Source organism: Streptomyces sp. NPDC101151, assembly GCF_044768335.1.
In the GTDB taxonomy this organism is placed as follows: domain Bacteria; phylum Actinomycetota; class Actinomycetes; order Streptomycetales; family Streptomycetaceae; genus Streptomyces.
The window spans coordinates 337841-391756 of sequence record NZ_JBIWPP010000001.1; the positions used below are offsets into that span (position 1 = coordinate 337841).

The 53916-nt window shown below is 69.1% G+C and carries 67 protein-coding genes (2 of these 67 only partly in view); 9 read left to right on the plus strand and 58 right to left on the minus strand.

The window, feature by feature from the left end; translation table 11 throughout:
- The 3 genes in view from tsaD to tsaB are tightly spaced (each overlapping or abutting the next) and all read right to left on the minus strand, a layout consistent with a single transcriptional unit that may run on beyond the window.
- Window positions 1-673, minus strand: partial view of a tRNA (adenosine(37)-N6)-threonylcarbamoyltransferase complex transferase subunit TsaD gene (gene tsaD / locus ACIRU3_RS01530; RefSeq protein WP_404049803.1) — the 5' portion only. Its footprint begins 413 nt before the window's first position; the window shows 673 of its 1086 coding nt (coding positions 1-673); its start codon is at window positions 671-673; the stop codon falls past the left edge of the window.
- Window positions 666-1196 (minus strand): ribosomal protein S18-alanine N-acetyltransferase, encoded by a 531-nt coding sequence (gene rimI, locus ACIRU3_RS01535; RefSeq protein ID WP_404049806.1) that lies wholly within the window; start codon window positions 1194-1196, stop codon window positions 666-668. The genes tsaD and rimI overlap by 8 nt, the downstream gene beginning before the upstream one ends.
- Entirely contained in the window at window positions 1193-1849 is a 657-nt protein-coding gene (gene tsaB, locus ACIRU3_RS01540) for a tRNA (adenosine(37)-N6)-threonylcarbamoyltransferase complex dimerization subunit type 1 TsaB (protein WP_404049808.1), read from the minus strand. The genes rimI and tsaB overlap by 4 nt, the downstream gene beginning before the upstream one ends.
- Before the next feature lie 112 nt (window positions 1850-1961).
- Here tsaB and ACIRU3_RS01545 point away from each other — a divergent pair, with 112 nt between their 5' ends.
- A complete protein-coding gene (locus ACIRU3_RS01545; RefSeq protein WP_404049811.1) occupies window positions 1962-2519 on the plus strand; it encodes a hypothetical protein in 558 nt (185 codons plus the stop codon).
- A 76-nt stretch (window positions 2520-2595) separates the two neighbouring features.
- On the opposite strand, the gene ACIRU3_RS01550 is transcribed toward ACIRU3_RS01545, so the two are convergent.
- The 5 genes from ACIRU3_RS01550 to ACIRU3_RS01570 all read right to left on the minus strand — a co-directional run bounded on the left by ACIRU3_RS01550 (window position 2596) and on the right by ACIRU3_RS01570 (window position 6911).
- Window positions 2596-2766 carry a hypothetical protein gene (locus tag ACIRU3_RS01550; protein ID WP_404049814.1) on the minus strand — a complete coding sequence of 57 codons (171 nt, stop codon included), beginning with the start codon at window positions 2764-2766 and terminating at the stop codon, window positions 2596-2598.
- 128 nt (window positions 2767-2894) lie between these two features.
- Complete coding sequence (tsaE, locus tag ACIRU3_RS01555) at window positions 2895-3407, minus strand: tRNA (adenosine(37)-N6)-threonylcarbamoyltransferase complex ATPase subunit type 1 TsaE (protein WP_404049817.1); 513 nt, start codon at window positions 3405-3407, stop codon at window positions 2895-2897.
- On the minus strand, window positions 3373-4635 hold the full coding sequence (locus ACIRU3_RS01560) for an alpha/beta fold hydrolase (RefSeq protein WP_404049821.1): 1263 nt from the start codon (window positions 4633-4635) through the stop codon (window positions 3373-3375). Before ACIRU3_RS01560 ends, tsaE begins: the two co-directional genes overlap by 35 nt.
- A 139-nt stretch (window positions 4636-4774) precedes the next feature.
- Entirely contained in the window at window positions 4775-5944 is a 1170-nt protein-coding gene (gene alr / locus ACIRU3_RS01565; RefSeq protein WP_404049824.1) for an alanine racemase, read from the minus strand.
- Between the two features lie 46 nt (window positions 5945-5990).
- Window positions 5991-6911 carry a L,D-transpeptidase family protein gene (locus tag ACIRU3_RS01570; RefSeq protein WP_404049827.1) on the minus strand — a complete coding sequence of 307 codons (921 nt, stop codon included), beginning with the start codon at window positions 6909-6911 and terminating at the stop codon, window positions 5991-5993.
- 137 nt (window positions 6912-7048) lie between these two features.
- Between ACIRU3_RS01570 and ACIRU3_RS01575 the strand changes: the two genes are divergently transcribed.
- From ACIRU3_RS01575 to ACIRU3_RS01585, 3 genes are all read left to right on the plus strand, one after another.
- Window positions 7049-7822: a lysostaphin resistance A-like protein gene (locus ACIRU3_RS01575; protein WP_404049831.1), complete on the plus strand. Its 774-nt coding sequence runs from the start codon at window positions 7049-7051 to the stop codon at window positions 7820-7822.
- Window positions 7823-8117: 295 nt separating this feature from the next.
- Entirely contained in the window at window positions 8118-9413 is a 1296-nt protein-coding gene (locus ACIRU3_RS01580) for a sensor histidine kinase (RefSeq protein ID WP_404049834.1), read from the plus strand.
- The gene (locus tag ACIRU3_RS01585) at window positions 9365-10009 is read left to right on the plus strand and encodes a LuxR C-terminal-related transcriptional regulator (RefSeq protein WP_404049836.1); all 645 of its coding nucleotides are present in this window, start codon (window positions 9365-9367) and stop codon (window positions 10007-10009) included. The genes ACIRU3_RS01580 and ACIRU3_RS01585 overlap by 49 nt, the downstream gene beginning before the upstream one ends.
- 10 nt (window positions 10010-10019) lie before the next feature.
- On the opposite strand, the gene ACIRU3_RS01590 is transcribed toward ACIRU3_RS01585, so the two are convergent.
- Together ACIRU3_RS01590 and ACIRU3_RS01595 are read right to left on the minus strand one after the other, a co-directional pair.
- Window positions 10020-11450 carry an NAD(P)H-hydrate dehydratase gene (locus ACIRU3_RS01590; protein WP_404049839.1) on the minus strand — a complete coding sequence of 477 codons (1431 nt, stop codon included), beginning with the start codon at window positions 11448-11450 and terminating at the stop codon, window positions 10020-10022.
- Window positions 11451-11496: 46 nt separating this feature from the next.
- Window positions 11497-11868, minus strand: coding sequence for a holo-ACP synthase (locus tag ACIRU3_RS01595; protein ID WP_404049842.1), 372 nt, complete (start codon window positions 11866-11868; stop codon window positions 11497-11499).
- A gap of 42 nt (window positions 11869-11910) precedes the next feature.
- On the opposite strand from ACIRU3_RS01595, the gene ACIRU3_RS01600 reads away from it, so the two are divergent.
- Window positions 11911-12171 carry a DUF397 domain-containing protein gene (locus tag ACIRU3_RS01600; protein WP_404050533.1) on the plus strand — a complete coding sequence of 87 codons (261 nt, stop codon included), beginning with the start codon at window positions 11911-11913 and terminating at the stop codon, window positions 12169-12171.
- Here the strand turns inward: ACIRU3_RS01600 and glmS are convergent.
- From glmS to ACIRU3_RS01635, 7 genes are all read right to left on the minus strand, one after another.
- Entirely contained in the window at window positions 12132-13979 is a 1848-nt protein-coding gene (gene glmS, locus ACIRU3_RS01605) for a glutamine--fructose-6-phosphate transaminase (isomerizing) (RefSeq protein WP_404049845.1), read from the minus strand. The genes ACIRU3_RS01600 and glmS overlap by 40 nt on opposite strands.
- Window positions 13980-14147: 168 nt before the next feature.
- Window positions 14148-15416: an aminotransferase class V-fold PLP-dependent enzyme gene (locus ACIRU3_RS01610; RefSeq protein WP_404049847.1), complete on the minus strand. Its 1269-nt coding sequence runs from the start codon at window positions 15414-15416 to the stop codon at window positions 14148-14150.
- A complete protein-coding gene (locus ACIRU3_RS01615; RefSeq protein ID WP_404049850.1) occupies window positions 15413-16336 on the minus strand; it encodes a class I SAM-dependent methyltransferase in 924 nt (307 codons plus the stop codon). The genes ACIRU3_RS01610 and ACIRU3_RS01615 overlap by 4 nt, the downstream gene beginning before the upstream one ends.
- A complete protein-coding gene (locus ACIRU3_RS01620; RefSeq protein WP_404049852.1) occupies window positions 16305-17582 on the minus strand; it encodes a glycosyltransferase family 4 protein in 1278 nt (425 codons plus the stop codon). Before ACIRU3_RS01620 ends, ACIRU3_RS01615 begins: the two co-directional genes overlap by 32 nt.
- Window positions 17583-17587: 5 nt before the next feature.
- Window positions 17588-18592 (minus strand): NAD-dependent epimerase/dehydratase family protein, encoded by a 1005-nt coding sequence (locus tag ACIRU3_RS01625; protein ID WP_404049855.1) that lies wholly within the window; start codon window positions 18590-18592, stop codon window positions 17588-17590.
- 91 nt (window positions 18593-18683) lie between these two features.
- Window positions 18684-18902 (minus strand): hypothetical protein, encoded by a 219-nt coding sequence (locus ACIRU3_RS01630; protein ID WP_404049857.1) that lies wholly within the window; start codon window positions 18900-18902, stop codon window positions 18684-18686.
- 382 nt (window positions 18903-19284) lie between these two features.
- Window positions 19285-20508 (minus strand): MFS transporter, encoded by a 1224-nt coding sequence (locus tag ACIRU3_RS01635; protein WP_404049860.1) that lies wholly within the window; start codon window positions 20506-20508, stop codon window positions 19285-19287.
- 106 nt (window positions 20509-20614) lie between these two features.
- Between ACIRU3_RS01635 and ACIRU3_RS01640 the strand changes: the two genes are divergently transcribed.
- From ACIRU3_RS01640 to ACIRU3_RS01650, 3 genes are all read left to right on the plus strand, one after another.
- Entirely contained in the window at window positions 20615-21202 is a 588-nt protein-coding gene (locus ACIRU3_RS01640) for a TetR/AcrR family transcriptional regulator (RefSeq protein ID WP_404049863.1), read from the plus strand.
- A 67-nt stretch (window positions 21203-21269) separates the two neighbouring features.
- Window positions 21270-22238 (plus strand): type I pantothenate kinase, encoded by a 969-nt coding sequence (gene coaA / locus ACIRU3_RS01645; protein ID WP_404050536.1) that lies wholly within the window; start codon window positions 21270-21272, stop codon window positions 22236-22238.
- Between the two features lie 31 nt (window positions 22239-22269).
- Window positions 22270-23217 (plus strand): DUF389 domain-containing protein, encoded by a 948-nt coding sequence (locus tag ACIRU3_RS01650; protein ID WP_404049866.1) that lies wholly within the window; start codon window positions 22270-22272, stop codon window positions 23215-23217.
- Here the strand turns inward: ACIRU3_RS01650 and ACIRU3_RS01655 are convergent.
- From ACIRU3_RS01655 to rplM, 4 genes are all read right to left on the minus strand, one after another.
- Window positions 23214-23732: a hypothetical protein gene (locus ACIRU3_RS01655; protein WP_404049868.1), complete on the minus strand. Its 519-nt coding sequence runs from the start codon at window positions 23730-23732 to the stop codon at window positions 23214-23216. The genes ACIRU3_RS01650 and ACIRU3_RS01655 overlap by 4 nt on opposite strands.
- Window positions 23733-23860: 128 nt before the next feature.
- The gene (gene glmM / locus ACIRU3_RS01660) at window positions 23861-25219 is read right to left on the minus strand and encodes a phosphoglucosamine mutase (protein WP_404049871.1); all 1359 of its coding nucleotides are present in this window, start codon (window positions 25217-25219) and stop codon (window positions 23861-23863) included.
- Between the two features lie 179 nt (window positions 25220-25398).
- On the minus strand, window positions 25399-25920 hold the full coding sequence (gene rpsI / locus ACIRU3_RS01665) for a 30S ribosomal protein S9 (protein WP_404049873.1): 522 nt from the start codon (window positions 25918-25920) through the stop codon (window positions 25399-25401).
- 42 nt (window positions 25921-25962) lie between these two features.
- Complete coding sequence (gene rplM, locus ACIRU3_RS01670) at window positions 25963-26406, minus strand: 50S ribosomal protein L13 (protein WP_030046395.1); 444 nt, start codon at window positions 26404-26406, stop codon at window positions 25963-25965.
- Between the two features lie 288 nt (window positions 26407-26694).
- Between rplM and ACIRU3_RS01675 the strand changes: the two genes are divergently transcribed.
- Window positions 26695-27573, plus strand: coding sequence for a hypothetical protein (locus ACIRU3_RS01675; protein WP_404049877.1), 879 nt, complete (start codon window positions 26695-26697; stop codon window positions 27571-27573).
- Window positions 27574-27576: 3 nt separating this feature from the next.
- Here the strand turns inward: ACIRU3_RS01675 and truA are convergent, their stop codons facing one another.
- The 37 genes from truA to ACIRU3_RS01860 form a co-directional block, all read right to left on the minus strand.
- On the minus strand, window positions 27577-28431 hold the full coding sequence (truA, locus tag ACIRU3_RS01680; protein ID WP_404049880.1) for a tRNA pseudouridine(38-40) synthase TruA: 855 nt from the start codon (window positions 28429-28431) through the stop codon (window positions 27577-27579).
- 73 nt (window positions 28432-28504) lie between these two features.
- Entirely contained in the window at window positions 28505-29005 is a 501-nt protein-coding gene (gene rplQ / locus ACIRU3_RS01685; RefSeq protein ID WP_404049884.1) for a 50S ribosomal protein L17, read from the minus strand.
- 172 nt (window positions 29006-29177) lie between these two features.
- Window positions 29178-30200: a DNA-directed RNA polymerase subunit alpha gene (locus ACIRU3_RS01690; protein ID WP_265864056.1), complete on the minus strand. Its 1023-nt coding sequence runs from the start codon at window positions 30198-30200 to the stop codon at window positions 29178-29180.
- Window positions 30201-30348: 148 nt separating this feature from the next.
- Window positions 30349-30753, minus strand: a complete 405-nt coding sequence (gene rpsK / locus ACIRU3_RS01695; RefSeq protein ID WP_003956432.1) for a 30S ribosomal protein S11 — start codon at window positions 30751-30753, stop codon at window positions 30349-30351.
- A gap of 65 nt (window positions 30754-30818) precedes the next feature.
- The gene (gene rpsM / locus ACIRU3_RS01700) at window positions 30819-31199 is read right to left on the minus strand and encodes a 30S ribosomal protein S13 (RefSeq protein ID WP_020941684.1); all 381 of its coding nucleotides are present in this window, start codon (window positions 31197-31199) and stop codon (window positions 30819-30821) included.
- A gap of 189 nt (window positions 31200-31388) precedes the next feature.
- Window positions 31389-31502: a 50S ribosomal protein L36 gene (gene rpmJ, locus ACIRU3_RS01705; protein ID WP_003998809.1), complete on the minus strand. Its 114-nt coding sequence runs from the start codon at window positions 31500-31502 to the stop codon at window positions 31389-31391.
- A gap of 59 nt (window positions 31503-31561) precedes the next feature.
- Window positions 31562-31783, minus strand: coding sequence for a translation initiation factor IF-1 (gene infA, locus ACIRU3_RS01710; RefSeq protein WP_003948620.1), 222 nt, complete (start codon window positions 31781-31783; stop codon window positions 31562-31564).
- Window positions 31784-32030: 247 nt separating this feature from the next.
- Window positions 32031-32870, minus strand: a complete 840-nt coding sequence (map, locus tag ACIRU3_RS01715) for a type I methionyl aminopeptidase (protein WP_404049887.1) — start codon at window positions 32868-32870, stop codon at window positions 32031-32033.
- 124 nt (window positions 32871-32994) lie between these two features.
- Window positions 32995-33660, minus strand: coding sequence for an adenylate kinase (locus ACIRU3_RS01720; protein ID WP_404049890.1), 666 nt, complete (start codon window positions 33658-33660; stop codon window positions 32995-32997).
- Window positions 33660-34973, minus strand: coding sequence for a preprotein translocase subunit SecY (gene secY / locus ACIRU3_RS01725; protein ID WP_404049893.1), 1314 nt, complete (start codon window positions 34971-34973; stop codon window positions 33660-33662). Before secY ends, ACIRU3_RS01720 begins: the two co-directional genes overlap by 1 nt.
- Before the next feature lie 1493 nt (window positions 34974-36466).
- Window positions 36467-36922 (minus strand): 50S ribosomal protein L15, encoded by a 456-nt coding sequence (gene rplO, locus ACIRU3_RS01730; protein ID WP_003974249.1) that lies wholly within the window; start codon window positions 36920-36922, stop codon window positions 36467-36469.
- A gap of 2 nt (window positions 36923-36924) precedes the next feature.
- Window positions 36925-37104: a 50S ribosomal protein L30 gene (gene rpmD / locus ACIRU3_RS01735; protein WP_107904095.1), complete on the minus strand. Its 180-nt coding sequence runs from the start codon at window positions 37102-37104 to the stop codon at window positions 36925-36927.
- Window positions 37104-37709, minus strand: a complete 606-nt coding sequence (gene rpsE / locus ACIRU3_RS01740) for a 30S ribosomal protein S5 (protein WP_007494753.1) — start codon at window positions 37707-37709, stop codon at window positions 37104-37106. The genes rpmD and rpsE overlap by 1 nt, the downstream gene beginning before the upstream one ends.
- A 39-nt stretch (window positions 37710-37748) precedes the next feature.
- The gene (rplR, locus tag ACIRU3_RS01745) at window positions 37749-38132 is read right to left on the minus strand and encodes a 50S ribosomal protein L18 (RefSeq protein ID WP_404049895.1); all 384 of its coding nucleotides are present in this window, start codon (window positions 38130-38132) and stop codon (window positions 37749-37751) included.
- 3 nt (window positions 38133-38135) lie between these two features.
- Window positions 38136-38675 (minus strand): 50S ribosomal protein L6, encoded by a 540-nt coding sequence (gene rplF / locus ACIRU3_RS01750; RefSeq protein WP_404049897.1) that lies wholly within the window; start codon window positions 38673-38675, stop codon window positions 38136-38138.
- Between the two features lie 24 nt (window positions 38676-38699).
- On the minus strand, window positions 38700-39098 hold the full coding sequence (gene rpsH / locus ACIRU3_RS01755; protein ID WP_013001411.1) for a 30S ribosomal protein S8: 399 nt from the start codon (window positions 39096-39098) through the stop codon (window positions 38700-38702).
- A 211-nt stretch (window positions 39099-39309) separates the two neighbouring features.
- Window positions 39310-39495, minus strand: coding sequence for a type Z 30S ribosomal protein S14 (locus ACIRU3_RS01760; RefSeq protein WP_003948630.1), 186 nt, complete (start codon window positions 39493-39495; stop codon window positions 39310-39312).
- A 5-nt stretch (window positions 39496-39500) separates the two neighbouring features.
- Window positions 39501-40058, minus strand: a complete 558-nt coding sequence (gene rplE, locus ACIRU3_RS01765) for a 50S ribosomal protein L5 (protein WP_404050539.1) — start codon at window positions 40056-40058, stop codon at window positions 39501-39503.
- Window positions 40055-40378 carry a 50S ribosomal protein L24 gene (gene rplX / locus ACIRU3_RS01770; RefSeq protein ID WP_030685463.1) on the minus strand — a complete coding sequence of 108 codons (324 nt, stop codon included), beginning with the start codon at window positions 40376-40378 and terminating at the stop codon, window positions 40055-40057. The genes rplE and rplX overlap by 4 nt, the downstream gene beginning before the upstream one ends.
- A 2-nt stretch (window positions 40379-40380) precedes the next feature.
- Entirely contained in the window at window positions 40381-40749 is a 369-nt protein-coding gene (gene rplN / locus ACIRU3_RS01775; RefSeq protein ID WP_003992364.1) for a 50S ribosomal protein L14, read from the minus strand.
- Between the two features lie 95 nt (window positions 40750-40844).
- The gene (gene rpsQ / locus ACIRU3_RS01780) at window positions 40845-41129 is read right to left on the minus strand and encodes a 30S ribosomal protein S17 (protein WP_018543912.1); all 285 of its coding nucleotides are present in this window, start codon (window positions 41127-41129) and stop codon (window positions 40845-40847) included.
- On the minus strand, window positions 41129-41353 hold the full coding sequence (gene rpmC, locus ACIRU3_RS01785; protein ID WP_007494763.1) for a 50S ribosomal protein L29: 225 nt from the start codon (window positions 41351-41353) through the stop codon (window positions 41129-41131). The genes rpsQ and rpmC overlap by 1 nt, the downstream gene beginning before the upstream one ends.
- Entirely contained in the window at window positions 41353-41772 is a 420-nt protein-coding gene (gene rplP, locus ACIRU3_RS01790) for a 50S ribosomal protein L16 (protein WP_030967307.1), read from the minus strand. Before rplP ends, rpmC begins: the two co-directional genes overlap by 1 nt.
- Window positions 41773-41777: 5 nt before the next feature.
- Entirely contained in the window at window positions 41778-42599 is an 822-nt protein-coding gene (gene rpsC, locus ACIRU3_RS01795; RefSeq protein WP_066995710.1) for a 30S ribosomal protein S3, read from the minus strand.
- Entirely contained in the window at window positions 42599-42946 is a 348-nt protein-coding gene (gene rplV / locus ACIRU3_RS01800) for a 50S ribosomal protein L22 (protein WP_003974262.1), read from the minus strand. The genes rpsC and rplV overlap by 1 nt, the downstream gene beginning before the upstream one ends.
- A 44-nt stretch (window positions 42947-42990) precedes the next feature.
- The gene (gene rpsS / locus ACIRU3_RS01805) at window positions 42991-43272 is read right to left on the minus strand and encodes a 30S ribosomal protein S19 (RefSeq protein ID WP_003948639.1); all 282 of its coding nucleotides are present in this window, start codon (window positions 43270-43272) and stop codon (window positions 42991-42993) included.
- A gap of 12 nt (window positions 43273-43284) precedes the next feature.
- Entirely contained in the window at window positions 43285-44121 is an 837-nt protein-coding gene (gene rplB, locus ACIRU3_RS01810; protein WP_404049902.1) for a 50S ribosomal protein L2, read from the minus strand.
- 40 nt (window positions 44122-44161) lie between these two features.
- On the minus strand, window positions 44162-44581 hold the full coding sequence (rplW, locus tag ACIRU3_RS01815; protein WP_404049905.1) for a 50S ribosomal protein L23: 420 nt from the start codon (window positions 44579-44581) through the stop codon (window positions 44162-44164).
- Window positions 44581-45237, minus strand: coding sequence for a 50S ribosomal protein L4 (rplD, locus tag ACIRU3_RS01820; protein ID WP_404049908.1), 657 nt, complete (start codon window positions 45235-45237; stop codon window positions 44581-44583). Before rplD ends, rplW begins: the two co-directional genes overlap by 1 nt.
- Before the next feature lie 8 nt (window positions 45238-45245).
- Window positions 45246-45890, minus strand: coding sequence for a 50S ribosomal protein L3 (rplC, locus tag ACIRU3_RS01825; protein WP_123991105.1), 645 nt, complete (start codon window positions 45888-45890; stop codon window positions 45246-45248).
- Between the two features lie 17 nt (window positions 45891-45907).
- Window positions 45908-46216 (minus strand): 30S ribosomal protein S10, encoded by a 309-nt coding sequence (gene rpsJ / locus ACIRU3_RS01830; RefSeq protein ID WP_003948644.1) that lies wholly within the window; start codon window positions 46214-46216, stop codon window positions 45908-45910.
- A gap of 944 nt (window positions 46217-47160) precedes the next feature.
- Window positions 47161-47301, minus strand: coding sequence for a pyrroloquinoline quinone precursor peptide PqqA (gene pqqA / locus ACIRU3_RS01835; protein ID WP_404049911.1), 141 nt, complete (start codon window positions 47299-47301; stop codon window positions 47161-47163).
- 19 nt (window positions 47302-47320) lie between these two features.
- Window positions 47321-48451, minus strand: a complete 1131-nt coding sequence (locus ACIRU3_RS01840) for a PQQ-dependent sugar dehydrogenase (RefSeq protein ID WP_404049913.1) — start codon at window positions 48449-48451, stop codon at window positions 47321-47323.
- Window positions 48452-49122: 671 nt separating this feature from the next.
- A complete protein-coding gene (locus tag ACIRU3_RS01845; protein WP_404049916.1) occupies window positions 49123-50145 on the minus strand; it encodes a hypothetical protein in 1023 nt (340 codons plus the stop codon).
- Window positions 50146-50230: 85 nt separating this feature from the next.
- Window positions 50231-52459 (minus strand): hypothetical protein, encoded by a 2229-nt coding sequence (locus ACIRU3_RS01850; protein WP_404049918.1) that lies wholly within the window; start codon window positions 52457-52459, stop codon window positions 50231-50233.
- 45 nt (window positions 52460-52504) lie between these two features.
- Window positions 52505-52927 carry a hypothetical protein gene (locus ACIRU3_RS01855; protein WP_404049920.1) on the minus strand — a complete coding sequence of 141 codons (423 nt, stop codon included), beginning with the start codon at window positions 52925-52927 and terminating at the stop codon, window positions 52505-52507.
- 639 nt (window positions 52928-53566) lie between these two features.
- Window positions 53567-53916, minus strand: partial view of a hypothetical protein gene (locus tag ACIRU3_RS01860; protein ID WP_404049923.1) — the 3' portion only. 190 nt of this gene lie beyond the right edge of the window; only the last 350 of its 540 coding nucleotides appear in the window; the start codon falls outside the window, past its right edge; the stop codon is at window positions 53567-53569.

The window sequence follows — 53916 nt, forward strand, 5'->3', positions numbered from 1 at the left end:
CCACGGCGGTCTTCAGGCCGGAGAAGGAGAAGTCGTACGCCGGGTCACGCGAACCGGTGAGGCCGCGCGGGAAGGCGATCGCCTGCGGGTCGCCCTCGCGGGCGTAGCGGTCGATGACGGGACCGCCGGGGAAGCCCAGGTTCAGTACTCGGGCGATCTTGTCGAAGGCCTCGCCGGCCGCGTCGTCGATGGTCGAGCCCATCGGCCGGACGTCGGAGGTGATGTCCTCGGACAGGAGGAGGGAGGAGTGGCCGCCGGACACCAGCAGGGCCATGGTCGGCTCGGGCAGCGGGCCGTGCTCCAGCTGGTCCACGCAGATGTGGGACGCCAGGTGGTTGACCCCGTAGAGGGGCTTGCCGAGCGCGTAGGCGTACGCCTTGGCGGCCGAGACGCCGACCAGCAGGGCGCCCGCGAGGCCCGGCCCCGCGGTGACCGCGATGCCGTCGAGGTCCTTCGCCGAGACGCCCGCCTCCTTCAGGGCACGGTCGATGGTCGGGACCATCGCCTCCAGGTGGGCCCGGGACGCCACCTCGGGTACGACACCGCCGAAGCGCGCGTGCTCGTCGACGCTGGAGGCGATGGCGTCCGCCAGCAGGGTGGTGCCGCGGACGATGCCGACGCCGGTCTCGTCGCAGGAGGTCTCGATGCCGAGGACGAGAGGTTCGTCAGTCATTGGTCTCGGTTCCTTGTACGGAGGAAGAACCCGCGGCGGAGCCGCCATTGGATTCCGTGGTCAGGCGCATCACCAGGGCGTCCACGTTCCCCGGCTGGTAATAGCCGCGTCTGAAGCCGATGGGCTCGAAGCCGAAGCGCTCGTAGAGCTTCTGTGCCCGGACGTTGTCGACCCGGCATTCGAGCAGGATCTCGTGGCACTCGAAGGCGGTGGCGGCCTTCAGCAGCTCGGTCAGCAGGCGGCCGCCGAGGCCGGTGCCCTGCAGGTCGCGGGCCACGGCGATGGTCTGGACGTCGGCCAGCTCGCCGGAGGAGGCCAGGCCCGCGTAGCCGAGGATGCGGCCGGCGTCCTCGGCGACGAGGTAGCGCCGGGTCGCCTCGGCGCCCCGGGAATGGGCCAGCTCGGACCAGAACATGCCCCGGGACCAGGCGTCCTCGGGGAACAGGTCCTTCTCCAGCTCCAGGACCGGGTCGATGTCCCACCAGCGCATCTCACGCAGTCGGGGGGTTGCCGGTTCCGTCACTTGGGGGTGACCACCTTGTAGTTCTTGGGGACCTGGGCGTCGGGACGGCGCAGGTACAGCGGACGCGGCGCCGGGAGCTCCTCGCCGGCGGCCAGCTTCTCGGCGGCCAGCGAGGCCAGGGCGGCGGCGGACACGTGCTCGGGCTCGTGGGCGCTCGGGAACGTGTCCGGGTAGAGCAGCGCGCCGGCGCCGACCGCGGGGAGCCCGGCGACCCGCTCGGCGATGTCGGCGGGGCGGTCGACGGCCGGGCCGGTCAGGCGGGTGCGGGAGTCGGCGTAGGTCGCCCAGTAGACCTCCTTGCGCCGGGCGTCGGTCGCCACGACGAAGGGGCCCTTCTCGATGTCGGCGGCATAGGCGAGGCCGTCCAGCGTGCACACGCCGTGGACGGGGACGCCGAGCGCGAGACCGAAGGTGTCGGCGGTCATCAGGCCGACGCGCAGGCCGGTGTAGGGGCCGGGGCCGATGCCGACGGCGATCCCGGTGACGGCCTCCAGCTTGAGCCCCGCCTCGGCCAGTACACGGTCGACGGCCGGCAGCAGCAGCTCTCCGTGCCGGCGCGCGTCCACCTGACTCGACGAGGCGATGACGTCCGTACCGTCGTGCAGCGCGACGGTGACGGCGGGGGTGGCGGTATCCAGAGCGAGCAAGAGCACGCGAACAGCCTACGGCGCCCGCGGCTCGTGCATCGCCGTCCGGGGCGGATCGTGACTGACTGCTACGGTCTGTACGAAGTACGACATATGACTCAAGGCAGAGGTGGCGCACGTGGCAGGGACCAGCTCGGGGATCGTGGCCGGCCTGACCGCGGTGGCCCTCAGCACCGTCGGATTCCTCGCCTACCAGGCGTCGGCGACCGTCCCGCCGGGCCTGGGCGGCCGGCTCGGGGCGGGCGCGTCGCCCTCGGCGACCGTCAGCAAGGCGCCGCGCGACCAGCACAATCCGGGCGCCCTGCCGAGCGGTTCCGGCACGGGTGAACGGGTCGTGTACTCGGTGGACGACGACCGGGTCTGGCTGGTCGACGAGCGGAGCCGGGTGCAGCGCAGCTTCGGGGTGCGGCCCGGTACCGTCGACCCGCCCGTGGGGACGTTCTGGGTCACGTCCCGCTCCAACGCCGTCACCGGGACGGACGGCCTCCCGATCGAGCACGTCGTGCGCTTCACCAGCGTGGACGGGGTGGTGATCGGCTTCAGCGCGGCGGTGAGCAGCGGCTCGGCCACGACCACCGGGGCGGTGCAGACGGGCGGCATCCGGGAGCGGCGGGAGGACGGCGACGCGATGTGGAAGTTCGCGACGATCGGCGTACCGGTCGTGGTGATCCGCTAGGCCTACGCCCTTGAGGCAGTGCGGGAACGCGTGCCGGACCCCACGATTCCGGCATGATCCGCCGGACCGGCCCTGGCTAGGCGGCCGTGCGGTGCCTCTGTACCGGCTCGGCCTTCTCGGGCTCGGGCCCGCGCGGTGGCCGGGAGATCGCGTCCGCGGCCGCGCACGACGCCAGCAGGTCGCGCATGGACACCGCGGTGCCCACGGCCGGCTCGGCCGGCTGCGCCGTGGATCGAGAAGCGGGCATGGACGCCTCCTGAGGTGCGGGGGCGGAGCGTGGTTAGGCACACCTAACCACGGGCTGGATACCATGTGACCACGCCCGGGACGTCCTGCGCAATATGTTGCCGACGGCTTGTCGGAAAGTACGGCGGATCAGGCCGCGAGCGTCTCCAGGGCGGCTTCCGCCCAGCGCCCCCCGAGCCCGGTGACCGTCACGTGCCGCACCTCGTCCGTGGTGTCTCCGACGGCCCGGTGGATGACGATCTGCAGCCGGTCGTCGGTGAGCTCCTCGATCTTGCCCTCGCCCCACTCCACGACGATCACCGAGTCGGTCAGGGACACATCGAGGTCCAGGTCCTCCATCTCGTCGAGGCCGCCGGAGAGCCGGTAGGCGTCGACGTGGACGAGCGGCGGCCCGTCGCCGAGGGAGGGGTGCACCCGGGCGATCACGAAGGTCGGCGAGGTGACCGCGCCGCGCACCCCGAGCCCCTCGCCGAGTCCGCGGGTCAGTGTCGTCTTGCCCGCGCCCAGCTCCCCGCTGAGCATCACCAGGTCGCCCGCGCGCAGCAGCTTGGCCAGCCGGCGGCCCAGCTCCCGCATCTGCTCGGGAGACGTGACGGTCAGCCGGGTCTCAGCGTGGTTGTGCGGTGCTGCTGGTGCTTCCATAGCCACTTACCGTAGCCCCTGCGGGCACGGCACCCGCGCGGGTGAGCAGGTCGGCAAGGCGGTCGGTGACCGCTTCCGGGTGTTCCAGCATGACCAGGTGCCCGGCGTCCGGCACGAGCACCAGCTCGGCGTCCGGGAGCAGGTCGGCGACGGCCTCGCTGTGTTCGCTGGGTGTGACCAGGTCCTGCACCCCGGCCAGCACGAGCACGGGGATGTCCCGGAAGCAGGCGAGGGCCTCGGTCTTGTCGTGGTCGGTGAAGGCCGGGTAGAACTCGGCGACCACGTCGATCGGCGTGGACTCGATCATCCGCTCGGCGAACCGCTCGACGGCCGGGTCGACGTCCCGGGACGCGAACGAGTACCGCTTGATGATCCCGGCGAACAGATCGGCGGTGGCCCTGCGGCCCTTCTCCACCAGTTCCGCCTGCTGCCCGAGCGCCTTCAGCACGCCGGGGAGGATCCGGCGCACCGCGTTGACGCCGGCCAGGGGCAGCCCGAAGTTGACTTCGCCGAGCCGTCCCGAGGAGCTGCCGACGAAGGCGGTGGCGACCACCCTCTCCCGGATCAGCTCCGGGTACTGGGCGGCCAGCGCCATCACCGTCATCCCGCCCATGGAGTGGCCGACCAGCACGATCGGCCCGTCCGGTACGGCCGCGTCGAGAACCGCCTTCAGGTCGCGGCCGAGCTGGTCGATGGTGACGGGCACGCCGTCCTGGGTCTGGGCCACGCCCCGCCCGGACCGCCCGTGGCTGCGCTGGTCCCAGTGCACGGTCCGGACGACCCCGCGCAGGGCCGCGCGCTGGAAGTGCCAGGAGTCCTGGCTGAGGCAGTAGCCGTGGCAGAAGACCACGGTGACCGGGGCGGGTGCCTTGCGGCCGAAGAGCCGGCGGCGGCGTGGGGAGACGTTCGGGCCGGGGTCGGGTTCGACGTCGTCGACCTCGTAGTACAGCTCGGTGCCGTCGTCGGCGGGCGCCTTGCCGGGGGTGCCGCGCAGGGTGCCGTAGGGGCCCGCCGAGTCGAGCGCGAGCCGGGCCTTGCGGCGCATCCCGCGGCCGACGGTCATCCGCTCGATGGCGACACCGGCGGCGGCGCCCGCGGCGAGGACACCTATCGCGGCACCGGCGATGCCGGTCGCCCTGCGCCAGCTCCCGGCCGCCTCCGCTGCGGAGGCGGCGGCGGCCGCCGAGGCGACGGCGTCCGCCACGGCCTCCGCACTGCTCTCGCTCACGTACCGCTCCTCTTCGCGTACTGCAGTTCGCTGGGTGAATGAAACAGGTGGTGCCGATGTGGCTCGTGCGGTCCAGTGTGGTGCGTGTTGCCGGTCGTGACGGGTGTGACCGAGCGTGAGATGCCCGACCCCGAAGGGGTTACCCCTCTTCTTCTTCCCCGTTCACATAGACGCGAGGAACACGCGTTCCGATCCGTGTGACGATTTCGTACGCGATCGTGCCGCAGGCCTGCGCCCAGTCCTCGGCGGTCGGCTCGCCGCGGTCGCCGGGTCCGAACAGCACCGCCTCCGTGCCCACCGCCGGCTCGTCCCCGCCGAGGTCGACCACGAACTGGTCCATCGCGACCCGCCCGGCGACCGTCCGCCACTTGCCGTCGACCAGCACCGGCCCGATGCCGGAGGCGTGCCGGGGAATGCCGTCCGCGTAGCCGACGGGAACCAGGCCGAGGGTGGTCTCGCCGGGGGTGACGTAGTGGTGGCCGTAGCTGACACCGTGGCCGCCCGGCACATGCTTGACCAGCGCCAGCGACGCGCTCAGCGTCATCACCGGCCGCAGCCCGAAGTCGGCGGGCGTGCCGATCTCCGGGCTGGGCGAGACGCCGTACATGGCGATACCGGGACGCACCAGGTCGAAATAGGTCTCCGGAAGGGTGAGCGTGGCCGGGGAGTTGGCGATGTGCCGCACCTCGGGGCGCACACCCTGCTCCTCGGCGTACGCCACCATCTCCCGGAACCTGGTGAGCTGGGCGGCGATGGACGGATGCCCGGGTTCGTCGGCGCACGCGAAGTGGGACCACAGACCGGTGACCCGGAGCAGCCCCTCGCGCTCGGCGCGCAGGGCTTCGCCGACCAGCTCGGGCCAGTCGGCGGGCTGGCAGCCGTTGCGCCCGAGGCCGGTGTCGGCCTTCAGCTGCACCCGTGCGGTCCTGCCCGCCTGCCGCGCGGCCTCCGTCACTTCCCGCAGCGCCCACATCCCGCTGAGCGAGACGTCGATGTCCGCCTCGACGGCCTGCCGCCAGGGCCCGCCGGGCACCCACAGCCAGCACAGGACGCGCGTGTCCAGACCGGCGGCGCGCAGCGCGAGCGCCTCCTCCGGTGTGGCCGTGCCGAGCCAGCCGGCCCCCGCCTCGACGGCCGCGCGGGCACACGGCACCGCCCCGTGTCCGTAGGCGTCGGATTTGACGACGGCCATCAGGGCCGCGCCCTCGGCCCGGGCACACAGGGCTCGTACATTGGCGCGCAGGGCGGCCAGATCGATCTCGGCCCGGGCGCGCAGGGGCGCGGTCGGCACAGCTGCAGTCTCACTCATGGCGCCCCCAGTCTCTCAGAGGGCCGTGCGGGCCCCGGGTGCAGTGTCAGGTACCCGGCCGCCGCCCCCACACGTGGACGTGGTCGCCCTTCTTCAGCACGCCCCAGAGCTTGCGCGCGTCGCCGAGCTTCAGATTGACGCAGCCCATGGAGCCGATGGTGGTGTGGATGCTGCCGTAGACGGCGTGGAAGGCCTCGCCGCCGTCGAAGAACTGGGCGTACGGCATGGGCTCGTTGTACAGGGTCGACACATGGTTCTTGTGCCGCCAGTAGACGGTGTGCGAGCCCTTGCGGGTGAGGTGGCCCTGGCGCCCACTGCGCATCGGCACCGGCCCGAACACCACCTTGCTGCCCTTCTGCACCCAGGTCAGCTGCCGGTCCAGATCCACGCAGGCGACCCGGTACGACCGGACCGGGCACTTCCTGGCCGCGTTGGGGTTCTTCCTGGCCGAGAGCAGCATCATCGTCGACCAGGTGACGGGCCCGGCGAAGCCGATGGCGGGCTTGATCTTGTTCTTGACCTGGAAGGCACGGATGGCCTTGCAGTCCGCGGCGGACTGCCTCCCGTCCGCCTTCCGCTTCAGCCACCGCTCCACCTGCCGCTGGTACGGCCCGGTCTGCCTGCTGCACGTCACCTTGCCGACGGCGTCGTCGAGCGGCACGTACTCGATGAGGTCGTACGTCCCCGGAGCCGCGTCCTCGGGCTCCACGGCCTCTTCCTTCTCGGAGGGCACGAAGACCTTCGGCGGCAGTGCCTGGTCGGGCGTGTCGATCTGCCAGGGCCGGCCCGGTCCCAGGGGCACTCCGGGGACCAGTTCGGGGGCGGGGGCGGCGGCGGGGGCCGGGGCCGGGGGCGCCGGACTGGTCGGCGGCCGGGAGGTGGCCAGGGCGGTTCCGGCCGCCGGGAGGGCGGTCGCGGTGGCGAGCACCGCCCCGGCGCCTCGGTACACGATTTGTCTGCTGATCATGCAATCAGCCAAACGTGCGGGCTTCGTGGATCCCGGGTGCCGCGCTGACGGGTCACCCATGGGGTGGACCTGGGTACAGCGCGGTTCGGCAATCAGGTGCAGTCCGCGCGCGCCGCCCGCCCGGCATCGTCGAGGCCATGCAGACGAGACAGCGGTGGAGAGCACAGGCGTGGGTCTATCTGGCGGTCGCCTTCGTGGCGGCCGGAGCGCTGGGAGCCGTGCAGCCTGCGATCGGCATCCCCACGGAGGTCGTCCAACTGACCCAGTTCGGCCCGGCGCTGGGCGTGGCCGTCGCGGCCCTGCTGTGGCCGTCCCGGACCCGCGCACTGCTCGCCGGGTCCCCGGCAGACACTGCCTCTCCGGGACTTCCGCTGCTCTTCACGGCCCCCTTGATCATCCTTTTCTCGGCACTCCCGTACGCCCTGTTCACCCACGCCGCCCACGCCACCGATCCACGCACCCTGCACCACTCCTTCGGCCTCATCGCCCTCGCCCAACTGGTCGGCGCCTGCGGCGAGGAGATCGGCTGGCGCTGCTTCCTGCAGCCCCTGCTGCGCACCCGTTTCGGCCCGCTCACCGCGTCGGCGGTGGTCGGGGTGGTGTGGGGCCTGTGGCACGTCCAGGTGCTGGCGCAGAGCCCGGCCTACGCGGCGGGCTTCCTGCTGGGCACGGTGGCGATGTCCGTGGTCCTGGGCCTGGCCCTGGACCGGATCGGCGGACCCCGGCGTCTGCTCCTCGCGGGCGGCTTCCACACCCTGGTCAACCTCGGAATGCTGCTGTTCATGGACGAGGAGACGGGCAGGGCGATGCCGATGCTCCTGTTCGGTCTGGCGTGCGCGGTGGCGGCGGTGCCCTGGGTGCGGCGCAGGCGCGGGGTCGCTGCGGCTACGATCCCGGCGACTGCGGGGTGAGGGACCGGGGGTACGGGGTGGGGCGTGTCCGGCGCGCTCGGACGGGCTCGGACGGGCTCGGGTGATGGGACCGCCCGGGGCGGGGCGTGATCGCTGTGAGGGGCGGGCGACGGGGTGTTTCTGGCGCGGGGAGTGGGCGGTGCGAGGCGATGGCGGCCGCGGGCGGGTCGGTCGCACGGGCCGACCGGAGCCCGCACATGACCGCGCCGAAGGACGAGACGACAGGGCGTCCTCGGCACCGGGAGCCGGCCGCGCTCGGACGAAGTCGGTCGCACGGGCCGGCCGGAGCCGGCGCATGACCATGGCGAAGAGTGGGCCGCCGGGGCGCTTCCGGCACGGCGACCGGGTCGCGCTCTGGCGGTGCCAACTGGTCGGACTGACCGGGTATCTGGTGGTCGGTGCCGGGATGCTGGCCGGCGGGGCGTTGATGCTGTTGCCCCTCGGGATCGGTTTCCGGCTGCTGCCACCGGCTGCCGGGCGCCTGCGCCGTGTGTCCGACCGGTACCGGGCCCGCGCGGCCCGCTGGACCGGTCGTACCGTCAGCCCCCCCGACCCGCTCCCCCAGGGCACGTCGGCCCGCCGCAGCAGTGCCGCGATTCTCGGGGACGACGGCTTCTGGCACGATCTGCGCTGGGCCTGGCTGGAGCCGTGGACGGGCGGAGTACTGGCGACGATTCCGCTCGCGCTGGTCGAGTACGGGGCGTTCGGCGCGCTCGTCCAGCCCTTCGTGTGGCGACGGCTGGGCGACGGCAACTGGTACGCCTTCGTGCCGGTCACCTCCACGGCCACCATGCTCACGGCCCTGCTCCTGGGCCTGGTCTTCATCGCAGCCGGCCTGCGCCTCGCGCCGGTCATGACGACCCTGCACGCCCGCCTCACCCACCGTCTCCTCGCCGCCTCGCGCACCACCGAACTGACCCGCCGCATGGCCCGGCTGGCCGACACCCGGGCGACCGCCCAGCACGTGCACGCGGCCGAACTCACCCGCATCGAACGGGACCTGCACGACGGCGCCCAGGCACGCCTGGTCGCCCTCGGCCTCACCCTCGACGAGGCGACCCGCCTGCTGGACACCGACCCCCGCAGCGCCCGCACCCTCCTCCTGGACGTCCGCGCCGCCTCCGAACGGGCCCTGCAGGACCTGCGCGACCTGGTCCACGGCATCCACCCCCCGATCCTGGCGGACCGCGGCCTCGCCGACGCGGTCCGCTCCCTCGCCCTGGACAGCCACCTGGACGTCGAGGTGACCGTGGACCTGCCCTCGGCCCGCCTCCCCGCGCCCGTCGAGTCCGCCGCCTACTTCACCGTGTCGGAACTGCTCACCAACGCGGCCAAGCACGCGGAGGCGACGCGGGCGGACATCGCCCTCGCCCACGACGGCACACACCTGCGGGTCAGCGTGACGGACGACGGGCAGGGCGGCGCGGATCCCGCGGCCGGGACCGGACTGCTCGGCGTACGGCGCCGGTTGGATACCTTCGACGGCACGCTCGCCCTGCACAGCCCGCCGGGCGGACCGACCACCGCGACCCTGGAGATCCCGTGCGCGTCGTCCTCGCCGAAGACCTCTTCCTCCTCCGCGACGGCCTGACCCGTACCCTGCGCGAACACGGCTGCGAGGTCGTCGCCTCGGTGGACAACGGCCCCGCGCTGGTACGGGCACTGCGCGAGACGGACCTGGACGTCGCGGTGATCGACATCCGCCTGCCGCCGACGCACACGGACGAGGGCCTGAAGGCGGCCCTGGAGGCCCGCCGCGGCCGCCCCGCGCTCCCCGTGCTGATCCTGTCCCAGTACGTCGACCAGCTCTACGCGCACGAACTCCTCGCCTCCGGCGAGGGCGCCGTCGGCTACCTCCTCAAGGACCGCGTCACCCACACCGCCCAGTTCATCGACGCCCTGCGCACGGTCGCCGCCGGCGGCACGGTGATGGACCCGCAGGTCATCGCCAGGCTCCTGACCCGCAGTGAGAAGCGGGGCCGTACCGACTCCCTGACCCCCCGCGAGCACGAGGTCCTCACCCTCATGGCCGAGGGCCGCTCCAACACCGCCGTCGCCCAGGCCCTGCACATCAGCGAGAGCGCGGTGGCCAAACACATCGCGTCGATCTTCGGCAAGCTGGGGATAGAGCAGTCACCGGAGGACAACCGGCGGGTGCTGGCGGTGCTGGCGTACTTGAAGGGGTGACTTCTCAGGCCTACCGGTAGACATCCCGCCAGGCCGACGGCAGCTCCTCGGCGACGTCATGCGCCCCCACCGGCGCCCCCTGAGCCGCGAACCGCCCGGCCAGCCCGTGCAGATACGCCGCCACACTGCCGGCGTCCGGCGCGGACAGTCCCGCCGCCAGCAGCGACCCGGCAAGCCCCGACAGCACGTCCCCGCTCCCGGCCGTGGCCAGCCACCCGGTCCCGGTGGCGTTCACCCGCACCGCCCCTCCCCCGGAGTCCGCGACCAATGTCGTCGACCCCTTGAGCAGCACGGTCGCCCGGTACACCGCCGCCAGCTCCCGCACCGAGGCCAGCCGTGCCCTCTCGACCTCCTCCCGCGGCACCCCGAGCAGCGCGGCCGCCTCCCCGGCATGCGGAGTCATCAGCGTCGGCGCCGTACGCCCCCGCACGGTGTCCCGCTCGGCCAGCCGCAGCCCGTCGGCGTCGAGCAGCACCGGTACGTCGAGGGCGAGGACCTCCGCCACGGTCGCCGCCTCGTTGCCGGCACCCGGTCCGACCACCCAGGCCTGCACCCGTCCGGCCTTGGCGGGACCCAGATCGGACACGAGCGTCTCCGGGAAGCGGGCGATGACCGCCTCCCCCGCGGGGCCGACGTACCGCACGGCACCGGCCCCACCCCGCAGCGCCCCGGAGACGGCGAGCACGGCAGCCCCCGGATACCGGGCCGACCCGGCGGCGATGCCGACCACGCCCCGCCGGTACTTGTCGCTCTCCGCCGACGGCGCCGGAAGCAGCCGCGCCACATCCCGGTGCTGCAGCGCCTCCAGCTCGGCGTCGGGCGGCAGTTCGAGCCCGATGTCGACCAGTCGCACGGACCCGGCGTACTCCCGCGCGGGGTCGATCAGCAGCCCCGGCTTGTACGTACCGAAGGTGACGGTGAGATCGGCCCGGACGGCCGCACCCCGCACCTCCCCGGTGTCCGCCTCGACCCCACTGGGCAGATCCACGGCCACGACAGCGGCCCGCGATGCGCCGACGACATCGGCCAGCGCCTCCGCCCCGGGCCGCAGTCCGCCCTTCCCCCCGATCCCGACGATGCCGTCCACGACGAGATCGGCCCGCTCGATCACCGGCTCGGCGGAATCCGGGGCCACCACGGAACCACCGGCCCGGCGCAGGGCGGCAAGACCACCTGGGTGGGTGCGCCCGGGCGCGAGCACTACGGCCGTGACCCCGGCCCCCCGCCGCACCAGCCGCGCCCCCGCGTACAGCGCGTCCCCGCCGTTGTCCCCACTCCCGACCAGCAGCACCACCCGGCTGCCGTACACCCGCCCGAGCAACTCCGCACAGGCAGCGGCCAGCCCGGCGGCGGCCCGCTGCATCAGCGCACCCTCCGGAAGCCGCGCCATCAGCTGCCGCTCGGCCGCCCTCACCGTCTCCACGCTGTACGCAGTACGCATGGCATCGAGTCTGCCCCGGAAACGCCGGTGACCGCACCCGGCTCGCTCAGCCCTCGGCGATCACCACGGCCGACGCCACCCCCGCGTCATGACTGAGCGACACGTGCCAGGACTGCACCCCGAGTTCCGCGGCCCGCGCGGCCACGGTCCCCGTCACCCGCAGCCGCGGCTGTCCGGTGTCCTCGACGTACACCTCGGCATCGGTCCAGTACAGCCCGCCCGGCGCACCCAGCGCCTTGGCGACCGCCTCCTTGGCGGCGAACCGCACCGCGAGGGACGCGATACCGCGCCGCTCCCCGTTGGGCAGCAGCAACTCACTCTCCAGGAACAGCCGATCGGCCAGCCCCGGCGTCCGGTCGAGCGACGCCCGGAACCGATCGATCTCGGCGACGTCGATGCCGACTCCGATGATGCTCATGCGGGCAGCCTACGGTGGCGCGGCACCGCGGCACGGTGTGACCTGGCTTCATCCACAGGTTGGCGAAAGAGCTGTGAGGTTTCCGGTGATCACCCCGAGAGCCGGCGGAAGTCGTCCTGCTCAGACCGTGGCGACGGCGACGACTGCGTGGAGATCGCGAACTCCCCCACCCACACAGCCGTCCACGACTCGAAGACCCCGGCCGAAGCAACCCTCACCGTCCCGGCCGGAGCCTTCTCCGCCTTCCTCGACGGCGTGAAGAACTACTCCACCGTCACCGACTTCGCCAGGTTCCGCGGCTGATCGACCTCATTGCCCCGGGCGGTGGCCAGCTCGCAGGCGAACACCTGCAGTGGCACCGTCGCCACCAGCGGCTGCAGCAGGGTCGGGGTCGCCGGGATGCGGATCAGGTGGTCTGCGTACGGGACCACCGCCTCGTCGCCCTCCTCCGCGATCACGATCGTCCGTGCTCCTCGCGCCCGGATCTCCTGGATGTTGGACACGATCTTGTCGTGGAGGACGGACCGGCCCCGGGGTGACGGCACGACGACCACCACGGGCACGTCCTCCTCGATCAGCGCGATCGGGCCGTGCTTCAGCTCGCCCGCCGCGAAGCCCTCGGCGTGCATGTAGGCGAGTTCCTTGAGCTTGAGGGCGCCCTCCAGGGCGACCGGATAACCCACGTGCCGGCCCAGGAACAGCACCGTGTTCTTCGGGGCCAGGGTCCGCGCGAGAGCCCGTACCGGCTCCATCGTCTCCAGGACCCGCTCGACCGCACCCGAGATCCGGGAGAGGTCCCGGATCACGGCACGGATCTCGTCGCCCCACTTGGTGCCCCGCACCTGGCCCAGGTACAGGGCCACCAGGTAGCACGCCACCAGCTGCGTCAGGAACGCCTTGGTGGAGGCGACAGCCACCTCCGGCCCCGCGTGCGTGTAGAGCACCGCATCCGACTCGCGTGGAATCGTCGAGCCGTTGGTGTTGCAGATCGCCAGCACCTTGGACCCCTGCTCGCGTGCGTGCCGCAGCGCCATCAGGGTGTCCATGGTCTCGCCGGACTGGGAGATGGCGATCACCAGCGAGCGCCCGTCCAGGATCGGGTCCCGGTAGCGGAACTCGCTCGCCAGCTCCACCTCGCACGGGATCCGCGTCCAGTGCTCGATCGCGTACTTGGCGATGAGACCGGCGTGAAAGGCCGTACCGCACGCGACGATGACGACCTTGTCCACCTCGCGCAGCTCGGACGGGGAGATCCGCACCTCGTCCAGGGTGAGTGACCCGGCCGCGTCGATGCGGCCCAGCAACGTGTCGGCGACGGCCTTCGGCTGCTCGGCGATCTCCTTCAGCATGAAGTAGTCGTAGCCGCCCTTCTCGGCGGCCGAGGCGTCCCAGTCCACGTGGTAGGGGCGGACGTCCGCCTCGCGGCCGTCGAAGCCCGTCACCCGCACGCCGTCCCGGCGCAGCTCGACCACCTGGTCCTGGCCGAGCTCGATCGCCGAGCGCGTGTGCGCGATGAACGCGGCGACGTCGGAGGCCAGGAACGCCTCGCCCTCTCCCACGCCCACCACGAGCGGGGAGTTGCGGCGCGCGCCCACGACCACGTCCGGCTCGTCCGCGTGCGCCGCGACCAGCGTGAACGCGCCCTCCAGGCGCCGGCACACCAGCCGCATGGCCTCGGCGAGATCGGCGCACGAGGAGAACTCCTCCGCCAGCAGGTGCGCGACGACCTCGGTGTCCGTCTCGGACGACAGCTCGTGGCCGCGCTCGGCCAACTCGGCGCGCAGCACGGCGAAGTTCTCGATGATGCCGTTGTGGACGACGGCCACCCGGCCGGCGTTGTCGAGATGCGGGTGCGCGTTCGCGTCCGTCGGGCCGCCGTGGGTGGCCCAGCGGGTGTGGCCGATGCCCGTCGAGCCCGCCGGCAGCGGCCGTTCGACCAACTCCTTCTCCAGGTTGACCAGTTTCCCGGCCTTCTTCGCCGCGGCCAGCCCGCCGTCCGCCAGCACGGCGACGCCCGCCGAGTCGTAACCCCGGTACTCCAGCCGCTTCAGCCCGGCCATCACGACATCGAGCGCCGACTGCGACCCTACGTATCCCACGATTCCGCACATGAGCGGCAGCCTACGGTCCGAGAACGCTCAAAAAGAGCTGCCGCGTGCCCGAAATCGGAAATTCTCAGCGGGATTCGCGTCGCTGGACGGCCTTCCACCGCACCCGAAGCGGCACATTGCGGGCACCGGCCGGGAAGCGCGGGACCCGCCCCGAGGCGGTCCGCCGTGTCATCGGCGGCCCGTCTCGCGCACGATCCGGTCCAGGGCGCCGACGGCGCGGTCGATGTCGTCGGCGGTGTTCAGCACGCCCGGCGCGAACCGGATCGCGCTGCTGCGATAGGGCGTCTGACCGGCCATGATCCGTTTCCGCTCCAGGGCGGCCACGATGTCGGCAGGGTCGGCCCCGGCCACGTCGAAGCAGACCATTCCCGAGCGCATCGACGGATCGGCCGGGGTGCGCACCCGGATGCCGGCGAGGTCGGTGAGGCGGGCGTGGCAGTAGGCGGTGAGCTCGGCGATGCGGGCGGCCACCCGGGCCTTGCCCAGCGCCTCCTGGAAGTCGAAGGCCTCCGCGAGAGCCCACCGGTGCTCGTAGGCGGGAAAGCCACCGGGGGTGCACAATCGGGCGCACGGGGCCTCCGCGTCCGGGACGCGGCCCAGGTACCAGGGCCAGAACACCTCCACGTCGAAGGAGGTGACGATCGGATCGACGGCCGCCCAGCCCTGGTCGCTGCCCCAGACCAGGCCCGTGCCGCGGGGACCGAAGAGCCACTTGTGGCAGCCGGCGGCGAAGAAGTCGCAGCCGAGCCGCTCGACCTGGAAGTCCTCCACGCCGAGGCCGTGCACGGCGTCGACGCAGACGAGGATCCGCTGCTCGGGCGGCCGGCCCGCGTTGGCCCGGGCGACGACCTCGCCGATGCGGGCCAGCGGCAGTTTGACGCCGGTGCCGGAGTGGACCCAGGTCAGGGCGAGGACCCGGGTGGAGTCGCGCAGCCCACGGGCGAGTGCGTCGGTGATCTCCTCCGCGTCGGCGGCGGATCCGTGCTCGTACAGCCGGATCGTGCGGTGGGTGGCGCCGCTCGCGGCCGCCTTGAAACGGATCAGTTCCGAGGCGGCGTAGTGCTCGTGCTCGGTGCTCAGGATCTCGTCGCCGGGCGCGAGCCGCATACCGGTGTGGACGACGGCCAGGCCGGCGGTGGTCGACTCGGTGAGCGCGAGGGAGTCGGGCCGGGTGCGCAGATAGGCGGCGGCCTTGTCCAGGACCCGCCGGACCTGGTCGTCGCGGCTGTGGAAGTACTGGGCGGGGTTGCGGTCCAGGGCGCGCCGGTGCCGTTCGATGGCCTCGCGGACGGGACGGGGATGCGGCGCCAGCATCGACAGGGCGAGATGGACGTAGTCGGGATCCAGGTCGAACTGCTCACGCGCCCAGGACCACAGGGGCGCGGGTGCGGGCCGCTGAGCGGTACCCGGTCCGACGACGGTTCGCTGTACGGTCACGGCTCCTCCGGGACATCGATGGCAGAGGCGTCGGCCGCGTCGGTCCGGGCCGGTGGTGCGTGGGCGACGACATAGGTCACCGGGACGCGCAGGGCGATGTGGCCGGGGGCCTCGCTGCGGGCCTGCGCCTCCGTCGTGATGGCCCGTTCGAGGCCCGGGCGCAGCGGTGGCGGGATCCGCTGCCACAGCCGGCGCATCCCGTGCGTACGCGTCCAGCGCAGGAACTGCCGGGCCGAGTCGGCGGTGATGAAAGCGGGCTCGTCGTGGATCTCCACTTCGGTGAAGCCCGCGTCGAGCAGGTCGGCGCGGGCCCGGCGGGCGCCCCCGAAGGGTTCGGCGTAGGGGTAGACGCCGCTGCCGGAGGGGTGCGCGGCCGCCATCCGGGCGATGCTGCGCAGCCCGAACACCTCCGGCTCCGGCCGGTGGACGCAGGTGGGGGCGGACAGGGCGAGGCGGCCGCCCGGCCGCAGCAGCCGGCCGTAGGCGCGGAAGGCGGCGGGCGGGTCGGTGAGCATGTGCACGCTCATGCCGCCGGTGACCGCGTCGAAGGCGCCGGGCGGGAAGCGCGGGTCCTGGCCGTCGCCGATCCGGACCTCGACCGTGTCCAGCCCGGCCGCGTGTGCCTCGGCGCGGGCGGCCTCCACCATGGCGGCGGAGATGTCGATGCCGGTGGCTCTGCCCTGTGGTCCGACGGCCCGCGCCGCGGGGATCAGGACGGCTCCCCGCCCGCAGCCGATGTCGAGCACGGCCTCGCCCCGCCGCAAGGCCGCGTGCTGGACGAGGCGTCCGCCGACGGGACCGAAGAACGCCACGCCGGTGCGGTCGTACTCGCCCGCCACCTCGTCGAAGAGGGCCCGGGTTTCCCGGAAGTCCTGGTGCATCGGCTCGTCAGACTCGCTCCCGCTCGGCGTCCATGACATGGAAGATCTCGTGGTGGAGGTCGCGCAGCAGCTCCCGCTCGCCCGGGTCACTGCCGGTCAGCAGGCCGAGGCGGTCGGCCCGGGCCAGCGGGTCCTCGTCGTCGGGGGCGGCGAGGCCGTAGTGGTCCAGGACCGCCCGCACGGGTGCGGGAAGGCGGTCGGAGCCGAGGGACGGGCGCGGCTCGCCGGGCTCGGCGGGGCCGGCCGCGGCCATGCGCTCCAGCACACCTGGCAGGATCTTCATCGTCCGTTCGTAGCGGGCCCATTCGGGCACGCCCGCCGGGATCGGCTCGCGCCGGGCGAGCACCCGCCGGACGACGGCGGCGAAGTCGTCCTCCCGCATCCGGGCGAACTCGTAGGGGCTGGTGTGCGGCTGGTCGAGGTACTCGACGTCGACGAGTCCGCCGTTGTCGTCGCCGATGAAGTACGGGAATCCGTCCCAGCGGGGAACGACGACCGGCACCCCGCAGGCCAGCGCCTCCAGGGGTGACTTGCCGTAGGTCTCGAAGATGCTCGTCGCGCCGGAGACGAAGACATCGGCCGCGTTGTACAGGTCGGCCGTGCGCTCCTTCTCCAGACGGTGGTAGAGGACGACGTCGCGCATGAGCGGGGCCAGCCGGTTGAAGTACGGCGGGTCGATGTGGGTGACCGACATGGTCAGCAGCACGTCCGGGTCCTCGGCGCGCAGCCGGTGGTAGCCGGACAGCAGCGCGTGCAGGCCCTTGTCGTTCATGAACCGCCCGGTGTACAGCAACAGCCGCCCCTGGGGTGGCAGTCCGAGCGCGGCACGGCTCGTGGCACGGTCCCTGGTGCGGTACACGTCCTTGATGCCGAAGGTGCAGATGTTCCCGGACGGGATGCCGGTGACGTGCCGGTAGGCGCGCTCGGCGTTGCGGGAGCCGCAGATGACCAGGTCGGCCGGGTGCGGACGGGCGGCCACGAGGAGGAAGTACAGCAGGATGTGCAGCGGGTAGGGGTTGGTGTGCGGGATCATCAGCGCCGGAGGGCGGTATCCGTCCCGCCGCATGAAGTGCAGCAGCGGGAGGGACTCGACATACTCGGCGACGACGACGTCCACGCGGGACAGGTCGCACGACGCCTTCAGCGCCCGGTAGATCTCCGCGAACCGCTCGTAGGTGTGTTCCTCGGGCGGCAGCAGCCGGATCCGGAACAGCAGTGTGTCCTCGGCCGGGCAGAAGCGGCGCACGTCCTCCGGCGAGTCGGTCAGCGCGAGGACCCTGGGCATCGGCATCAGCTCGCGGGGAGTGATTCGAAGTACAGCTGCGCGTCCTTCAACGCGGGCCACTGTCCGGACTCCTGCGCCCGGCGCGCCGCGGCGACCACCCGCCGCACGCCCTCGCGTACGTCGATCTCGTGCCGGAAGCCGAGGACACCGGTCGCGCGGGTCACGTCGGCCCACAGCCGCCGGGCGTAGATGGTGATCGGCACGTCGACGAACTCGGGCTCGACGGGCCGCCCGGCCTCCTCGCCGATCATGCTCAGGACGTCGCTGAAGCTGGTCTCGACCCCTGTGCCGACATTGAACTCCTGGGTGGGCAGGTCCGCTTCGAGCGCCGTCCGGAAGGCGCGGCCGGCGTCCTCCACGTAGATGAAGTCACGGGTCTGGCTGCCGTCGCCCCACAGGAGCGGGGTCGCGCCGTTGAGGACCGCCCAGGCGAACAGCGAGATGACGTTGGCGTAGCCGCCCTTGCTGAACTCGTCGTGGCCGTAGACGCTGAACGGGCGCAGGCCGAGGGCGATGAGGCCGTAGCGCTCCGTGTACTGGCGGGCCACCTCCTCGTTCCACTTCTTCGACAGCGCCTTCAGGTCCGGCGGCCGCAGCTCCATGTCCTCGGTGTACGGGACGGGGTTGCCCTCGTAGACCGCGCTCGTGCTCGCGTAGACCAGCTTGCCGACGTCGGCACTCCGCATCGCCTCCAGGACGTTGAGGAAGCCGTGGACGGTGACCGAGGCGCCGTCCACCGGGTCCTCCTCGTACATGAGGAAGGAGGAGGGTGCGGCCAGATGCACGACGGCGTCGCGGCCCTTCATCAGCTTCGTCAGCAGGGCCGGGTCACGGGTGTCGCCCTCCAGCCACTCCACATGGCCGCGCAGGTCCTCCGGGATGTGCTCGCGTCCGCCGATCTTGAAGTTGTCGACGGACGTGATGGTGTGGCCGTCGTCGAGCATGCCCCGGATCATGGTGCGGCCGATGAAGCCTGCGCCACCGGTGACCAGGAGGTTCTTGGGCGTCATACCTCTCCTCAGCGTGCGGGGACGGGATGTGGCGTGCCTGGGGTGGGCGCAGCCGGCGCCCGGGGGTGACGGCTGCGCCCGGTCGGGGTGGTCACACGAGGGGCATCAGCCGGTAGTAGTCCGCCTCCGCCGGCCGGCCCGCCGGTGCCCACTGGGGGCGCTCCGGCATCCACGCCGTGGCGACGGGCGCCCACTGCGGACGCTCCGGCAGCCACGCCGATCCGGCCGGTGCCCACTGCGGGCGCTCCGGCATCCACGCCGTGGCGACGGGCGCCCATTGCGGACGATCGGATATCCAGGAATTCCACATAACAGCCTCCAGTCCGGGATCCTTTCGCTAGCTTGCACCCACCCCCGAGAGAACGTCAACGGACCTAATCAGCCAGCCACACACAGCACTTCTTTGGCCAATGCACCGACATATGAATGAAGTCTCACCAGGAGACGAACCAGCAGGTGAAGGGGCTCACGAAAGGGCAAGAGGTACACAAAAAGCGGCACGTCAAAGCGCGCCGCACCTTCCGGTAATACCGCTTGGCGCGACGTACGAAATTCCCCCTTCTTCAGTTACTCACCGACCTCTTTCCATATTTTTCCGACCGCTTCCGCCCGTTTTCCAGGCCCCCTCATTTCAGCCATTCAAGAGACCATAAAGAGCGAGAGGAACACACCGCACCCTGCCCTCGGCCCCCCTAGACCCGTTCCCGCTGCCGCCGCCCCTCCGCCCCGGCGCCCTCGCCCGCCTTGCGCCCCGTCACGAGGGTCAGCCCCAGGGCCACCACCACGGTCAGTGCCGCCGCGACCGGGAGCAGCCCGGGGCGCAGGGCGATGACCACTCCGCCCAGGACGCCGCCGAGCGCCGCTCCGACGTACACCGAACTGCTGTGGACGGCCATGGCCTGGCCCGCGGCACGGGTGCCGGCGCGGGCGAGCATCAGGGCCTGGATGCCCGGCGGCACCGCCCAGGCCGCCGCCGACCAGACGGCCAGCAGAACAGCGACGACGACCACCGGCACCGGGCGGACGGCCCACAGCAGGGCGAAGGCGGCCAGCGCGGCACAGAAGGCGGCGCCCGCCAGGAGGAACGCGCGCAGCGGCTCGTAGCGGTCCACGAGCCGGCCGGCGCACTGGGTGCCGAGGACGCCGCCGATGCCCGAACAGACCAGGAGCGCGGCGAGACCGCCCTGCGCCACCCCGGCGAGACCGGACAGGAACGGGGCGAGGTACGTCTGAAAGGCGAGGTTCCCGGCGACGGTGAGGACGGTGACGACGAGGACCGCGGCGACGGCGCCGTGCAGCAGCGGCCGGATCAGGTCACCGAAGGAGCGGTGCACCTCTGCGCGGCCGTCCGCCGCGGGGAGCATGATCGCCGCCCACACCAGGGCGGCCAGGCCCAGCAGGCCACCGAAGGCGAAGGTGGCCCGCCAGCCGAGGGCCGCCCCGATCCACGTACCGGCGGGCACACCGAGCAGGACCGCGCCGGTCAGCCCGGTCATGACCGTGGCCAGATACCGGCCCTGGTGCCGGGGCGGCGCCTGGGTGCTGGCCGCGGCCAGCGCGGCGGGCAGGACCACCGCGGCGGCCAGCGCGGCGAGGACGCGCAGGACCATCAGCGCGGCGAAGGAGCCGCCGACCAGCAGCACGGCGAAGTTGGCCAGGCAGAAGACGGCGAGCGCCGCAAGGAGCGCGGCGCGCCGGGCGACACGGTCGAGCAGCAGTGACCACACCGGCGCCGCGAGGGCATAGACCAGCGAGTACACCGTGACCAGCTGCCCGGCGGCGGTTTCGGAGCGGCCCGTGCCGTCCGCGATCGCGCGCAGCACGCCGACGATGATGAAGTCGTCGGTCTGGACGGCGAAGGCGGCGACGGTCAGCGCGTAGAGCCAGAGGGGAGGCCGGAAGGCGGTGGAGCTCACACCGTAAAGGTAACACTCGTTTCCCTTAACCCGTGTGCGAGAGTGTGCACCCGCACGCCGTCAGGAACCGGCCCCAGGCCCGGAGTTCACAAGGGAGCCGCCGCCCATGCCGAGGCCCGCCAGCCCCGAACGCCGACGCGAGGTGACCGACGCCGTGATCGGACAGCTCGCCCGCACGGGCATCGGCTCCTTCTCGCTGCGCACGCTCGCCGAGGGGCTCGGCCAGAGCACCCGGGTCCTGACCCACCACTTCGCCGACAAGAACGCGCTGCTGGCGGCGGTGCTCCAGCGGCTGGACGAGCGCCAGCACGAGGCGCTGCGCGTCACGCCGGGCTGGGACGACCCGGCGATCGCCGTCAGCGAGGTCGTCCGCTCCGCCTGGCGGCGCAACCTCAGCCCCGGGGAACTCGACATGACCCGGCTCATCCGGGAGATCGAGGGCCTCGCGGCGGCCGGCCGCCTCGCCCTTCCGCACCCCGACTTCGTCCGCGGCCGTGCCGAGTTCGTCGCCTCCTGCCTGGTCCACCGCGGCCTGACCGACCAGGCCGCCCTGACCTGCGCCACCCTCCTCAACAGCGCCTTCTCCAGCCTCCAGGCCGACTTCCTGATCACCGGCGACGGCGACCGGGTGGAAACGGCACTGGACGCGCTGTGCGCCTGGATCGACAGCCAGGTGGACCGGGCACGGGCGTGACGCACCCCACCCCGCCACCCCGTTCAAACTCCGTTAACAATGGACTGTGATCTCTCAGGTCTCCTCGATGCCCCGGAGCGCCCACCGGTCGAAGCCGGAGGCGACTCCCTACGTCGACCTCACCCGCGCCGAGTGGAGCGTGCTGCGCGACAAGACGCCGCTGCCGCTCACCGCCGAGGAGGTGGAGAAGCTGCGCGGACTCGGCGACGTCATCGACCTCGACGAGGTGCGGGACATCTACCTCCCGCTCTCCCGCCTCCTCAACCTCTACGTCGGCGCCACCGACGGCCTGCGCGGCGCCCTCAACACCTTCCTCGGCGAGCAGGGTTCCCAGTCCGGCACCCCGTTCGTCATAGGCGTCGCCGGGTCCGTGGCGGTCGGGAAGTCCACCGTCGCCCGACTCCTCCAGGCCCTGCTCTCCCGGTGGCCCGAGCACCCGCGCGTGGAGCTGGTCACCACGGACGGTTTCCTGCTCCCCACCAAGGAACTGGAAGCCCGCGGCATGATGTCGCGGAAGGGCTTCCCCGAGTCGTACGACCGCCGTGCGCTCACCCGCTTCGTCGCCGACATCAAGGCCGGCAAGGACGAGGTGACGGCCCCCGTCTACTCCCACCTCATCTACGACATCGTCCCGGACCGGAAGCTCACCGTCCGCCGACCCGACATCCTGATCGTCGAGGGCCTGAACGTCCTGCAGCCCGCCCTGCCCGGCAAGGACGGCCGCACCCGGGTCGGTCTCGCCGACTACTTCGACTTCAGCGTGTACGTCGACGCCGGCGCCGACGACATCGAACGCTGGTACCTCAACCGCTTCAAGAAGCTGCGTCAGACGGCCTTCCAGAAGCCGGACTCGTACTTCCGCAAGTACACCCAGGTCTCCGAGGAGGAGGCCCTCGACTACGCCCGCACCCTGTGGCGGACGATCAACAAGCCCAACCTGGTCGAGAACATCGCCCCCACCCGCGGCCGCGCCACCCTCATCGTCCGCAAGGGCCCGGACCACAAGGTGCAGCGGCTGAGGCTGCGCAAACTGTGACGTGTTCATGGACGCCTGTTAAAAAGGCGTCATGCTGCATCTGCGCCTGATCACCCCCGCCGAGAAGACGGACGAGGTGGTGCGGCTCGTCGAGAGAACGGTCGGCACCGCCCACCTTGTCGTGTTGCCGAAGGCCGCCCGCAATCCCGTCGGGGACGTCGTGATGTGCGACGTGGCGCGCGAGGCGGGGGACGAACTCATCGGCGGACTGCGCCGGTTGGGGCTGGACGAGACCGGCTCGATCGCCGTGGAGGACATCGACCTCTCGCTGTCCCGGCGCGCCGACAAGGCCGAGGAGGAGGCTCCGGGCGAGGGCGCGGACGCGGTGCTCTGGGAAGGCCTCACCGAGGCCACCCACGAGGAGTCGACGCTGTCGGCCACCTACCTCGCCTTCATCACGCTGGCAACGATGATCGCGGCCTGCGGCGTGGTGCTGGACAACGCGATCCTGATCGTGGGCGCGATGGCGGTGGGCCCGGAGTTCGGTCCGCTGGCCGGCCTCTGCACCGCCGTGGTGCGGCGGCGCCCCCGCCTCGCGCTGCGCTCACTGACCGCGCTGCTCGTGGGCTTCGCCGTGGCGATGGCGGTGACGGTCGGCTTCACCCATTTCATGGACGCCGTCGACCTCTTCCACCGATCCGACCTGGAAGGCAAGCGCCCCAACACGGCATTCGTGTACGCCCCCGACGCCTTCTCGTTCATAGTGGCGGTCCTGGCCGGCATCGCCGGCACCTTGTCCCTGACCTCCGCCAAGTCGGGCGCACTGGTGGGCGTGGCCATCTCGGTGACGACGGTCCCCGCAGCCGCCAACGCGGCCGTGGCCCTGGCGTACGGCGACACGTCCCAGACGATCGGTTCGACGAACCAGCTCCTGCTGAACCTGCTGGGCATCGTGCTCGCCGGAACCCTGACGCTGCTGGCCCAGAAGTGGTTCTGGGCCAGCCGGCGTGAGCGTACGGCGAAGGCGGGCGGCGTCTAGAACCGCGATTCGCAGTTCGCGGCGATGGTGTCGCCGGAGTCGGCGAACACGAGGTCGCTGCCGCCGCCGCAGTTCACCGTGTCGTTGCCGGTGTTGTCCTCCACGTCGATCACGTCCCTGCCGCTGCCGGTGGTGACGCTGTCGACACCCGTGCCGATGTCGACCGTGCTGTTGACCGGAGCGGTGACCAGGACGCTGTCGTTCTGGTCGCCCGTCGCTATGAGGAGCCGGGCGACGCTGCCGACGCTGCCGCAGTCGGCGCTGGTGGCGGACACCTGGGAGCAGCCCGGTCCGGCCGCGATGCCCGCCTGGTCACTGAGGATCAGACGGTTGTTGGAGACGGCGGCCGTGACATGGTTCTGGACGCCGGTGCGCGACTGCACCCCGACGGTGTTGCCGAAGATGCGGAACGCCGTGGAGCCCGGTGTCTGGGCGGCGGCCGGGGTGGCGAACGAGACGACGACAAAACCGGCGACCAGGGCCGGACCTGCTGCTCGCTTCAGGGTGCTGCGCACGATCTTCATCCTGTGTTTCTCTCTTTCGTCGAGGTGGGGCGCCACGCGGGTCCCCTCGACGCAAGTCAAACAATCAGTGATCGGTCACGCACTCTTTGTTACGCTCAATCGGGTGTCGGCCCGCTGACCTAACCCAGCGCCGACTTCACCGCATCGGCCAGCCGCCCGGCCACCGACCGAGCCTGATCGATGTCCGCGGCCTCGACCATCACCCGCACCAGCGGCTCGGTCCCCGACGGACGCAGCAGCACCCGCCCGGTGGACCCCAACTCCCGCTCCGCCTCGGCGACAGCGGCGGCAAGGTCGGCCGACGTCTTCACCCGCGACTTGTCCACGTCCGGCACGTTGATGAGGATCTGCGGCAGCCGCTCCATGACGGAGGCAAGATCCCGCAGCGTACGGCCGGTCTCCGCGACCCGCGCCGCGATCAGCAGTCCGGTCAGGGTGCCGTCGCCGGTCGTCGCGTGGTCGAGGATGATCACGTGCCCGGACTGCTCGCCGCCCAGGGCGAATCCGTGCTCCTTCATCTCCTCCAGCACGTACCGGTCGCCCACGGCCGTCTGCACGAGCCGGATCCCCGCCCGCTCCATGGCCAGTTTGAAGCCCAGGTTGGACATGACCGTGGCGACGACGGTGTCGGAGCGCAGCTCGGACCGCTCCCGCAGCGCCAGCGTGAGCACGGCCAGGATCTGGTCGCCGTCCACCTCCTCGCCGGTGTGGTCCACGGCCAGGCAGCGGTCGGCGTCACCGTCGTGCGCGATGCCGAAGTCGGCGCCGTGCTCGATCACGGCGGCCTTCAGCTTGTCCAGGTGGGTGGAGCCGCAGCCGTCGTTGATGTTGAGCCCGTCCGGCTCGGTGCCGATCGTGACGATCTGGGCGCCGGCCCGCGAGAACGCCTCCGGCGAGACCCCCGCGGCCGCGCCGTGTGCCTCGTCCAGGACGACCTTCAGGCCGTCCAGCCGGTTCGGAAGGACCGACAGCAGATGGCCGACGTACTTCTCGAAGCCCTCGTCGTACGACCGCACCCGCCCGACGCCGGCACCGGTGGGCCGCTGCCAGGGCTCACCGTGACGGTGGGACTCGTAGACGGCCTCGATCCGGTCCTCCAGCTCGTCGGCGAGCTTGTGGCCGCCGCGGGCGAAGAACTTGATGCCGTTGTCCGGCATGGCGTTGTGGCTGGCGGACAGCATCACGCCGAGGTCGGCGCCGAGCGCGCCGGTCAGGTGCGCCACCGCGGGCGTCGGCAGCACGTCCACGGTCAGCACGTCCACACCGGCGCTGGCCAGGCCCGCGACCACGGCAGCCTGAAGGAACTCCCCGGAGGCACGCGGGTCCCGTCCGACCACCGCCGTCGGCCTGTGGCCCTCAAAGGTGCCCGCCTCGGCCAGCACGTGCGCCGCCGCGACGGACAGGCCGAGCGCCATCTCGGCCGTCAGGTCCGCGTTGGCGACACCGCGCACGCCGTCCGTACCGAAGAGTCGTCCCACGTGTCCTCCTGAGGAAGCGTCCTTGCTGCCATGAATGGTGGCAGACGCCGGGTCATCCGATCACACCAGCCTTTGAGCGTCTTGTGTCGTTATACGCCCTTGGCCGGGATAAACGAACGCCCCGACGGCACATGTGGCGTGCCGCCGGGGCGTTCGGAGTACGAGCAGGCAGCTCCTGATTAACGCTTGCTGTACTGCGGAGCCTTGCGGGCCTTCTTCAGACCGGCCTTCTTGCGCTCGACCGCACGGTCGTCGCGCTTGAGGAAGCCGGCCTTCTTGAGCGGGCCGCGGTTGTTGTCGACGTCGGCCTCGTTCAGCGCACGGGCGACACCGAGACGGAGCGCACCGGCCTGACCGGAGACACCGCCACCCGCGATGCGGGCGATGACGTCGTAACGGCCTTCGAGCTCGAGCACCTTGAAGGGCTCGTTGACTTCCTGCTGGTGCACCTTGTTCGGGAAGTAGTCCTCGAGGGTGCGACCATTGATCTTCCACTTGCCGGTGCCCGGGACGATCCGGACACGGGCGATGGCGTTCTTGCGACGGCCCAGGCCGGCGGCCGGCTGGGGCTCGCCGAAGCGGGAAGCCATGGACTCCGAGGTGTACTCACCCTCGACGGGGACCTCGGACTCGGTGGTGTAGCTGTCGATGTCGACGAGCTCAGTCTCTTCGACCGGCTGCTCAACGGTGGTCTCGGCCACGATTCTCCTCAGATTCTCTTCAGTCTTAGGGGGTGGCCGGACTTACTGCGCGACCTGGGTGATCTCGTACGGCTGCGGCTGCTGCGCGCCGTGCGGGTGCTGGTCACCCTTGTAGACCTTCAGCTTCGAGAGCATCTGACGGCCCAGCGTGTTCTTGGGGAGCATGCCCTTGACGGCCTTCTCGATGGCCTTCTCGGGGTTCTTGTCGAGGAGCTCGTCGTAACGGACGGAGCGCAGACCACCCGGGTAGCCGGAGTGGCGGTACGCCATCTTCTGGGTCCGCTTGTTGCCGGAGAGGTGCACCTTGTCGGCGTTGATGATGATGACGAAGTCACCGGTGTCGACGTGGGGCGCGTAGATCGGCTTGTGCTTGCCCCGCAGAATGGAGGCGGCGGTGCTGGCGAGACGACCCAGGACGACGTCCTGAGCGTCAATGACGTGCCACTGGCGCGTCACATCGCCGGGCTTGGGGCTGTACGTACGCACGGTTCGTAGCCTTCGCTTCGAGTGAATGGTCCTGAACAGGTCACCGAAACGATCACGACAGCCTCGACCGCACCGCGGTTGACGCAAACCGCGTGCTGATCGCTGGTCATCGGCCCGGTGGACCGGTGTAAGGGCCCGTCCCGTGAGAATGAGCAAGCCAATACACAACGAAGAAGCAGAATACCTGGGTGCCCCGGGACGGGTCAAAACGAGGCATGCCGCAGGACAAACGTGGCATGCCGCCCGACGCGCTCCAGCATCCCTCTGCCCCCGTCTAAGATGCGCCCCATGAGTTACGGGCAGGGGGGACCCCAGTCTCAGTGGGATCCCTGGAAACCGCATTCGCAGCAGCCCTGGAACAGCAGTGGCGACGACGGAACTCCGGACTGGGCCGCCCTCGCGGAGGCCTCGGAGACCCGGAACAAACGCCGCAGGCTGCTGTTCATCGGCGGCGGCGCGCTCGCGACGATCGCGGTGGGCACCGCCGTCGCGATGGCCGTCGTGTCCGCGAACGGGGACAACAACGCCTCCGGCAACCCCACCAAGCTTCCCGCCAGCGCCTCCCTGCCCAGCAGCTCGGCCACGGCGCCGTCCTTCGCACCCACCAGCGCCCCGCCGCCGCTGGACCCGAAGGACTTCATATCCAGCGTGAAAAAGGACACGGCGCCGCTGAGCCCCGAGACGCTCTTCCCAGGCACCCGGCTGACCATGGGCGACGCGGTGTACAAGAAGGGCGCCACGGCCGACACCAAGAACTGTGCCTCCGCCGCGGACGCCAGCCTGCCCAAGATCCTCACCACGAACCGCTGCACCCGTCTGATTCGCACCAGCTACAGCAGGGACGGCATCGCGATCACCGTCGGCGTCGCCGTCTTCGACACCGAGGCCCAAGCGGCGAAGGCCAAGGCCCAGACCGACGACAGGAGCATCGTGCGCTCGCTGGCCGGCAAGGGCGTCAAGACCTTCTGCGACGGCGCGATCTGCCGCTCGACCCGCAACTCCGTCGGCCGGTACGCCTACTTCACGATCACCGGCTTCACCAACGGCAAGAACGTCACCAAGAAGGACACCAAGACCGTCTCCGCCGCGAACGACCTGCAGCAGTTCACCTTCCGCCAGATCTGGCGCCGCGGTGAGGCCCAGGCCTCGGCAGCCGCCGGCCAGTAGCCCTCAGCAGCACCCCGCCGACGGAAGGGAGCGCTTGTTCCGCGCCTCCTTGTTCCGCGCGGCCAGCAGCTCGTCGGCGGGGTAGCCGACCTCCTCCAGGGTCAGCCCGTGGGGTCGTACGACGTGCACGGCGGAGTCGCGCACACCCGCGGCCAGCACCTTCCCGGGCCACTCCGGGCCCCGGTGGCCGTCACCGACGAAGAGCAGCGCGCCGATGAGCGAACGCACCATGTTGTGGCAGAAGGCGTCGGCACGGACCCGCGCGGTGATGATCCCGTCCGCATCCCGCTCCAGGCTCAGCTCCTGGAGAGTACGGATCGTGGTCGCGCCCTCACGCCGCTTGCAGTACGCGGCGAAGTCGTGCTCCCCCAGCAGCCGCCGCGCCGCCTCGTTCATCGCCGCCACGTCGAGCGGCCAGTCGTGCCAGAGGACATGGCCCCGCAGCAGGGGGTCCACTCCCCCGGGGTTGTCGGTGACGCGGTAGGCGTAGCGCCGCCAGATCGCCGAGAAACGCGCGTTGAAGCCCTCGGGGGCCTCGGTGAGGCTCCAGACCCGTACGTCCTTGGGCAGCCGCCCGGCGAGCCGCTTCAGCAGCTTCTCCCGCTGTTCCGCCCACAGCGGTGCGGGCAGATCGACATGGGCCACCTGGCCGCGCGCGTGCACGCCCGCGTCGGTGCGTCCGGCCACGGTCAGCTCGTACGTCGTGTCCTTGGTACGCGTCACCGTACGCAGGGCGTCCTCGATCTCCCCCTGCACGGTCCGCCTGCCGCCGGCCTGCTTGGCCCAGCCGTGGAAGTCGCTGCCGTCGTACGACAGGTCGAGGCGGATACGGACGTGACCGGGCTGTACTTCACTCACAAACAGATCCTCTCAGTACGCGAAAGCGGGCCCGCCCCTAAGGGCGAACCCGCTTCCAGCGTCAGGCAGAGCCTCAGGCGTCCTTGGACTCCTCGGCCGCAGCCGCGTCCTCGACGACCTCGTCGGCCTTGGTCTCCTCGACCTTGGCCTCCTCGGACTCCTTGACCGCACGCTTGGTGGCGGCCTCGGCCTCGCCCACGGCCTTCTGCTGCACCGTCAGCGCCTCGACCAGCTCGATGACGGCCATGGGCGCGTTGTCGCCACGGCGGTTACCGATCTTGGTGATGCGGGTGTAGCCACCCGGACGGTTCTCGTAGCGCGGGCCGATCTCGGTGAAGAGCGTGTGGACGACGCTCTTGTCCGTGATGACCTGCAGCACCTGGCGGCGGTTGTGAAGGTCGCCCTTCTTCGCCTTGGTCACCAGACGCTCGGCGTACGGCCGCAGACGGCGGGCCTTCGCCTCGGTGGTGGTGATACGGCCGTGCTCGAACAGCGCCTTCGCGAGGTTCGCGAGAAGCAGCTTCTCGTGCGCGGCGCTGCCGCCCAGACGGGCACCCTTGGTGGGCCTCGGCATGATTCTTCTCCTGTGTGTCTGCCCCGGCCGTGTCAGGTACCGAGGTCAGTATCCGAGCAGACGGTTGTCTGTCGAAGATCCAGGCCCCCGAAGGGGCCTGGAAGGGGCGCGGGGAACTGCGCGACCGGCCTCAACCGGTCCGCAGTGGCAGTACGGCCTCCCCGCGGAGCACTCAGTACTGCTCGGTCTCGACGAACCCGGCGTCCGCGTCGTCGTCGGCGCCGAAGGCGTCGGCGGCGGCGGTCGGGTCGAATCCGGGCGGGCTGTCCTTGAGCGCAAGGCCCATGCCGGCCAGCTTCGCCTTGACCTCGTCGATGGACTTCGCACCGAAGTTGCGAATGTCGAGGAGGTCGGCCTCGGAGCGGGCGACAAGCTCACCCACGGAGTGGATGCCCTCGCGCTTGAGGCAGTTGTACGACCGAACGGTGAGCTCCAGCTCCTCGATCGGCAGCGCCAGATCAGCGGCAAGGGCGGCGTCCGTCGGGGACGGACCCATGTCGATGCCCTCGGCGTCGATGTTCAGCTCGCGGGCGAGACCGAACAGCTCGACCAGGGTCTTACCGGCGGAGGCCATGGCGTCGCGGGGACGCATCGCCTGCTTGGTCTCGACGTCGACGATCAGCTTGTCGAAGTCGGTGCGCTGCTCGACACGCGTGGCCTCGACCTTGTACGTGACCTTCAGCACCGGGCTGTAGATGGAGTCGACCGGGATACGGCCGATCTCCTGGCCCACCTGCTTGTTCTGCACGGCGGAGACGTAGCCGCGACCGCGCTCGACGGTCAGCTCCATCTCCAGCTTGCCCTTGCCGTTGAGCGTGGCGAGGACGAGGTCGGGGTTGTGCACCTCGACACCGGCCGGGGGCGCGATGTCGGCGGCGGTGACCACACCCGGGCCCTGCTTGCGCAGGTACATCACGACCGGCTCGTCGTGCTCCGAGGAGACGACCAGCTGCTTGATGTTGAGGATGAGGTCGGTGACGTCCTCCTTGACGCCCGGCACGGTGGTGAACTCGTGCAGGACACCGTCGATGCGGATGCTGGTGACAGCAGCGCCGGGGATCGACGACAGGAGGGTGCGGCGGAGGGAGTTGCCGAGGGTGTAGCCGAAGCCCGGCTCCAGCGGCTCGATCACGAACCGGGAGCGGAACTCGTCGACGACCTCTTCGGTCAACGAGGGACGCTGAGCGATCAGCATGGGTGGATCAGATCCTTCTTTCGTGGACGCCCGCTATTTGACGCCCGACGGAAACCGCACCCGTGAAAAGTGCGGGTACTGCAAGGGTACGGGCGATACGGCCCTTGTTACGGGGTCGTACCGCCCGAATCCTCAGAGCAACCGTGCGTCAGACGCGGCGGCGCTTCGGCGGACGGCAGCCGTTGTGCGGGGTCGGGGTGACGTCCTGGATGGAGCCGACCTCGAGGCCCGTGGCCTGCAGGGAGCGGATCGCGGTCTCACGACCGGAGCCCGGGCCCTTGACGAACACGTCGACCTTGCGCATGCCGTGCTCCTGGGCGCGGCGGGCGGCCGACTCGGCGGCCATCTGCGCGGCGAACGGCGTGGACTTCCGGGAGCCCTTGAAGCCGACGTGGCCGGCGGAGGCCCAGGAGATCACGTTGCCGGACGGGTCCGTGATCGACACGATCGTGTTGTTGAACGTGCTCTTGATGTGCGCGTGGCCGTGAGCGACGTTCTTCTTTTCCTTGCGGCGCACCTTCTTGGCAGCGCCCTGACGTCCCTTGGGGGGCATCCTTTAACTCCTACGGGAGGTGGTCGGTCCTACAGCGAAGACCGTGGACAGGTGTCCGCTGCGGACTACTTCTTGCCCGGCTTCTTCTTGCCGGCGATGGCGCGACGCGGGCCCTTGCGGGTACGAGCGTTGGTGCTGGTGCGCTGACCGCGGACGGGCAGACCGCGACGGTGACGGAGACCCTGGTAGCAACCGATCTCGACCTTGCGGCGGATGTCGGCCTGGATCTCGCGACGGAGGTCACCCTCGGTCTTGATGTTGTTGTCGACGTACTCGCGGATCGCGACCAGCTGCTCTTCGGTCAGGTCACGGACGCGGGTGTTCGGGTCGATACCGGTCTCGGCCAGCGTCAGCTGGGAGAGGGTTCGGCCGATGCCGAACACATAGGTGAGGGCGACCTCCACGCGCTTTTCGCGCGGGATGTCAACACCGGAAACGCGTGCCATTCAATGGCTCCTGGTGAATCTTCGGAGGTCTTCCACAGGACCGGTTCCCGGCCGCCGTACTAGGTACGAACCGGGTCCCCGGCCTCCGAACCGGGGGTGTCGAGCTGGTTGGCTCGGGTCCTGCGTATGAACAAATTCAGCTTGCGTCGCGCGAATCTCTGCGATGGATGCAGAGGGATCGGTCGTGCGTCAGCCCTGGCGCTGCTTGTGGCGCGGGTTCTCGCAGATGACCATGACCCGACCGTGACGGCGGATCACCCTGCACTTGTCGCAGATCTTCTTGACGCTCGGCTTGACCTTCATTGGTGAGGTTCTCCGGGTCAGTGCCATCACCCCGGCCGAAGCCGGGATGCGGGCAAGATCTACTTGTAGCGGTAGACGATCCGGCCACGCGTCAGGTCGTACGGAGACAACTCCACCACGACCCGGTCGTCAGGGAGGATGCGGATGTAGTGCATACGCATCTTGCCGCTGATGTGTGCCAGGACCTGGTGGCCGTTCTGGAGCTCGACCTTGAACATGGCGTTCGGCAGAGACTCGACGACAGTGCCCTCGATCTCGATGGCACCTTGCTTCTTGGCCACGCTTCGCCCTTCGAATCGACTACCTTGATCGACTCTCCTGCTTTCCCTTACGGGCGCATGCGGACATGCGGGTGCACGAGAGCCGACGAGTCAGTCTACGTCAGGGCACCCGGAAACACGAATCGGGAAAGCCTGCCCCACGCAGAAGATCCTCATGCAGAAGCAGCTGATGCAAGAGGATCGGGAGCGGCCCGAAGCGGCCCTCGACCGATCCTCGCCGCCGGCCTCCGGCCGGCGGCCGGGGCCGTCATCGGCCCAGCGGATCCGGCGCGGCCGTCACTCCGTACTCCGCCAGCTTCGCCTTGCCACCGTCCGGAGCCGTCAGTACCAGCGGCCCTTCCTCGGTGAGGGCGATGGAGTGCTCCCAGTGGGAGGACCAGGTGCCGTCCGTCGTGATGACCGTCCAGTCGTCCGAGAGGACCTCTGTCCTCGGGGTGCCGAGGGAGACCATCGGCTCGATCGCGAGGCAGAAGCCGGGGACCAGTTTGGGGCCCTTGCCGCGGCGGCGGTCGACGTAGTTCAGCAGGTGCGGGTCCATGTGCATCTCGGTGCCGATGCCGTGGCCGCCGTAGTCCTCGATGATCCCGTACTTGCCGCCGCCGGGCTTGGGCTGGCGGCGGATGTACGTCTCGATGGCCCGGGAGATGTCGACCAGGCGGTTGCCCTGCTTCATCGCGGCGATGCCGGCCCACATGGACTCTTCGGTCACCCGGGACAGTTCGATCAGCTCCGGAGCATGTCCGGAGCCCACGAAGGCGGTGTAGGCCGCGTCCCCGTGCCAGCCGTCGATGATCGCGCCGCAGTCGATGGAGATGATGTCGCCGTCCTTCAGGACGACGTCGTCGGACGGGATGCCATGGACCACGACGTCGTTGACCGAGGTGCAGATCGTCGCGGGGAAGCCGCCGTAACCGAGGAAGTTCGACTTGGCGCCGTGCTCGGCGAGCACCTTGCGGGCCACCTCGTCCAGATCCTTGGTGCTGGCACCCGGCACAGCCGTCTCCCGGGTGGCCGCGTGGATCGCGGCGACGACAAGGCCCGCCGCACGCATCTTGGCGATCTGCTCGGGGGTCTTGATCTGCACCATGGGGGCCTGCGCTCTCCGTCACTCACGTGGGCTGGGTTACGTACACAACACTACGGCCGCGGCGCCCTGAGGGTCCCCCGGACGAAACCCGGGGGAAGGGCACCGCGGCCGGAAGGACCGCGACCTACTTGTTCTCGGCCTTCTCACGCTTGAGGGCTTCAAGCGCCCGCTGCGTGATCTCGTCCACCGGACCCAGGGAGGAGATCGTCACGACCAGGCCCTGCGCCTTGTAGTAGTCGATGATCGGCTCGGTCTGCGTGTGGTAGACCTCCAGCCGCTTGCGGACGGTCTCCTCGGAGTCGTCGTCGCGCTGGTACAGCTCACCGCCGCAGACGTCGCACACGCCGTCCTGCTCCGGGCGGCTGTACGTCACGTGGAAGACGTGGGAGGAGTCGTTGCGGCAGATGCGCCGGCCGGCGATCCGCTTGACGACCTCTTCCTCCGGGACCTCCAGGTCCAGGACGGCGTCCAGTTGGATGCTCTCGCGCTCCAGCAGCTGGTCCAGCGCCTCGGCCTGCGAGACGTTGCGCGGGAACCCGTCGAGCAGGAAGCCGTTCTCCGCGTCCGGCTGCTCCATGCGGTCCTTGGCCATCGCGATGGTGACCTCGTCGGGTACGAGGTTGCCGGCGTCCATGTAGGACTTCGCGAGCTTGCCCAGCTCGGTCTGCTGGCTGATGTTGGCCCGGAACAGGTCACCCGTGGAGATGTGCGGGATGGCCAGCTTCTCTGCGAGCCGAACGGCTTGCGTTCCCTTACCGGCACCAGGCGGCCCGACGAGGACGATACGCATCAGCGGAGGAACCCTTCGTAATTGCGCTGCTGGAGCTGGCTCTCGATCTGCTTCACCGTCTCGAGACCGACACCCACGATGATCAGGATGCTGGTCCCGCCGAACGGGAAGTTCCCGCTCGCGTTGAAGCCCACCAACGCCATTGTCGGCACGAGAGCAATCACGCCCAGATACAGCGAACCCGGCCAGGTGATCCGGTTGAGCACGTAGCTCAGGTACTCAGCGGTCGGTCGGCCAGCCCGGATGCCCGGGATGAAGCCACCATACTTCTTCATGTTGTCGGCGACTTCCTCGGGGTTGAAGGAGATCGCCACGTAGAAGAACGCGAAGAAAACGATGAGCAAGAAGTACGAAGCGATGTAAATCGGATGGTCGCCCTTGGTCAGATTCTGCTCGACCCAGGTCTTCCAGCCCGATTTGGTTCCGGAGAACTGCGCCACCAACGCCGGAATGTAGAGCAGCGACGAGGCGAAGATGACGGGAATCACACCCGCCTGGTTCACCTTGAGCGGGATGTAGGTGGACGTACCACCGTAGGAACGCCGGCCGATCATGCGCTTCGCGTACTGCACCGGGATGCGGCGCTGAGCCTGCTCGACGAAGACGACGAGCCCGACCATGACCAGGCCGACCAGGATGACGGTGCCGAACTCGATCCAGCCGCCGGCCAGGGTGCCCTGCTTCTTGATGGCCCACAGCGCGGACGGGAAGGTCGCGGCGATCGAGATGAACATCAGGATCGACATGCCGTTGCCGATGCCGCGGTCGGTGATCAGCTCACCGAGCCACATCACGACGGCCGTACCGGCGGTCATGCAGATCACCATGGTGATGGTGGTGAAGATCGCCTGGTCCGGGACGATCCCGTTGGCGACCGAGCAGGTGCCGAACAGGGCTCCGCTGCGGGCGGTGGCAACCAGACCGGTGCCCTGCAGGATGGCGAGCGCAACGGTCAGGTAGCGGGTGTACTGCGTGATCTTGGCAGTGCCGGCCTGCCCTTCCTTCTTGAGCGCTTCCAGGCGCGGAATCACGACTGTCAGCAGCTGCAGGATGATGCTGGCCGTGATGTACGGCATGATCCCGAGCGCGAAGATCGTAATCTGCAGCAGCGCACCACCGCTGAACATGTTGACCAGCCCGAAGAGCCCCTGGTTACCGGAGGCCTCGCGGACACACTGCTGGACGTTCTTGTAGTTGACGCCCGGGATCGGGACGTGGGTACCGGCCCGGTACACCACGACGATGGCCAGCGTGAACAGCAGCTTCTTGCGCAGGTCGGGCGTCTTGAACGCCCGGGCGAACGCGGTGAGCACGGTGCCTCCTGCGACCCCCGCGTATGCGCGTGAGGTGACGACTAAATTCGGGTTGATGACCTGTGAACGAGGTTACGGCATGCCAAGACAGCGCTGGATGCCAGTCGCCACAGCCTACCTATATCAGGGCTCCGCCGGAACGCCGACCGACGGCCCGTCAGAGGTGAGCCGTCGACCCCGCGCACCTCGGGGCGATTTCGAACACATGTCTAAAAAGTGCTTGCACCCCACGACGGGTGCGTTGTACGGCTCTTGATCGTTCGCCGGATCATGCCGCGGAAGGCTCGGGGCGGCCGACCGCTGCCTGTTCCCCGACGGACAAGCGGGGTGCGCACGGACGGGGTGCCAAGCACACCGCTGTGACCGCCATCGCCTGCGGGGCAGCGGCTGCCGCGACGGGCCCGCTACTGGTTCCCGCGGCCCCGGCGCCGACGGAAAGCGCGCCTCGGCGTCTCGCCCGGGCACTTCGCCATTCCGGTGCGACTGCCCTCTCTCCACTTGATCCCGCTGCTCGTAACGACATGCGCGATCGGCTGCGCAAAGAGCAAAGGTATCCGGCTCACGCACCCCGGGAACGGCCATGGCGTTCTTGCTCAAACTCGCCTGTTGCCCGTCCCCCACAGCACGACTCAGCTGATTGCCGTCAAGGCCCGCCTGGAGCCGTACCGCGGGGCCATATCACAAGGCATCGGACAACCGCATTTCCCATACGGACCACCACCGATGCGATCATTCCCGACCAAACCGATCAGTAACTTTGAACTGATCACGCTCATACGCATGCGCGTTACACACAGACAGTCAATTCAAGAAGAGGGATCCAAGGTGAAGGTGCGCCCGGTCGCCAACGCCGCGGCAGCCGCCGCAGCCAGGATCGCGATGACCGCGGCCGGGCCGTGCGTGTACGACTCCTGTGGTCAGAAGACGAACGAGGGCTGCTACGACCTCAGGGGCGGACGCAAGAACTTCCACGGAATGAACTGGTTCCGAGGCGATCACGGCAACCTCGGTGATGACATCAGCTCCGTCAAGGCAGCCGTCGGGCTACGTGCACGCAGCGCTCACCACCGGACGGAACACCGAGACGCTACAACGGTAAAGCCGTTCCCAAGGGTGGCTGCTCGACATTCGCCGCGCAGACTCTCATGAAGGGAACGAAGCCCCACCGAATTCGAATCGACGGTATGTCGATTCGAATGACGCGAGCACAAGACCGGATAGGCTTTTCGACACCGTGATGAACGCTGTGCGCTACTCCCGGCCGTGCAATCCGACAGCGATGAAAGAGTAAAGAGCGTCGGCATTGAACTTCCACCACGGTGTCCAGGTAGAGAACTCCATAAGTGCGCTTAAGAAGGACTCGAAGGTGTGGCTGTCCAACGCCGGAGAAGAAGTCAATAAAGCCGGCCTGAGAGCAGGCGCTGTCTGCATGAACAAGCAGAGCCGCCCCCGCGACAGCGCGGGGGCGGCTCTGCTTGCAACTAAGAGCTAGCTCAGACCAGCTCGGTGACCGTACCGCCGGCGGCGGTGATCTTCTCCTTGGCGGAACCGGAGACGGCATCCACCGTCACCTGCAGCGCCACGGAGATCTCGCCCTGGCCGAGGACCTTGACGAGGCTGTTCTTGCGAACGGCACCCTTGGCCACCAGACCCTCGACGGTGACTTCGCCACCCTCGGGGTAGAGCGCGGCCAGCTTGTCGAGGTTCACGACCTGGAACTCGGTCTTGAACGGGTTCTTGAAGCCCTTCAGCTTCGGAAGACGCATGTGGAGGGGCATCTGGCCACCCTCGAAGCGCTCCGGAACCTGGTAACGGGCCTTCGTACCCTTGGTACCACGACCGGCCGTCTTACCCTTCGACGCCTCACCACGACCCACACGGGTCTTGGCGGTCTTGGCGCCCGGGGCGGGACGGAGGTTGTGGATCTTGAGCGGGTTGTTCTCCGCCATGATCAGACCTCCTCAACCGTCACGAGGTGGCGGACGGTGTGCACCATGCCGCGGAACTCGGGGCGGTCCTCCTTGACGACCTGCGTGTTGATGCCCTTGAGACCAAGGGAGCGCAGGGTGTCACGGTGGTTCTGCTTGGTGCCGATGTACGACTTGACCTGCGTGATCTTGAGCTGCGCCATTACGCACCAGCCCCGGCACGCGCACGCAGCAGAGCCGCGGGAGCGACGTCCTCGAGAGGCAGACCACGGCGGGCCGCGACCTCCTCCGGACGCTGCAGGCCCTTCAGGGCCGCCACGGTCGCGTGCACGATGTTGATCGCGTTGTCGGAGCCGAGCGACTTCGACAGGATGTCGTGAATACCGGCGCACTCGAGCACGGCACGCACCGGACCACCGGCGATAACGCCGGTACCCGGGGACGCGGGCTTGAGCAGCACGACGCCGGCAGCCTTCTCACCCTGGATCGGGTGGGGGATGGTGCCCTGGATGCGGGGGACCTTGAAGAAGTGCTTCTTGGCCTCCTCAACACCCTTGGCGATGGCGGCCGGCACCTCCTTGGCCTTGCCGTATCCGACACCCACGGTGCCGTCACCGTCGCCCACCACGACCAGCGCGGTGAAGCTGAAGCGACGACCACCCTTCACAACCTTGGCGACGCGGTTGATCGCGACAACGCGCTCAACGTACGCGGTCTTCTCGGCGGCAGCAGCGCCGCCGTCACGGCCCTTCCGGTCCCGCCGCTCGCCGCCACCGGCACCGCCACCGCGGCGCTGGGGTCCAGCCATTGGAATTACCTCTCTCTGTTTCCGCTAGCTACGGCAGGCTCAGAACTTGAGCCCGGCTTCGCGGGCGGCGTCCGCCAGGGCGGCAATGCGCCCGGCGTACTGGTTGCCACCACGGTCGAACACGACAGCCTCGACACCGGCGGCCTTGGCACGCTCGGCGACCAGGGCGCCGACCTGCTTGGCCTGCGAGGACTTGTCGCCCTCGCCACCACGGACGGACGCGTCCAGGGTGGACGCGGACGCCAGCGTGTGGCCCTTGAGGTCGTCGATCACCTGCGCCACGATGTGGCGGTTGGAGCGGGTCACGACCAGACGGGGACGCTCCGCCGTACCGGAAATGTGCTTGCGGATCCGGATGTGACGGCGCTTGATCGCGGCGCGCTTGTAGGCGTCGCCCTTGAGGATCTTCTGCCCGTATGCCATGGCTTACTTACCCGCCTTTCCGACCTTGCGGCGGATGACTTCGCCCTCGTACTTGACGCCCTTGGCCTTGTACGGGTCGGGCTTGCGCAGCTTGCGGATGTTGGCCGCAACCTCGCCGACCTTCTGCTTGTCGATGCCCTCGACCTGGAAGCGGGTCGGGTTCTCCACCTTGAAGGTGATTCCCTCGGGCGCCTCGACGACGATCGGGTGGCTGTAGCCGAGCGCGAACTCGAGGTTCGAGCCCTTGGCCGTGACGCGGTAACCGACACCGCTGATCTCGAGCTTCTTCACGTAACCCTGGGTCACGCCGGTGATCATGTTCGCCACCAGCGTGCGGGACAGGCCGTGCAGGGCCTTGCTCTGACGCTCGTCGTTGGGGCGGGTGACGTTCAGAACGCCGTCCTCACCCTTGGCGATCTCGATCGGCGTCACGACGGTGTGGGTCAGCGTGCCCTTGGGGCCCTTGACCGAGACCGTCTGGCCGTCGATGGTGACGTCCACGCCGGCGGGAACCGTGATGGGGAGCTTGCCAATACGCGACATAGCTGTTTCCTCCGTTCCCTTCCGTTACCAGACGTAGGCGAGGACTTCTCCGCCTACGCCCTTCTTGCCGGCCTGCTTGTCGGTGAGGAGCCCGTGCGACGTGGAGATGATCGCCACGCCGAGGCCGCCCAGCACCTTGGGCAGGGAGGTGGACTTCGCGTACACCCGGAGACCGGGCTTGGAGATCCGCTTGATGCCCGCGATGGAGCGCTCACGGTTCGGGCCGAACTTCAGCTCGAGAACGAGGTTCTTGCCAACCTCGGCGTCCTCGACCTTCCAGCCCGTGATGAAGCCCTCCTGCTGGAGGATCTCCGCGATGTGCGACTTGATCTTCGATGCCGGCATCGTCACGGAGTCGTGGTATGCCGAGTTCGCGTTCCGCAGACGCGTAAGCATGTCTGCGATCGGATCAGTCATGGTCATGAATTGGCCTTCGGCCTCTCTCGCCGGGGTTTCCAGGTGCCCATCCCTCTCCTCGATCCGAGACGAGGCGGGTGCGGTGCGGTGGACCTACGGCGTAGTAAGTCGTACGGGCGCGGCAGACGCCCAACCCCACAAGCCTACGGCATGTGGAGAAGGGCCCCTGCCGACCCAGATGCTTACCGAGAGCTTCAGGAATCCCCTATTACAGGGATTACCAGGAGCTCTTGGTCACGCCCGGCAGCTCGCCACGGTGAGCCATCTCACGAAGGCACACGCGGCAGAGGCCGAACTTGCGGTACACGGAGTGCGGACGGCCGCAGCGCTGGCAGCGGGTGTAGCCACGCACACCGAACTTGGGCTTGCGAGCAGCCTTAGCGATAAGAGCCTTCTTCGCCATCTCGCTCACGCCTCCTTGAAGGGGAAGCCGAGGTGACGAAGGAGCGCGCGGCCCTCAGCGTCGTTGGTCGCCGTGGTCACCACGGTGATGTCCATACCCCGGGTGCGGTCGATCTTGTCCTGGTCGATCTCGTGGAACATGACCTGCTCCGTGAGACCGAAGGTGTAGTTGCCACGGCCGTCGAACTGCTTGGGGGACAGGCCGCGGAAGTCGCGGATGCGCGGCAGCGCGAGCGACAGGGTGCGGTCCAGGAACTCCCACATGCGGTCGCCACGAAGCGTGACGTGGGCACCGATCGGCTGGCCCTCACGCAGCTTGAACTGCGCGATGGACTTACGGGCCTTGGTGACGGCCGGCTTCTGGCCGGTGATCGTGGTGAGGTCGCGGATGGCGCCCTCGATCAGCTTGGAGTCGCGGGCGGCGTCGCCCACACCCATGTTGACCACGATCTTGACGAGGCCGGGAACCTGCATGACGTTCTCGTACTTGAAGTCGTCACGCAGCTTGCCCGCGATCTCCTCGCGGTACTTCTGCTTCAGACGCGGAGCGGTGGTAGCCATCAGATGTCCTCACCCGTCCGCTTGGCAACGCGGATCTTGTTGCCTTCGTCGTCGAAGCGGTAACCGACACGCGTGACGACCTTGTTGCCGTCCTTCTCAACGACCAGCTGGACGTTGGAGACGTGGACCGGCGCCTCGGTCGTGACGATGCCACCGGCCTGCGAACCGCTAGCGGTCGGACCGGCCTTGGTGTGCTTCTTGACCCGGTTGACACCCTCGACCAGGACGCGCTCCTCGCGCGGGTAAGCGGCAATGACCTTGCCCTGCTTGCCCTTGTCCTTACCGGTGATGACCTGGACCAGGTCGCCCTTCTTGATCTTCATGCTTACAGCACCTCCGGCGCGAGCGAGATGATCTTCATGAACTTCTTCTCGCGCAGCTCACGGCCGACCGGGCCGAAGATACGGGTGCCGCGAGGGTCGCCGTCGTTCTTCAGAATGACGGCGGCGTTCTCGTCGAAGCGGATGTACGAGCCGTCCGGACGGCGGCGCTCCTTGACGGTGCGAACGATGACCGCCTTGATGACGTCACCCTTCTTCACGTTGCCGCCGGGGATCGCGTCCTTGACGGTGGCGACGATGACGTCACCGATGCCCGCGTAGCGGCGACCGGAGCCACCGAGCACACGGATGCAAAGGATCTCCTTCGCACCAGTGTTGTCGGCGACGCGCAGTCGCGACTCCTGCTGGATCACGTCTATCTCCTGTTTGTCTGCCGGTTCCCCGGGAGCCGCTCAGTGAGCGGCTCCCGGAGCCTGGCGGAACTGTCCTGCGGGGATGCCCGCAGGAATTACTTGGCCTTCTCGAGGATCTCGACGACGCGCCAGCGCTTCGTCGCGGACAGCGGCCGGGTCTCCATGAGGAGGACACGGTCGCCGACACCCGCAGCGTTCTGCTCGTCGTGCGCCTTGAGCTTGTTGGTACGGCGGATGACCTTGCCGTACAGCGCGTGCTTGACGCGGTCCTCGACAGCGACGACGACGGTCTTGTCCATCTTGTCGCTGACGACGAGACCCTCACGGGTCTTGCGGAAACCGCGCGCCTCTGCGTTCTCAGTCACGTTCTTCTCGCTCATCAGGCGTTCTCCACCGTTTCGATGCCCAGCTCACGCTCGCGCATCAGGGTGTAGATCCGCGCGATGTCCTTGCGGACCGCCTTCAGACGGCCATGGTTCTCGAGCTGACCAGTCGCCGCCTGGAAGCGGAGGTTGAACAGCTCTTCCTTGGCCTCGCGGAGCTTCGCAAGAAGCTCCTCGTTGCCCAGCTCGCGCAGCTCGGACGCCTTGGTACCGGCCGACATCACGCTTCACCTGCCTCGCGCTTGACGATCCGGCACTTCATCGGCAGCTTGTGGGCTGCACGAGTGAGGGCCTCACGCGCAATCTTCTCGTTGGGGTACGACAGCTCGAACATCACGCGTCCGGGCTTGACGTTGGCGATCCACCACTCCGGAGAACCCTTACCGGAACCCATGCGGGTCTCGGCAGGCTTCTTGGTGAGGGGACGGTCCGGGTAGATGTTGATCCAGACCTTGCCACCACGCTTGATGTGACGCGTCATGGCGATACGAGCGGCCTCGATCTGACGGTTCGTCACATAGGCCGGGGTGAGCGCCTGGATGCCGTACTCGCCGAACGCAACCGTCGTGCCACCCTTGGCAGCGCCGCTGCGCTTCGGGTGGTGCTGCTTGCGGTGCTTGACCCTACGGGGGATCAGCATTTCGGTCAGGCCTCCGTTCCGGTGCTCTCAGCCGGAGCGGACGCGGGAGCCTCGGCCTTGGGGGCCTCGGCGCCGGCAGCCTGCTGCGGCTTGCGACCGCGCCGCTCGCCACCGCGGCCACCACGGGCCGGGCGGTCGGCACCGCCACGGGCCGGGCGGTTACCCGCACGGGCCGCAGCGTTCTCGGCGCGGACCTCGGCGATGTTCTTGACGTCGCCCTTGTAGATCCAGACCTTCACACCGATGCGGCCGAAGGTCGTCTTGGCCTCGAAGAAGCCGTAGTCCACGTTCGCGCGGAGCGTGTGCAGGGGCACGCGGCCCTCGCGGTAGAACTCCGAGCGGGACATCTCGGCGCCGCCGAGGCGGCCGCCGCACTGGATCTTGATGCCCTTGGCGCCGGCCTTCATCGCCGACTGCATGCTCTTACGCATGGCGCGGCGGAAGGAGACGCGGGAGGAGAGCTGCTCGGCAACGGCCTGGGCAACCAGCTGAGCGTCGGTCTCGGGGTTCTTGACCTCGAGGATGTTCAGCTGGACCTGCTTGCCCGTGAGCTTCTCGAGGTCGCCGCGGATGCGGTCGGCCTCGGCGCCACGGCGGCCGATGACGATGCCCGGACGAGCGGTGTGGATGTCCACCCGCACGCGGTCACGGGTGCGCTCGATCTCAACCTTCGAGATACCGGCGCGCTCCATGCCGGACGTCATCATCCGACGGATGGCGACGTCTTCCTTGACGTAGTCCTTGTACAGCTTGTCGGCGTACCAACGCGACTTGAAGTCGGTCGTGATACCGAGCCGGAACCCATGCGGGTTTACCTTCTGGCCCATTACCGGGTTCCTTCCTTGCTGCTGACGACCACGGTGATGTGGCTGGTCCGCTTGCGGATCCGGTAGGCACGGCCCTGGGCGCGCGGACGGAACCGCTTCAGGGTCGGACCCTCGTCGACGTACGCCTCGGAAATGAAGAGGCTGTCGGCGTCGGTGTGGTCGTAGTTGTGCGCGGCGTTGGCGATGGCGCTGTCGAGCACCTTGCCGACCGGCACGGAGGCTGCCTGCGGAGCGAATCGCAGAACAGCCTGAGCCTCCGTGGCATCCATGCCACGGATAAGGTCCACCACGCGGCGGGCCTTCATGGGCGTAACGCGGATGTACCGCGCCTGGGCCCTGGCTTCCATGGTTGTCCCTCTCAGTTACTTACGTGTCTGAATGCGATCCGCTACTAGCGGCGCTTCGACTTCCGGTCGTCCTTGACGTGGCCCCGGAAGGTGCGGGTCGGCGAGAACTCGCCGAGCTTGTGACCGACCATCGACTCGGTGACGAACACCGGGATGTGGGTCTTGCCGTTGTGCACCGCGATCGTGTGGCCGAGCATGGCCGGGACGATCATCGAGCGACGGGACCAGGTCTTGATGACGTTCTTGGTACCGGCTTCGTTCTGGACATCCACCTTCTTGATCAGGTGGTCGTCGACGAAGGGTCCCTTCTTCAAGCTACGAGGCATCTCAACCCGTCCTTAGCGCTTCTTGTTCGTCTTGCGGCGGCGGACGATGTACTTGTTCGACGCCTTCTTGGGCGAACGAGTACGGCCTTCCTTCTTGCCCCACGGGGACACAGGGTGGCGACCACCGGAGGTCCGGCCCTCACCACCACCGTGCGGGTGGTCAACCGGGTTCATGACGACACCACGGACGGTCGGGCGAACGCCCAGCCACCGCTTACGGCCGGCCTTACCCCAGTTGATGTTGCTCTGCTCGGCGTTGCCGACCTCGCCGATGGTGGCGCGGCAGCGGATGTCGACGAGGCGGATCTCGCCGGACGGCATGCGGAGGTGGGCCATCGAGCCCTCCTTCGCAAGCAGCTGCACGGAGGCACCGGCGGAGCGGGCGAACTTGGCACCGCCACCGGGACGGAGCTCGATCGCGTGGATCGTGGTACCGACCGGGATGTTGCGGATGGCCAGGTTGTTGCCCGGCTTGATGTCGGCCCCGGGACCGTTCTCGACGCGGTCACCCTGCTGCAGGTTGCGCGGGGCGAGGATGTAGCGCTTCTCGCCGTCGGCGTAGTGCAGCAGCGCGATGCGCGCGGTGCGGTTGGGGTCGTACTCGATGTGCGCGACCTTCGCCGGCACGCCGTCCTTGTCGTGACGACGGAAGTCGATCACTCGGTAGGCGCGCTTGTGTCCGCCACCCTGGTGGCGAACGGTCACACGACCGGCGTTGTTACGGCCGCCCTTGCTGTGCAGCGGGCGGACCAGCGACTTCTCCGGCGTGGACCGCGTGACCTCGACGAAGTCGGCGACGCTGGCGCCACGACGGCCCGGCGTAGTCGGCTTGTACTTGCGGATTCCCATTTCTCAGTCCTCGTCCGATATCGGACGATCCGGACCGCCCTTAGGCGGTCGGACCGCCGAAGATGTCGATACGGTCGCCCTCGGCGAGGGTCACGATCGCGCGCTTGCTGCCGGCACGCTGACCGAAGCCGGTCTTCGTGCGCTTGCGCTTGCCCTGGCGGTTGATCGTGTTGACCCCGGTGACCTTGACCGAGAAGACCGCCTGGACGGCCTGCTTGATCTGGGTCTTGTTGGCGTTCGGGTCGACGATGAACGTGTACTTGTTCTCGTCGAGGAGCGCGTAGCTCTTCTCGGAGACGACCGGCTTCAGCAGGACGTCACGGGGGTCCGTGTACGACTTGCTCAGCGGGGTCTCGACGGTGTTCTTGCCCTCGGTGGCGTGGCGCTTCGCCTTGGCGACGCGCGCGGCCTTGGCGAGCTTGGCAGCCTTCGAGGCAATGCTCGGGTGACGCGTAGCCATCAGGCCTCGCTCCCTTCGGTGTCAGCGGCCTTGGGGCCAGACACGAAGGACTCGAAAGCGGCCTGGGTGAAGACCACGTCGTCCGAGACGAGAACGTCGTACGTGTTCAGCTGGCCCGGCTCCAGGATGTGGACCTGGGGCAGGTTGCGGGCGGACAGCCACGCGGCCTCGTCGGCACGCTCGACGACCAGGAGCAGGTTCTTGCGCTCCGAGATCTTGCCGAACAGGCTCTTCGCGGCCTTCGTGGACGGGTTGCCGCCCTCGACCACGCCGGAGACGACGTGGATGCGGTTGTGACGCGCCCGGTCGGTGAGGGCGTGGCGCAGGGCCGCGGCCTTCATCTTCTTCGGGGTGCGCTGCGAGTAGTCACGCGGCTGCGGGCCGTGGACGACGCCACCACCGGCGAACTGCGGCGCGCGGGTCGAACCCTGACGGGCGCGACCGGTGCCCTTCTGGCGGTACGGCTTCCTGCCACCGCCGCGGACCTCGCCACGCGTCTTGGTCTTGTGGGTGCCCTGACGGGCAGCGGCCAGCTGCGCGACGACGACCTGGTGGATCAGCGGAATGCTGATCTTCTCCACGTCGAAGATCTCCGCGGGGAGCTCGACGGAACCGGCCTTGTCGCCCGCCGGCGAAAGGATGTCAACAGTGCTCATCGGTTACCTCAGGCCCCCTTGGCCGCGGTGCGGACCAGGACGAGGCCGCCGTTCGGACCGGGAACCGCGCCCTTGATGAGCAGCAGACCCTTCTCCGCGTCAACGGCGTGGACGGTCAGGTTCTGGGTGGTGACCCGCTCATTGCCCATGCGACCCGCCATGCGGAGGCCCTTGAACACACGGCCCGGGGTGGCGCAGCCACCGATGGAACCGGGGGAGCGGTGCTTGCGCTGGGTGCCGTGTCCGGCGCCGAGGCCCTTGAAGTTGTGACGCTTCATGACACCGGCGAAGCCCTTGCCCTTGCTCTTGCCGGTGACGTCGACCTTGATGCCGGCCTCGAACACCTCGGCGGTGATCTCCTGGCCGAGGGTGTACTCGCTGGCGTCAGCGGTACGGATCTCGACGAGGTGGCGGCGCGGGGTGACGTCGGCCTTGGCGAAGTGACCCTTGAGGGGCTTGTTCACCTTGCGAGGGTCGATCTCGCCGAAGGCGATCTGGACCGACTCGTAGCCGTCGGTGTCGTTCGTACGGACCTGGGTGACGACGTTGGGGCCGGCCTTGACGACGGTGACCGGAACAACACGGTTGTTCTCGTCCCACACCTGCGTCATGCCGAGCTTCTCGCCCAGGATGCCCTTGATCTGCTTAGCCATTCTCAGCTCACCGACCCTCAGAGCTTGATCTCGATGTCGACACCGGCCGGGAGGTCGAGTCGCATCAGAGAGTCAACGGTCTTGGGGGTGGGGTCGAGGATGTCGATCAGGCGCTTGTGCGTGCGCATCTCGAAGTGCTCGCGCGAGTCCTTGTACTTGTGCGGCGACTTGATGACGCAGTACACGTTCTTCTCAGTGGGCAGCGGCACCGGGCCCGCGACCGACGCACCAGTGCGGGTCACCGTCTCGACGATCTTCTTCGCCGAGGAGTCGATGACCTCGTGGTCGTAGGCCTTGAGCCGGATGCGGATCTTCTGTCCCGCCATGGCTACTCAGTAGTCCTGTCTCTTCTTACGCTCTGGAACCCGGTGTTCCGTACTGCCGCTCTCCGACCCACGCGGTCGGGCGTGTCGCGCTCCCGCTGACACAGATGTCCCTTGTTCGAACATCCCTGCGGGGAATGCACACGGCCCTTCCGGAACCGCAAGCCGAGGGCGAAAGGCCCACCGGGCGCCTGGTCGGTGCTGCACCACACTTCCCGGAAGATTCCCGTACGTCCGCCCCAGTGCTGCCCGCAGGCAGTTAGGGCGACGAGTACTGTGGGACTCGCTTCCGGTCCTCCCGGCGGGAGGCGCACAGCATCAACACTCGACCGAGCAACTCCGACAGTCTGCCATATGGGCCGGGGGCCTGGCCAATCGAGCCGGAGAGAATACCCCGGGCGTGACGCACGTCAAACACGGGCCGGATCGAAGGCCGGGGCGGACCGGCTGCGCAGCGCTCGGGGACGCGTTCTTCGACGGCACCGCGGACGACGCCTCGTTCAGGCGACCGACCCGGACCCGCCGGCGTACGCCTGTCGCGGGCACGGTCCTGGACTACCGGGGCATCAGCAGGACCCACCGCCTCACGCCCCGGCACCTGGACGCACGGATCGCCTGCGCCCTGGCAGTCCTGCGGACCTGGGAACGCGAACGCCGAGCGCGCGTGCCCCGGAGCGTCCGGGGCACGCGCGCCTCCACGGCCGGAATGCCACCGCCGGATGCCACCACCGGCGGCGGTGCCGGGAACCGGCAGCGGGCCCGGCCAGTGCCGCGGCAGGCAACGTTTGCCCGTCAAGGAGCGGCGTCCGGTGCGTGCTCTCGGCGTGCCGGCCGGAAGCCCTCGTACTGGACGTACTCGGGCTTTCGGCCGGTGCGGCGAGTGGGGGTACCCCCGCTGGGGGAGCGTGCCGGGCGTCGCGACGGGGCGAACGTTGCCTGCCGCGGCGCTAGCGGGAGCTGAGGGAGTAGGCGGTGACCTCGAGAGCCGTGTCGACGATCTCGTAGGCGGGCGCCTGCCAGGTGGCGCCGTCCGGCTCGGTCGAGGGGATCTGCTCGAGCGGCTGCAGCTGCTCCGTGGCGTCGTTCATGGGTGGTACGTCCTTTCTCTCACTTGACGGACACGCGGAGGATCTTGTCCTTGCCGTATCCGAGGTCGCTCGTGCCCAGCCACAGTTCGTTCGTGCCGGGGACCCGGGCGATGGCGCGCAGCCGGCCGTACTGGCCGGAGTAGAAGGAGGTTTTCGTGCCGACGCGCTCGCTGTCCCCGTCGATCGGGACGCGCCACAGCCGCTGACCGCGGAGCGCCGACACATAGAGGACGTTGTTGACGACGGTGAGCTGAGCGGGCACGCCCTGCTCCGGGGAGAAGGTGGCCTTCGGGCTGGTCATGCCCTTGGCGGCGCAGGAGCCCTCACAGGAGGGCCAGCCGTAATTGCCACCCGGCTTGATCAGGTTGAGTTCGTCGGACTTCTGGTCGCCGATCTCCACCGACCACAGCCGGCCGTTGCGGTCCCAGGCCAGGCCCTGCGGATTGCGGTGGCCGTAGCTGTAGATGTGGTTGCCGAACGGGTTGCCGGGGGCCGGTGCGCCGGTCTTGGTGATCCGGAGGATCTTTCCGTTGATCGAGCTCTTGTCCTGCGCGAGCTTCGGCTGCAGGGCGTCGCCGGTCGTCACGTAGAGGTATCCGTCGGGACCGAAGGCGATCCTGCCGCCGTTGTGGTCCCCGCCCCGCCTGATTCCGGTGAGCACCGCCTTGTAGTTGCTGAGCGACGTGCCGTCGTAGTCCATCCTGACGACCCGGGTCTCGGTCTGCGTGGTGTGCATGAAGAACACCCGCTTGTCCGTCTTGCCGTTCCAGGTCGGTGACGGAGCGACACCCAGCAGCCCGCCCGCTCCCTCGTCGTAGGGCTCGGGCACCGTGTACGGCACCGCGCCGACCCGCTTGCGGGAGCCGTCCCGGTCGAGGAGGTAGACCTCCGATGACAGCCGCTCGGTGACCAGCGCCGAGCGTCCGTCCGGCAGGAACGAGATGCCCCAGGGCGTCTGCCATCCCGTGGAGAGCGTCTTGACACCGGCCGGTGCGCCGTCGGCGGCAACCGTGGCCACGGCGGTGGCGGAGGGCACCGCGGCCGCGGACGCCGGCAGCGACAGGCCCGCCGCCAGCAGTGCGGCCACCGCGGCGAGCGAGGCTGCGCCGAACCGGGATGAACGCCGCACCGAGCGGCCTGGATCTGTCATGTCGTGCCCTTCGTCGTTCCTCGAGTGAGCCGTCGTGGTGCGGCGTGTCCACACGCCCATGCCGAACAGTGGATCTCCCGGCAGCCGCTCCGCTGTGCAACGAAATCTTCACGAAGCGCAACCCACATGCCACTCGTGTGAGCCACGGAGGTGAGCGGCATGGCGCCGCTTTCCCTGACCGGCCGAAGCGGCGGCCGCCGACCGGGTGGTGCCCGGAGCCGGGTGAGCGCCGGCCCGCGAGGCACACGGACGGCGGAGGCGCGGGGAACTGTCCTCCCAGGACAGGCAGTTGAGAACGGCCGATCTGGTCGCCGAGCTGCGGGCGCCCGGGCCTGGCTCGGCGATCGCAGCGGCGGCACTCCCGCAGCACGCGAGACGGCGGGCCACGCCCCCCGTACCGCTCAGCGCTGGAGCCGCCAGGCGCCCGTACCTGTCTGGATCCACGACGGAGCGCACGACAGCCCGTTCTGTTGCGTGCGTCCCACCGCTCCGGACGTCTACGACGTCGCACTCGCACGGCCGACGGCGCCCCCGTGGCTCGGATCACCCGCCGGGCCGGCCGCCTCCTGCCCTGGGCGCACGGATCGCCTACGCCCTGGCAGTCCTGCGGACCTGGGAACGCGAACGCTGAAAGCCGACCCGCCCGGAGCCGGCCATCCGCCTCGGTTGCTTCACCGCTGGGACATGATCCGTACGTCGGTACAGCCGCGCTGCTTCGCCTCGTGGCCGGCGAACGCCTTCAGGGCGGATTCGGCGAACGAGGCGGAGAAGTGCGGGACCGGGTAGCTGTCGGTGTCCCTGTCATAGAGGCGATAGAGCGCGAACACCGCCTCCTGCGTGGACTGGGGGCACTTGGCGGTCGCCCAGGCATAGTCGTTGTCACTGTGGGCGAACGCAACCGACTCGAAGTCCTTGGCGGCGGCACCGTAGTACGCGTACAGGCCGTAGCCGGGCTTCTGGGCTTTTGTGACCAGGTAGCAGTTGGTCTGAGGAGCCTCCGTGTCGGCCGGGTACTCCATGATCTCCGGTGGGCTGCTCTCTTCCGCCGCCGTACCTCGTAGCGCGACACAGGACCCCTGAGCCTGCTGCAAGGGCTTGGCCGTGTCCGGCTTGCCGAGCCGTGCTGGGGACACACCGGTGAGTCGCTTGCCGGCCTTCACCTGACACCCGTACTTCTCGGCTGCCTCCCGGGCGGTCTCGGTCGTCACCCGGCCGAGGCCGGTCAGGGTCGTGCTGTTCGACGTACCGAGCAGGTCACCGTAGGCGACCAGGGCCTTGCTCTTCTGGTTCACGCAGTCGAGCGCGACCATGGCCTGGTAGGTGCCGCCGTCGTACCTGAGGACACCGGACCAGCCGTGGCCGAGCGGGGCTGCCTGCGGCTTCACTCCGTTGTAGTCCGCGTTGTACCAGGTGAGGGTGTCGGAGGGGGCCCCTGAGGTGCTCCACCGCAGCTTCAGCTCCAGGGTGCTGCGCTGGGTCCCGGATCCCGAGCCGTGGACGGTGCAGGCGGTCAGGTAGCCGCTGCCGCCCTCCTCGCCGGCGCTCGGCTGCGACGAGTGCAGAGCCGCCTGGAGCCCGCCCTGGGCCAGAGTGCCGTCACAGGCCCGGTCCAGTGAGCGGTCGTCACGCCATGAGTCGAACGTCCCCGTGCCGTAGAGCACAAGCCCCAGAAGCGCCAGAACCAGCAGGCACACCCCTGCGTACCACCCGGCGTGTATACGTCGGAACCCGGATTTCGTCTGCATCGTGCTCATTCTGTCGGGGCCGTTCCGTGCCGCGTCAGCGGTCCGCGCGCAGGGTGCTCAGCGTGCGGTCACGGCCGTGCTCGTAGTCGTTCTGGCCCGCGTGGACGTAGTCCTTCGTCCAGTCGCTGTCGACGGCATGGCCGCGGCTGTCCGCCCAGGCCCTGACCATCTTGTCGACGTCGTGCTGGCCCGCGTCGTAGGTCTTGGCGTTCGCTTCGGTGGCGGCGAGGTTCGCCTCGGCCACGTGCTCCTTGTTGGACTCATACGCCCACACGTCGAGGGCCTTCGTGCTGAGGTCTCCCACAGGGCTGAGGTCCTTCACCGGGTTGAACACCAGCGCCGTGCTGAGGGACGTACCGAGCCCGTGGTTGAAGTCGGCGGCCCACTGCGTCTTCTTGAACCGTTCGTCGTAGATGATGTCCGACCGGATGCCGTCGTAGGCACCCATGGCACGGGACGACTCCACGATGCGGTCGCGGATCGTCTTGTCGCCGGCGTCAGCGGGAATCCCGTCCAGGACGTGGTGGGAGTACTGCTGTTCGGCCCCGTAGAGATGGCCGAACGCCTCCGGATCGTTGGCGACGCCCCGCATGACGGCGGCGAGACGCTGGTGGCCCACCGCCATGTGCGCCCCGTCCTTGTCGCTCCAGACGGAACCCGTGCCCTCCCAGTCGATGTCGTACTTCGACGACGACTCCGCGTAGGTCTCGTGCGTGTCGGGCGTGTACGACGTCAGGATGTGGGCCAACGGCGTGACCAGGTTCTTCGGCAGATCCTGGGCGTGCTTGTCGGTGTAGAGGGTGTTGATCGTCTGCTGCAGGATGCGGGCCTGCGGCTCAGTATGCCGGTCGATCGCGTGGTAGCCGCCCGGCGTCTCGCCGGTCGTGGCGGCCTCCAGGGCCGCGCCGAAGCCCTTGCGGACGTCACCGTCCTCCGCCATGACGGGTATGCCGACCGTCGTTCCGCCGGGCGGGGTCGCGTAGTGGTCCACGACGGTGTCCCAGTCCCGCTCGTGGAGCAGGTACTCGAGATGGTCGTTGTGGGCCGGGTCCAGATATTCGGTGCTGAGCTTGGGATCCTGGGACATGATGCCCAGCACGCCGTCGAGCGGGTCGTTGGCGAACCAGCCCCGGTCCTCGCCGCTGAACTTGTCCCGCAGGCCCCAGATGGATTCGGTGTGTCCCTGGGCCGTGTACAACTCCTCCGCGTGCCGGATGTCGTCCGCGGTGTCCTTCAGGAACTGCCCGGAGTAGCCGTGCCCCTGCTGCATCAGCGTGACGAGGCTCTGGTACCCGCGGGCCTTCTCGTCCGGGATGGGGCTGAGGCCGTCGACCTTGAACTGCTCGGTTCCGGCCTTCCGCATGTCCGCACGGAAGTTCTTGTAGAAGTCCGAGTCCGGGTCCTTCGTCGCGGTCGCGAGCGTGGTGGCCAGGCCCTTCTGAATGTCCAGGTACTGGCCGCCGTGCTGTTTGTCGCCGTCATGGGCAAGGCCGTCGAGGCTGTTGGAGAGCTGCAGCGTGCCCTTGGCCCCCAGGTCGTCCAGCAGGGTCTGGCTGAACGCCGTGTCGCCGGAGTTGTCGTGGAAGAGGCGCTGCAGCTCCTTGTAGTCCGCGGCGGAGGCTTTGCCGTCGTCGACGCGCTTCGCGATGTCCTTGGCCTCGTCCGCCTCGTACTTCTCGATGTCGCCCTGGGCCTTGCCGTTGAAGCCGTTGAATGTGCCGTCGTTGATGTCGGAGTCGACGCCCACGGCCTTGAAGGCGATCTCGACACCCTTGTCGGCGTCGTCCGCGTTCTTCACGCGCTGGTCGACGTGCGCCTGCCAGGAGGCGACAGACGTGCGGATGCTCTCCTGGTAGTCGGGGTCGTGGGCCAGCGCCTGACGGTCGCCCTGGCTGAGCTTCCCGGTGTCGTACGAGACCACGCCCTGGTCCGACACCTTCATCCCCTGGGCAATGGCGTCGTCCCGGGCCGACTCCAGCTTCTTGCGCAGGTCCACGAACTGGGTGTGAGCGTCACGCAGGAGCGAGGCGATCGCCTTCGCCTCCGTCTGGGCCTTCTGGAACTCCTTCAGCGTGATGCCGAAACGTGCGTTGGCGGCGTCCGCGTGCAGCCCCTGCATGGTCGGCCCCAGGGAGATCCCGTGCACATCGCGCTGGTAGGCGATCTCCTGCTCGTGGAACTTCGTCGCCATGCCGTCCCACCGCTCGGCGGCGGTGGTCAGCGCGGACAGGTCGGTCGTCAGGATCTCGTGATAGGTCGGCATGGTTCCCCGTTGAGCGAAGCGATGGCGGATACGGCGGCCAAGCGGTCAGTACGCGGTAATGGGCGACGGCTTCAGCAGCCCGCCCCCGATTCCGGTGTCCGTCCCCGTCAGTACGGTGTTGGAGCCGCGCAGTGCGCCCTTGTCCCCCGCCAGCCGGGTCATGAGGGTCTGGACCGACTCGCCCCACGTCTTGTGGGTCGTGCTCACGGCTCCGGAGGTGAGCCACCCGTGGCCGTCCTTGGCTCCGAACGCCTTGACGACGGAGTCCGTCTCGTCGTCCGCCCACGCCCCTGCCGTGCGGGTGTGGGGCTCGATGTTCTTCTCGATGGCGTTCGCCGCGGCCTGTTTCTCGGCGGGCGACGATGCGAGATCCTTCTGGCCGCCGCCCGTCGATCCGCCACCGCCGGGGTCGGCAGGGTACTGGTTGAGCTGCATTCCCACGGCCTGTTCGCCGCCACTTCCTGCCATGATGCCAACCCCCGTCTGCGTCTCTGGCGTGCTCGCGTCACGCTAACAACGCCTCTACTGCAAGGGGCACTTGGGCTGCCGCTCCCGGTCTTTCTTTAACGGCTCCTGGGTTGCCGGTGAAGTTGCCTTGACCGACGAACCGAGGACCAGGTCCCTGCCCAACCCGGGATCAGGGCAGCTACCGGACGGATTTCGGGCTGCACCGACGGCCGCCGCGCCCGGAGTGTCACCGACGACGAGACGAGGCGTTTACGCGGAGGGACGCCCAGGGCCTGCGGGGTCGACATTCCAGTCCGTGGCAGATCGCCGTCGCAGAAGACACAGACGAAGTCGCCCTCCCGCACGATGTTGTGCTCCTGGCAGCGAGGGCACCGCCGGGACACCACTTCATGAGTGAAGCGGGCCTGGTGCCCGAGTCCGATGCGGTCAAGGGCCCGGGCGACGGCCGGCCGCTCAGGATCTGGTCCGTGTCGGCGAAGGGAGTGCTTGCCCGCCATGGCCCCCAACGCGGCGTGTTTGACGGCCGTCCCCAGCTCCGAGCAGCCGAGACCGCTTCGGTACCCCGACCCCAGCGCCGACGTTCAACGGTTGCCGACCTGCCAATGAGCAACCGTTGACCGCCCCATGAAGAACAACGCCTCAGGCACAGCCGAGGGTTTTGAGGGTGGCCGGGAAGTAGGCCCGCATGAACTTTTCGATGTCGCTGCGGTGGGTTTGGTCCGTCAATTTGATTTGGGGCAGCTGGAGGGTGAGGGTGAAGTAGTTGCCGTCTTTGGTTTTACAGGGAGCCTGAGAAATCGCACCATCGGCACCAATCACGCTTTTCGAGGCAGAGTGGACGCTACGAGGTTGTGCGATCTGCGAGGTTGAGCCACTCCCCGTAGCTAGATACATGAGGTCCGTGGCACTCTTGTCCCACGAAAAGCGAAACTCGAGGACCGGGTCATGCCTTGATAGCAGCACACAGGGGCCGGTGACTGCCTCGGCCC

Bases quoted from the DNA above. Each gene is read 5' to 3' on its own strand.
- rpsH (WP_013001411.1), bottom strand. From the start codon at position 39,098: ATGACCATGACTGATCCGATCGCAGACATGCTTACGCGTCTGCGGAAC.
- coaA (WP_404050536.1), top strand. From the start codon at position 21,270: ATGCCCCGGAGCGCCCACCGGTCGAAGCCGGAGGCGACTCCCTACGTC.
- ACIRU3_RS01615 (WP_404049850.1), bottom strand. From the start codon at position 16,336: ATGTCATGGACGCCGAGCGGGAGCGAGTCTGACGAGCCGATGCACCAG.
- tsaE (WP_404049817.1), bottom strand. From the start codon at position 3,407: ATGGAAGCACCAGCAGCACCGCACAACCACGCTGAGACCCGGCTGACC.
- ACIRU3_RS01625 (WP_404049855.1), bottom strand. From the start codon at position 18,592: ATGACGCCCAAGAACCTCCTGGTCACCGGTGGCGCAGGCTTCATCGGC.
- rplQ (WP_404049884.1), bottom strand. From the start codon at position 29,005: ATGCCGAGGCCCACCAAGGGTGCCCGTCTGGGCGGCAGCGCCGCGCAC.
- ACIRU3_RS01630 (WP_404049857.1), bottom strand. From the start codon at position 18,902: ATGTGGAATTCCTGGATATCCGATCGTCCGCAATGGGCGCCCGTCGCC.
- rpsQ (WP_018543912.1), bottom strand. From the start codon at position 41,129: ATGAGCGAGAAGAACGTGACTGAGAACGCAGAGGCGCGCGGTTTCCGC.
- rplD (WP_404049908.1), bottom strand. From the start codon at position 45,237: ATGAGCACTGTTGACATCCTTTCGCCGGCGGGCGACAAGGCCGGTTCC.
- rpsK (WP_003956432.1), bottom strand. From the start codon at position 30,753: ATGCCCCCCAAGGGACGTCAGGGCGCTGCCAAGAAGGTGCGCCGCAAG.
- rplV (WP_003974262.1), bottom strand. From the start codon at position 42,946: ATGGAAGCCAGGGCCCAGGCGCGGTACATCCGCGTTACGCCCATGAAG.
- map (WP_404049887.1), bottom strand. From the start codon at position 32,870: ATGGTGCAGATCAAGACCCCCGAGCAGATCGCCAAGATGCGTGCGGCG.
- pqqA (WP_404049911.1), bottom strand. From the start codon at position 47,301: ATGAACGACGCCACGGAGCAGCTGCAGCCGCTCGAGCAGATCCCCTCG.
- rplW (WP_404049905.1), bottom strand. From the start codon at position 44,581: ATGGCTACGCGTCACCCGAGCATTGCCTCGAAGGCTGCCAAGCTCGCC.
- ACIRU3_RS01855 (WP_404049920.1), bottom strand. From the start codon at position 52,927: ATGGCAGGAAGTGGCGGCGAACAGGCCGTGGGAATGCAGCTCAACCAG.
- ACIRU3_RS01675 (WP_404049877.1), top strand. From the start codon at position 26,695: ATGAGTTACGGGCAGGGGGGACCCCAGTCTCAGTGGGATCCCTGGAAA.
- glmS (WP_404049845.1), bottom strand. From the start codon at position 13,979: ATGTGCGGAATCGTGGGATACGTAGGGTCGCAGTCGGCGCTCGATGTC.
- ACIRU3_RS01650 (WP_404049866.1), top strand. From the start codon at position 22,270: ATGCTGCATCTGCGCCTGATCACCCCCGCCGAGAAGACGGACGAGGTG.
- rplB (WP_404049902.1), bottom strand. From the start codon at position 44,121: ATGGGAATCCGCAAGTACAAGCCGACTACGCCGGGCCGTCGTGGCGCC.
- ACIRU3_RS01575 (WP_404049831.1), top strand. From the start codon at position 7,049: ATGCAGACGAGACAGCGGTGGAGAGCACAGGCGTGGGTCTATCTGGCG.
- rpsJ (WP_003948644.1), bottom strand. From the start codon at position 46,216: ATGGCGGGACAGAAGATCCGCATCCGGCTCAAGGCCTACGACCACGAG.
- rpsE (WP_007494753.1), bottom strand. From the start codon at position 37,709: ATGGCTGGACCCCAGCGCCGCGGTGGCGGTGCCGGTGGCGGCGAGCGG.
- alr (WP_404049824.1), bottom strand. From the start codon at position 5,944: ATGAGTGAGACTGCAGCTGTGCCGACCGCGCCCCTGCGCGCCCGGGCC.
- rplC (WP_123991105.1), bottom strand. From the start codon at position 45,890: ATGGCTAAGCAGATCAAGGGCATCCTGGGCGAGAAGCTCGGCATGACG.
- ACIRU3_RS01720 (WP_404049890.1), bottom strand. From the start codon at position 33,660: ATGCGTATCGTCCTCGTCGGGCCGCCTGGTGCCGGTAAGGGAACGCAA.
- ACIRU3_RS01595 (WP_404049842.1), bottom strand. From the start codon at position 11,868: ATGAGCATCATCGGAGTCGGCATCGACGTCGCCGAGATCGATCGGTTC.
- ACIRU3_RS01840 (WP_404049913.1), bottom strand. From the start codon at position 48,451: ATGACAGATCCAGGCCGCTCGGTGCGGCGTTCATCCCGGTTCGGCGCA.
- ACIRU3_RS01850 (WP_404049918.1), bottom strand. From the start codon at position 52,459: ATGCCGACCTATCACGAGATCCTGACGACCGACCTGTCCGCGCTGACC.
- ACIRU3_RS01640 (WP_404049863.1), top strand. From the start codon at position 20,615: ATGCCGAGGCCCGCCAGCCCCGAACGCCGACGCGAGGTGACCGACGCC.
- ACIRU3_RS01620 (WP_404049852.1), bottom strand. From the start codon at position 17,582: ATGCCCAGGGTCCTCGCGCTGACCGACTCGCCGGAGGACGTGCGCCGC.
- ACIRU3_RS01580 (WP_404049834.1), top strand. From the start codon at position 8,118: ATGACCATGGCGAAGAGTGGGCCGCCGGGGCGCTTCCGGCACGGCGAC.
- ACIRU3_RS01570 (WP_404049827.1), bottom strand. From the start codon at position 6,911: ATGATCAGCAGACAAATCGTGTACCGAGGCGCCGGGGCGGTGCTCGCC.
- rpmJ (WP_003998809.1), bottom strand. From the start codon at position 31,502: ATGAAGGTCAAGCCGAGCGTCAAGAAGATCTGCGACAAGTGCAGGGTG.
- rpsS (WP_003948639.1), bottom strand. From the start codon at position 43,272: ATGCCTCGTAGCTTGAAGAAGGGACCCTTCGTCGACGACCACCTGATC.
- ACIRU3_RS01550 (WP_404049814.1), bottom strand. From the start codon at position 2,766: ATGCCCGCTTCTCGATCCACGGCGCAGCCGGCCGAGCCGGCCGTGGGC.
- rpsM (WP_020941684.1), bottom strand. From the start codon at position 31,199: ATGGCACGCGTTTCCGGTGTTGACATCCCGCGCGAAAAGCGCGTGGAG.
- rpsC (WP_066995710.1), bottom strand. From the start codon at position 42,599: ATGGGCCAGAAGGTAAACCCGCATGGGTTCCGGCTCGGTATCACGACC.
- rplR (WP_404049895.1), bottom strand. From the start codon at position 38,132: ATGGCATACGGGCAGAAGATCCTCAAGGGCGACGCCTACAAGCGCGCC.
- rplX (WP_030685463.1), bottom strand. From the start codon at position 40,378: ATGAAGATCAAGAAGGGCGACCTGGTCCAGGTCATCACCGGTAAGGAC.
- ACIRU3_RS01760 (WP_003948630.1), bottom strand. From the start codon at position 39,495: ATGGCGAAGAAGGCTCTTATCGCTAAGGCTGCTCGCAAGCCCAAGTTC.
- rplF (WP_404049897.1), bottom strand. From the start codon at position 38,675: ATGTCGCGTATTGGCAAGCTCCCCATCACGGTTCCCGCCGGCGTGGAC.
- rplP (WP_030967307.1), bottom strand. From the start codon at position 41,772: ATGCTGATCCCCCGTAGGGTCAAGCACCGCAAGCAGCACCACCCGAAG.
- rplO (WP_003974249.1), bottom strand. From the start codon at position 36,922: ATGGCGGAGAACAACCCGCTCAAGATCCACAACCTCCGTCCCGCCCCG.
- rpmC (WP_007494763.1), bottom strand. From the start codon at position 41,353: ATGTCGGCCGGTACCAAGGCGTCCGAGCTGCGCGAGCTGGGCAACGAG.
- ACIRU3_RS01590 (WP_404049839.1), bottom strand. From the start codon at position 11,450: ATGCGTACTGCGTACAGCGTGGAGACGGTGAGGGCGGCCGAGCGGCAG.
- ACIRU3_RS01690 (WP_265864056.1), bottom strand. From the start codon at position 30,200: ATGCTGATCGCTCAGCGTCCCTCGTTGACCGAAGAGGTCGTCGACGAG.
- rpmD (WP_107904095.1), bottom strand. From the start codon at position 37,104: ATGGCGCAGCTCAAGATCACGCAGGTCAAGTCGTACATCGGCACCAAG.